This is a genomic window from Cystobacter fuscus (assembly GCF_002305875.1).
GTDB lineage: Bacteria > Myxococcota > Myxococcia > Myxococcales > Myxococcaceae > Cystobacter > Cystobacter fuscus_A.
This window is the reverse complement of record NZ_CP022098.1, coordinates 2353160-2410830: the sequence shown is the minus strand read 5'-3', so window position 1 is coordinate 2410830 and position 57671 is coordinate 2353160. Positions and strand designations below refer to the sequence as shown.

At 68.5% G+C, this 57671-nt stretch carries 46 protein-coding genes and 1 pseudogene (2 of these 47 running past the window's edge); 20 read left to right on the top strand and 27 right to left on the bottom strand.

Features of this window, described 5'->3' with window-relative positions:
• From CYFUS_RS09995 to CYFUS_RS09980, 4 genes are all read right to left on the bottom strand, one after another.
• A protein-coding gene (locus tag CYFUS_RS09995) for a hypothetical protein (RefSeq protein ID WP_232537479.1) crosses the window boundary here: on the bottom strand, nt 1-374 show its 5' end (the start). It extends 1165 nt beyond the left edge of the window; the window shows 374 of its 1539 coding nt (coding positions 1-374); its start codon is at nt 372-374; its stop codon lies off the left edge, out of view.
• 84 nt (nt 375-458) lie between these two features.
• Nucleotides 459-1226: a sigma factor-like helix-turn-helix DNA-binding protein gene (locus CYFUS_RS09990; RefSeq protein ID WP_157758368.1), complete on the bottom strand. Its 768-nt coding sequence runs from the start codon at nt 1224-1226 to the stop codon at nt 459-461.
• 174 nt (nt 1227-1400) lie between these two features.
• Nucleotides 1401-4547, bottom strand: a complete 3147-nt coding sequence (locus CYFUS_RS09985; protein WP_095985012.1) for a serine/threonine-protein kinase — start codon at nt 4545-4547, stop codon at nt 1401-1403.
• 377 nt (nt 4548-4924) lie between these two features.
• Entirely contained in the window at nt 4925-6535 is a 1611-nt protein-coding gene (locus tag CYFUS_RS09980; RefSeq protein WP_095985011.1) for an IS1182 family transposase, read from the bottom strand.
• A 396-nt stretch (nt 6536-6931) separates the two neighbouring features.
• Between CYFUS_RS09980 and CYFUS_RS09975 the strand changes: the two genes are divergently transcribed.
• From CYFUS_RS09975 to CYFUS_RS52530, 3 genes are read left to right on the top strand one after another with little or no spacing between them, the layout of a single operon-like run.
• Nucleotides 6932-7717, top strand: coding sequence for a hypothetical protein (locus CYFUS_RS09975; RefSeq protein WP_157758367.1), 786 nt, complete (start codon nt 6932-6934; stop codon nt 7715-7717).
• 3 nt (nt 7718-7720) lie between these two features.
• A complete protein-coding gene (locus CYFUS_RS09970) occupies nt 7721-8353 on the top strand; it encodes an ankyrin repeat domain-containing protein (RefSeq protein ID WP_095985009.1) in 633 nt (210 codons plus the stop codon).
• A complete protein-coding gene (locus CYFUS_RS52530; RefSeq protein ID WP_095985008.1) occupies nt 8280-8477 on the top strand; it encodes a DUF5953 family protein in 198 nt (65 codons plus the stop codon). The genes CYFUS_RS09970 and CYFUS_RS52530 overlap by 74 nt, the downstream gene beginning before the upstream one ends.
• A gap of 28 nt (nt 8478-8505) precedes the next feature.
• Here CYFUS_RS52530 and CYFUS_RS09960 read toward each other — a convergent pair whose 3' ends face one another.
• Nucleotides 8506-9219 carry a DUF2381 family protein gene (locus tag CYFUS_RS09960; RefSeq protein WP_095985007.1) on the bottom strand — a complete coding sequence of 238 codons (714 nt, stop codon included), beginning with the start codon at nt 9217-9219 and terminating at the stop codon, nt 8506-8508.
• Nucleotides 9220-9391: 172 nt separating this feature from the next.
• Here CYFUS_RS09960 and CYFUS_RS52525 point away from each other — a divergent pair.
• Nucleotides 9392-9673, top strand: a pseudogene (locus tag CYFUS_RS52525) (IS4 family transposase); the annotation flags it as partial.
• On the opposite strand, the gene CYFUS_RS09950 reads toward CYFUS_RS52525, so the two are convergent.
• On the bottom strand, nt 9606-10526 hold the full coding sequence (locus tag CYFUS_RS09950; RefSeq protein ID WP_095985006.1) for a hypothetical protein: 921 nt from the start codon (nt 10524-10526) through the stop codon (nt 9606-9608). The pseudogene CYFUS_RS52525 and the gene CYFUS_RS09950 sit on opposite strands and share 68 nt — an antisense overlap.
• A 255-nt stretch (nt 10527-10781) precedes the next feature.
• Between CYFUS_RS09950 and CYFUS_RS09945 the strand changes: the two genes are divergently transcribed.
• On the top strand, nt 10782-11483 hold the full coding sequence (locus CYFUS_RS09945) for an MBL fold metallo-hydrolase (RefSeq protein WP_095991910.1): 702 nt from the start codon (nt 10782-10784) through the stop codon (nt 11481-11483).
• A gap of 766 nt (nt 11484-12249) precedes the next feature.
• On the opposite strand, the gene CYFUS_RS09935 is transcribed toward CYFUS_RS09945, so the two are convergent.
• Nucleotides 12250-13272, bottom strand: coding sequence for a hypothetical protein (locus CYFUS_RS09935; protein WP_232537478.1), 1023 nt, complete (start codon nt 13270-13272; stop codon nt 12250-12252).
• 64 nt (nt 13273-13336) lie between these two features.
• On the opposite strand from CYFUS_RS09935, the gene CYFUS_RS52520 reads away from it, so the two are divergent.
• A complete protein-coding gene (locus tag CYFUS_RS52520; protein WP_232537477.1) occupies nt 13337-13753 on the top strand; it encodes a hypothetical protein in 417 nt (138 codons plus the stop codon).
• A gap of 728 nt (nt 13754-14481) precedes the next feature.
• Here CYFUS_RS52520 and CYFUS_RS09915 read toward each other — a convergent pair.
• Nucleotides 14482-14937 carry an immunity 26/phosphotriesterase HocA family protein gene (locus CYFUS_RS09915; RefSeq protein WP_095985001.1) on the bottom strand — a complete coding sequence of 152 codons (456 nt, stop codon included), beginning with the start codon at nt 14935-14937 and terminating at the stop codon, nt 14482-14484.
• Between the two features lie 3 nt (nt 14938-14940).
• A complete protein-coding gene (locus CYFUS_RS09910; RefSeq protein WP_157758364.1) occupies nt 14941-15804 on the bottom strand; it encodes a hypothetical protein in 864 nt (287 codons plus the stop codon).
• Nucleotides 15805-16247: 443 nt separating this feature from the next.
• Here CYFUS_RS09910 and CYFUS_RS09905 point away from each other — a divergent pair, with 443 nt between their 5' ends.
• Nucleotides 16248-17297 (top strand): Rpn family recombination-promoting nuclease/putative transposase, encoded by a 1050-nt coding sequence (locus CYFUS_RS09905; protein ID WP_232537476.1) that lies wholly within the window; start codon nt 16248-16250, stop codon nt 17295-17297.
• 66 nt (nt 17298-17363) lie between these two features.
• Here the strand turns inward: CYFUS_RS09905 and CYFUS_RS09900 are convergent, their stop codons facing one another.
• Together CYFUS_RS09900 and CYFUS_RS09895 are read right to left on the bottom strand one after the other, a co-directional pair.
• On the bottom strand, nt 17364-18398 hold the full coding sequence (locus CYFUS_RS09900) for an aldo/keto reductase (protein WP_095984999.1): 1035 nt from the start codon (nt 18396-18398) through the stop codon (nt 17364-17366).
• 129 nt (nt 18399-18527) lie between these two features.
• The gene (locus tag CYFUS_RS09895) at nt 18528-21773 is read right to left on the bottom strand and encodes an RCC1 domain-containing protein (protein WP_095984998.1); all 3246 of its coding nucleotides are present in this window, start codon (nt 21771-21773) and stop codon (nt 18528-18530) included.
• A 319-nt stretch (nt 21774-22092) separates the two neighbouring features.
• Between CYFUS_RS09895 and CYFUS_RS09890 the strand changes: the two genes are divergently transcribed.
• Together CYFUS_RS09890 and CYFUS_RS09885 are read left to right on the top strand one after the other, a co-directional pair.
• Nucleotides 22093-22470 (top strand): peptide chain release factor family protein, encoded by a 378-nt coding sequence (locus CYFUS_RS09890; RefSeq protein ID WP_095984997.1) that lies wholly within the window; start codon nt 22093-22095, stop codon nt 22468-22470.
• 10 nt (nt 22471-22480) lie between these two features.
• Entirely contained in the window at nt 22481-22903 is a 423-nt protein-coding gene (locus CYFUS_RS09885; RefSeq protein WP_095984996.1) for an HD domain-containing protein, read from the top strand.
• Between the two features lie 212 nt (nt 22904-23115).
• Here CYFUS_RS09885 and CYFUS_RS09880 read toward each other — a convergent pair whose 3' ends face one another.
• The 11 genes from CYFUS_RS09880 to CYFUS_RS09830 form a co-directional block, all read right to left on the bottom strand.
• Complete coding sequence (locus tag CYFUS_RS09880; protein ID WP_095984995.1) at nt 23116-24000, bottom strand: alpha/beta fold hydrolase; 885 nt, start codon at nt 23998-24000, stop codon at nt 23116-23118.
• A gap of 149 nt (nt 24001-24149) precedes the next feature.
• Entirely contained in the window at nt 24150-26882 is a 2733-nt protein-coding gene (gene acnA, locus CYFUS_RS09875; RefSeq protein WP_095984994.1) for an aconitate hydratase AcnA, read from the bottom strand.
• 132 nt (nt 26883-27014) lie between these two features.
• Nucleotides 27015-28124: a cyclic nucleotide-binding domain-containing protein gene (locus CYFUS_RS09870; RefSeq protein WP_198316524.1), complete on the bottom strand. Its 1110-nt coding sequence runs from the start codon at nt 28122-28124 to the stop codon at nt 27015-27017.
• 98 nt (nt 28125-28222) lie between these two features.
• Complete coding sequence (ligD, locus tag CYFUS_RS09865) at nt 28223-30820, bottom strand: DNA ligase D (RefSeq protein ID WP_198316523.1); 2598 nt, start codon at nt 30818-30820, stop codon at nt 28223-28225.
• A 169-nt stretch (nt 30821-30989) separates the two neighbouring features.
• Nucleotides 30990-32174, bottom strand: coding sequence for a hypothetical protein (locus CYFUS_RS09860; RefSeq protein ID WP_157758363.1), 1185 nt, complete (start codon nt 32172-32174; stop codon nt 30990-30992).
• Nucleotides 32175-32276: 102 nt separating this feature from the next.
• Nucleotides 32277-34148: a serine/threonine protein kinase gene (locus CYFUS_RS09855; protein WP_095984990.1), complete on the bottom strand. Its 1872-nt coding sequence runs from the start codon at nt 34146-34148 to the stop codon at nt 32277-32279.
• On the bottom strand, nt 34145-34951 hold the full coding sequence (locus tag CYFUS_RS09850) for a DUF2381 family protein (RefSeq protein ID WP_269770267.1): 807 nt from the start codon (nt 34949-34951) through the stop codon (nt 34145-34147). The genes CYFUS_RS09855 and CYFUS_RS09850 overlap by 4 nt, the downstream gene beginning before the upstream one ends.
• A gap of 284 nt (nt 34952-35235) precedes the next feature.
• Nucleotides 35236-36513 carry a phospholipase D-like domain-containing protein gene (locus CYFUS_RS09845; protein WP_232537474.1) on the bottom strand — a complete coding sequence of 426 codons (1278 nt, stop codon included), beginning with the start codon at nt 36511-36513 and terminating at the stop codon, nt 35236-35238.
• Nucleotides 36514-36561: 48 nt separating this feature from the next.
• Nucleotides 36562-38190, bottom strand: coding sequence for an FHA domain-containing protein (locus CYFUS_RS09840; protein WP_095984987.1), 1629 nt, complete (start codon nt 38188-38190; stop codon nt 36562-36564).
• A 7-nt stretch (nt 38191-38197) separates the two neighbouring features.
• Nucleotides 38198-39121 carry a helix-turn-helix transcriptional regulator gene (locus tag CYFUS_RS09835; protein WP_095984986.1) on the bottom strand — a complete coding sequence of 308 codons (924 nt, stop codon included), beginning with the start codon at nt 39119-39121 and terminating at the stop codon, nt 38198-38200.
• Complete coding sequence (locus tag CYFUS_RS09830) at nt 39118-40146, bottom strand: helix-turn-helix transcriptional regulator (protein WP_095984985.1); 1029 nt, start codon at nt 40144-40146, stop codon at nt 39118-39120. The genes CYFUS_RS09835 and CYFUS_RS09830 overlap by 4 nt, the downstream gene beginning before the upstream one ends.
• 337 nt (nt 40147-40483) lie before the next feature.
• Between CYFUS_RS09830 and CYFUS_RS09825 the strand changes: the two genes are divergently transcribed.
• Nucleotides 40484-40960, top strand: a complete 477-nt coding sequence (locus tag CYFUS_RS09825; protein ID WP_095984984.1) for a hypothetical protein — start codon at nt 40484-40486, stop codon at nt 40958-40960.
• Nucleotides 40961-40996: 36 nt separating this feature from the next.
• Here the strand turns inward: CYFUS_RS09825 and proB are convergent, their stop codons facing one another.
• Entirely contained in the window at nt 40997-42124 is a 1128-nt protein-coding gene (proB, locus tag CYFUS_RS09820; protein WP_095984983.1) for a glutamate 5-kinase, read from the bottom strand.
• Between the two features lie 168 nt (nt 42125-42292).
• Here proB and hflX point away from each other — a divergent pair, with 168 nt between their 5' ends.
• The gene (gene hflX, locus CYFUS_RS09815) at nt 42293-43945 is read left to right on the top strand and encodes a GTPase HflX (RefSeq protein WP_095984982.1); all 1653 of its coding nucleotides are present in this window, start codon (nt 42293-42295) and stop codon (nt 43943-43945) included.
• 7 nt (nt 43946-43952) lie between these two features.
• On the top strand, nt 43953-44438 hold the full coding sequence (locus tag CYFUS_RS09810; protein WP_232537473.1) for a hypothetical protein: 486 nt from the start codon (nt 43953-43955) through the stop codon (nt 44436-44438).
• Between the two features lie 22 nt (nt 44439-44460).
• Here CYFUS_RS09810 and CYFUS_RS09805 read toward each other — a convergent pair whose 3' ends face one another.
• From CYFUS_RS09805 to CYFUS_RS09795, 3 genes are all read right to left on the bottom strand, one after another.
• On the bottom strand, nt 44461-45054 hold the full coding sequence (locus CYFUS_RS09805) for a hypothetical protein (RefSeq protein WP_095984981.1): 594 nt from the start codon (nt 45052-45054) through the stop codon (nt 44461-44463).
• Nucleotides 45055-45143: 89 nt separating this feature from the next.
• A complete protein-coding gene (locus CYFUS_RS09800; protein ID WP_198316522.1) occupies nt 45144-47183 on the bottom strand; it encodes an alkaline phosphatase family protein in 2040 nt (679 codons plus the stop codon).
• Between the two features lie 10 nt (nt 47184-47193).
• Nucleotides 47194-48195, bottom strand: coding sequence for an NAD(P)H-dependent glycerol-3-phosphate dehydrogenase (locus CYFUS_RS09795; protein WP_095984979.1), 1002 nt, complete (start codon nt 48193-48195; stop codon nt 47194-47196).
• Nucleotides 48196-48397: 202 nt separating this feature from the next.
• On the opposite strand from CYFUS_RS09795, the gene CYFUS_RS09790 reads away from it, so the two are divergent.
• From CYFUS_RS09790 to CYFUS_RS09755, 8 genes are all read left to right on the top strand, one after another.
• Nucleotides 48398-48979 (top strand): hypothetical protein, encoded by a 582-nt coding sequence (locus tag CYFUS_RS09790; protein ID WP_095984978.1) that lies wholly within the window; start codon nt 48398-48400, stop codon nt 48977-48979.
• 96 nt (nt 48980-49075) lie between these two features.
• The gene (locus CYFUS_RS09785) at nt 49076-50026 is read left to right on the top strand and encodes an efflux RND transporter periplasmic adaptor subunit (RefSeq protein WP_095984977.1); all 951 of its coding nucleotides are present in this window, start codon (nt 49076-49078) and stop codon (nt 50024-50026) included.
• A 48-nt stretch (nt 50027-50074) separates the two neighbouring features.
• The gene (locus tag CYFUS_RS09780) at nt 50075-51067 is read left to right on the top strand and encodes an efflux RND transporter periplasmic adaptor subunit (RefSeq protein ID WP_198316521.1); all 993 of its coding nucleotides are present in this window, start codon (nt 50075-50077) and stop codon (nt 51065-51067) included.
• Nucleotides 51054-53279, top strand: a complete 2226-nt coding sequence (locus CYFUS_RS09775; RefSeq protein WP_095984976.1) for a peptidase domain-containing ABC transporter — start codon at nt 51054-51056, stop codon at nt 53277-53279. Before CYFUS_RS09780 ends, CYFUS_RS09775 begins: the two co-directional genes overlap by 14 nt.
• 81 nt (nt 53280-53360) lie before the next feature.
• Nucleotides 53361-54884: a sensor histidine kinase gene (locus tag CYFUS_RS09770; RefSeq protein ID WP_095984975.1), complete on the top strand. Its 1524-nt coding sequence runs from the start codon at nt 53361-53363 to the stop codon at nt 54882-54884.
• A gap of 159 nt (nt 54885-55043) precedes the next feature.
• A complete protein-coding gene (locus tag CYFUS_RS09765) occupies nt 55044-55715 on the top strand; it encodes a hypothetical protein (RefSeq protein ID WP_095984974.1) in 672 nt (223 codons plus the stop codon).
• A complete protein-coding gene (locus CYFUS_RS09760) occupies nt 55712-56626 on the top strand; it encodes a type VI immunity family protein (protein ID WP_095984973.1) in 915 nt (304 codons plus the stop codon). The genes CYFUS_RS09765 and CYFUS_RS09760 overlap by 4 nt, the downstream gene beginning before the upstream one ends.
• A 231-nt stretch (nt 56627-56857) precedes the next feature.
• Nucleotides 56858-57547, top strand: a complete 690-nt coding sequence (locus CYFUS_RS09755; protein WP_095984972.1) for a response regulator — start codon at nt 56858-56860, stop codon at nt 57545-57547.
• Between the two features lie 13 nt (nt 57548-57560).
• On the opposite strand, the gene CYFUS_RS09750 is transcribed toward CYFUS_RS09755, so the two are convergent.
• Nucleotides 57561-57671: the final stretch of a class I SAM-dependent methyltransferase gene (locus CYFUS_RS09750; RefSeq protein WP_095984971.1), read on the bottom strand. 585 nt of this gene lie beyond the right edge of the window; 111 of the gene's 696 nt are visible here — the last part of the coding sequence; the start codon falls outside the window, past its right edge — the gene reads right to left on this strand; its stop codon occupies nt 57561-57563.

Sequence of the window (57671 nt, the reverse complement as noted above, 5' to 3'; positions counted from 1 at the left end):
AAGTCGGGTGCATAGAACGAGGCACACGCGGGGCTGAGCGCCGGCTCGCTCACCGGAGCCGGCTGCGTGCTGCGCTGGCACGTCTTGAATTGGCCGGGCGCGGGGTCCGGATTGAAAAAGCAGTACACGCTGCCCGCGGCCAACTCTCGAGTGACCCAGGTATCACCTAGCCCGAATCTCACGGTCGACGGCTTGTCCAACGTGAAGGTCTGATACTGGTTCGCGACCGTCTCCCACCCCCCCGCGGCGAGTCCAGAAGCGCCCGGCGTCAAAGGGGGACCGCCGTCGACCGTGTCCACGCCACAGCCCACCAAGGAGAGACACACCAGCGCCACCCTCCACCCACCTACGTCGCACATCAAGCCACGATTCATGCCAAACGCTCCTCATTGCTCGCCGACAGCAGGACACCGTCGTGTTATTCCTGACGCACGAGGGGTGAGGGGTTTGCATTTTTTTCATTTCTTGAGATTGGGCGAGGTTTCACCGGCCCGGCTTCGCAGCAGGCTCTCCAGGCTCATGTCGAGCGACAGGGCCAGGCCGAGCATGCTCTCGACCTGCGAGGAGGTCATCTTCAGGTGGGCGCTGAGCGCACCGCGGGTGCGCTCGAGCACCTCCTCGCGGGCTCGCGCGATCCAGCGGGAGATCGTCGAGGCGTTCACCCGGTGCATGACGCCCAGCTTCTCGAGCTTGATTCCCTCCGCGTAGTACATGCGCAGGAGGTTGCGCTCGCGGCTCGACAGCGCCGCCATGGCCTCGCGCAGCGCCGAGCGGAGCAGTTCCGCGTGGCGCTCGCGCAGCAGCCGCGACTCCGGATCCAGCGCCGGGTCCATGGCCTGCAACAGGACCCGATCCTCCGTCAGCACCTCGCGCCGGGTGCCCCGGCGCAGGCTGAGTCCTGTCCTCAGCGCGGCCACCCGGAGCCAGGCGGAGAGCGGCCCGAGCCCGGTATAGGCCGCGAGCTTCGGCGCCTCCCCCTCGCCCACGAGCAGTCTGTGGCCGAGCACCGACTTCACCTCATCGACGAGATCGAGCTCGGCGCCCATCCCCCGCAGCGCGGCGCGCACCTCGACGTCCAATCGATGGCTCAGCTCCCGCTGTGCGGCGTCGTCGCCCGAGAGGCACGCGAAGGCGAGCAGCAGATCGTGCACCTGGACACAGGAGAGCACCTCCTCGAGGTCCCCTCCCTCGGTGAGCCGCTCCGCCATATAGCTGACGAACGCCACCTCATCCCCTCCGATGCCCGGGAGTCGGAGACGGGCTTCATCGATCAGTGAGCGCAGGCGACGCTCGAGTGCGCCGATATCACCAAGCTTCGCCGCCGCCGCGGGTGCGAGGCGTCCGCGAAAGGCACGGGAAAGAGGGGGCAGGGAGTCCACGCGGGCATGATACACACCGCCTCACGGGGACGGTGAAGCGTGGCCCATGCTCCGGCCGCCTCCGGCACGCGCGCGGGCGAGATAGCTCCGGGCCCTGACGAGCGCTTCTTTGTTGCCACCAGTTTCCCGCAGCTTCACGGCGCGCTCCAGTGAAGGGAGGGCCCGCTCGAAGCGCCCGAGGTGGAAGGCCGCCACGCCGATGACGTCGAGGGACGAAGCGAGGCTGGAGTGCTCGGGCCCCCACTCCTTTTCCTGGGCGGCGAGGGCGCGCTCGGCGACCGTGAGCGCCTCGGCATACCGGCGCAGCCCGATCAAGGCCTCGGCGATGTTCAACAGGATGCCGGCCTTGTAGGCGCTGTCCGGCTTGAAGCTCTGCTCGTACACCGCGAGCGCCTTCTGGTACGCCACGAGCGCATCGGCATGGCGGCCATCCATGAAGAGGATCCACCCGAGGATGTTGAGATCGTCGGAGACCGCGACATGCTCGGGGCCAAGCGCTCGGGTGTGGATGGCGATGGCCCGCTCCACCAGCTCCTTCGCGGCGGCATACCGCTTCTGGAGGGCCAGGAGATTGCCGAGCTCGGCGAGGACGATGCCGTGATCCGGATGCTCCGGGCCGAGCGCCTTCTCGGTGATGGCCCGCGCACGCTGGAGCGCGGCGAGCGCCTCGTCGCGCCTGCCCATCCTGGAGAGCACCTGGCCGATTGGCACCAGTGCCTTCGCGACGTCCGGATGCTCGGGGCCATGAAGCTTCTCGGCGAGGGCTCGCGCGCGGTCGTACACCCGGAACGCGCGGGCATCGTCACCACGGCGGATCTCCTCCGTGCCGAGCGCCATCAGGATCCTGGCGACCACGGGGTGCCCACCGAGCCCGGCCTGCTCCATGATCTCGAGGGCACGCCGATAGCGCACCGCCGCCTCCTCGTACTTTTCCTCGAGCTGGAGCACCACCCCCAGGTTGAACAGCGAGATGGCGACTTTCGGATGCCGGGGCCCGAAGACCGTCTCGAGGATCGCGAGCGCTCGCTCGTGGTGCGCGCGGGCCTCCTCGTAGAGGGAGAGACTCAAGGACGTGATGGCGACCTCGCTGAGGGACTGGGCAAGGTCCGGGTGGTCCTCGGGCAGCAGCCGGCGGTGGATCGCCAGCGCCTCCCGCGCGTCCTTCAAGGCCTCCTGATAGTCACCCTTCGCCCACAGCACGCCGCCGCGTGTCGAGAGCAGCCGGGCCATTTCCAGCTCGGCGTTACCGAGGCGGACGATGGCGGCGTGCGCGTGCTTGCCGAGCGCCAGCGCCTCGTCGAAACGCGACAGCCTCCGGCCGACGATGTGGACGAGCTTCGTCCAGGCCCGCGCCGCGGTGACGTCATCGCGGCCCGCCTCCGCCGCGAGCACGGCCTCACGCAGGGTCTTCTCGGCGGCCTTCTCCTCTCCCAGAAATGCCTCGGCATCCCCCTGGAGCACACCGAGCCGAGCCTCGAGTGGCTGGTAACCCGTGGCCCTGGCCTCCTCACGTACCCCGCGCACCACCTCGAGCGCCTCCTTGGGCTTGCCCGCCTGGACGAGCGCATGGACCTCGGCCGCCTTCACGCCGAGCGCCTCCACCTTCGCGCGTACCGCTGGATCCGTCGGCGGCGGCACCTTCGCGCTCAGCGCCCGGAGGTCCGAGCACAGGGAGAGCGGAGGGAGGGAGCGCGCCGCTTCCACCGCGTGCTCCACGACCCCCGGGTCCGCCCGGGTGAAGAACGTCCCGAGAGCCCTCACCTCCTCGAGCCGCTCGTCGAGGCACATCATCCGGAGAGCCTGATGCGCCTCGAGCTGCTCCCTGCGTACCTGGGTCGCCTCGCAGGCGTCCCGGCGGGCCTCGACCCAGGCACGTGTGTAGCCGTCGAGGAGGGCCGCGCTCATCCGCGCGGCGTCCCGTGCGAAGGGGGCGCCGGTGGCGAGGAACGCGTCGAGCATCGCGCGCTCGCGCTCGTCATCCCAGACGCCGGCGAGCCTGCGCTCCCCACCGGCACACACCTGGCTCGGCGACGTTCCGAGCGTGAGGGCCCCGAGCGCGCCCAGGGAGAGCAGCGCGAGGACGCCCACACCGAGGCGTACCCGGCGCCAGGGCACGGCCTGAGTCGGCGAGAGCTCCGCGAGCAACGCCTCCATCGAGGCGAAGCGCTCTTCCCGCCGTGGACGCAACGCGCGGAGCAGGGCGCGCCGGACGCGCTCCGGAACCCCTCCGCCGACGGGCGGCTCCGCGGGGCCCCGCGCCTTGCTCGCCGCGAGTTCCTCGAGGCGATTGCCCTCGAAGGCCCCGCGCCGGTAGAGCGCCTCGTGCAGCGCGACCCCGAAGCTGAACTGGTCCGCGAGCGGATCGGCCCGCTCTCCGCGGTGCTGCTCCGGTGCCATGTAGAGCGGTGTACCCATCAGCCCTGCCGGCCGGGACACCCGCGAGGACGACGAGCACCCGCCAGCCGGGCCCTCTCCAGAAGCGTCCTCGCTCGTCCACCCGGCGAGGCCGAAGTCGGTGACGCGGACGCGGCCATCCAGGCCGACCAGCACGTTGGCGGGCTTGAAGTCCCGGTGCACGAGGCCCACCGCGTGGGCCGCCGCGAGCCCCCGCCCCGCCTGCACGAAGCGCTCGAGGATCGCGTCGGCGGGATGGGGGCCTTCGTCCAGCCAGGTGGAGAGCGGCCGCCCGTCGACATACTCCATGGCGATGAAGATCTGCCCGTCGTGGCTGTTGACGTCGTAGATCGTCACCACGTTCGGATGGGAGAGCCGCGCGGCGATGCGCGCCTCGCGCATGAGCCGGGCCGAGGCGAGGTCCACCCCGATGCGCGCGGCCAGCTCGCCTCGCAGGACCTTGAGCGCCACCTTGCGCTCGAGCACGGAGTCATGCGCGGCATACACGACTCCCATCCCTCCCCGGCCGAGCACGTCGAGCAGGGTGTAGCGGCCGAACCGCACGCCGCGCTCGAGCGGCTCGAGGCCGGAGGCGGGCGCCACGACGGCCTCGTCTTCCGCTCCTCCCGTGGTGAGCGATGCCCTGACGGCCGCGACCACCAGGGACCGGCACGACTCGCAGATGTCGACGTGCGCGTCGAACGCGGTTGCCTCGGCGGCCGACAATCGCCCCTCGACGAAGGCAACAATCGTGTTCTCTCCAGGGTGCTCCATCGCCGTCCCAGGGCCATCCCGACTTATCCAGAATACCTGGATTAATTAGAGTATGTCGAGCGTCCGTACCAGTCCCAGTATGGACGGTCTCGAGGCCTCCATGCGAGTCAAGGCGGCGATGTTTCGTAGCCTCCTGGCGGCATGTTGGTGGCGGAGCGGGCCGGCCGCTGCCAGCGGGCACAACTCCCATACGAGCGACCCGTCCCCAAGGGGCCCGCGGCAAGGCGGCACCCCTCTTCACAAGGGAAACGAGGATCCCGAGAGGCCGGCGAGGTTTCACGGCTTCGCGCCTCCTCGTTAGGAGTGGGTTTGACTCAAGGCGGCGCCGTTGGCCGGGCCGGTGTCCCGGCCCTACAGGCACTAGAGCACCGAACAGGTTAGGTGGAGGATACGACTTGTAAAGTGGGTCCGCTTGAGCGGCGCGAGAGGGTCTCCAGGTTCTGCACCGCCGCGAGCCGACGCAGGTCGAAAGTGTTCTTCCGCGCGCCGATGTAGCGCGCGCGGGGACCCTGTCGGTTGCTCAGGTGGGCGAGGCGATGTTCCACGCCCACGCGCTCGCGCAGCTTCGCGCGACCGGCACGGCTTTCCTGAAGCTCGCGCAACTTTTTCTGCAAAGCCTCGTTGTCGCCCATGGAAACAGTTCGCCCTCGGCCAGATGCCGCCTGGGTGCATTGTGCGCGCAGTGGGCAGGGACCGCAGGCTTCGGGGTCGAACTCCACGACCTGCCCAGGCTCGAAGGGCTCTACCTGCCCAGCCGGGCAGGTAATGGTCCCCTCGCGGATGTTGATGTGGAAGTCCTTCTTGCCGAAGAGCCCGGGCCTGACGTTGTTGCCCTTCCAGGGCTTGCACACCACCTCTCCTCCTCGTTCCACCACCTGCTCCACGAGACTGCTGTGCAGGTAGGTCCGGTCTATTTGCAGCACGTCGGGCTCCACTCCCATTCGGGCCATGTCTTTCTGCAGTTGGGGGGCCGCCTCCTCCTCGGGCCGGTTCGCGGGCGTCACGGCGCAAGCCAGTACCAGTTCCGCATCCAGATGGGTGCTGATGTGCTGCTTATATCCATTGAATCGCTTGCTCTTGCTCTTGCGGCCATGCCGCATCTCGGCGTCTTCAATCGACACCCGTCTGTCCTCGGCCACACCCTGCCGGATTCGCACCTCTCCCTCGTCCGTTGATTCCAAGTCCTGCTGCTTCACTTGGACAAGCGCTTCGATGTAGTGGCTCAGCGGTGTCAGTTCCGTCTCGGGCCGCCTCCTCTGCACCCACGCGCTCAAGCCGTCGAGTTGCTCGCACAGACGGTTGAGCGCCTCATTCTTCTGCTCCGCATCAGTCCAGTCGATGTCCAACGCCGCCTTGGTGCTGCTGGCCGCCAACAGCGGCGCGCCCGCTTCCTGGCAGACTTCCTCGAAGCTCATGTTCAGCTCAGCGGCGATGCACTCCGCTATTTTCCGTCCGGCATGGCCGAGGAGGTTGACAGTGTCCTCAACTCGCCCGGCCCCTTCTAAAGGGCGACTATCCACCGCCACCCGCACGCTCTTGGGCAGTTTCTTCCAGTCAAAGGCTTGTGTTTGTCTGGCTAATTCCACCGTGCGTTCCAGGACACGTCGGTCCATGTCGTGGCGGATGAGCCGCTCGCGAAATTGCTGGAGCCCACCCTGTGAGAAGGCAGGGGCGTCGCCTGGCTGTGCCAGTGTGGCGAGCACCATCCGCCAGCAGCTGTCTGTTGCCGAGAGGCGTACCGCCTCCGCATCCGACACCTGGAGGTAGCCTTGCAGCAGCACGGCCATACACAGCAGGGCGGGCGGTTGAGGCTCATCTCCCTGTCCACTGCTGCGATACATCGCCTCGAGTTCCTCCTGGAATTTCTCGTCGAAAATCTCGTGGCGATGCTCTCGCAAAAACACGAACAGCTTGCGGCTCTTGCCCACCAGCCGCAGCAGTCGCGTCTCCCGCTCATTGCACTTCACTTCGGGGGTCCAGCGCTCCATGGCGTTCCTCCATCGACCTTCGCGGAACGCAGAGCACGCCACCCACTCTCTTGTCGATCCGTCCATACAACTGGACCATCCACTCGGCTGGACTCCATCGGGCTTTTCAGCCTGATCGGCGCTCTAGCTCGAAGGGAGGACCTTCCCATGCGTTTCCGAGCCTGCCTTGTACTTCTGCTCTTGGCCTCAGCCTGCGCTAGCGCGCCCGCCCCGCAGTCGATGCCACGGCCCCATGCCTTCGCGTCGACTCCCACCCCGGGCCCGCGCATCCGGCTCGTTTCCTCGCCGATGGAGCCGACACCGGAACGGTCGTGGATTGGAAAGGCGGACCTGGACAAGGCCAGGGCACTGCTATCTCGGGCACGCCAAGACATCGAGCCGCGTCAGTGGGAACAGTTGAACCGCAAGCTCACCGCGGCGGAACGGGCCTTCGAACGCTTCTCGCGCGCCGCGAAAGCGAGCGGGCAGGCCGCCGAGGTGGTGAGGGGAGCAGAGGGCGTCGCGCAGGCGGGACGCGCCAGGACGATGGCTGAATTCCTCCCCCGCGTGGGCCCGTTGCTCGTGGGCCTCGTCCTGCTCTACCCCTCCAGCACCGCCGGGCCGGACATCGACCGTCGCCCGGAGTGGGTCGACGCTCAAGGGGAGTATGAGGCCCGTCTGCGGGAGGTGGCGGAGGAGTCGCGGCGGCTCATGGAGGAATTTGAGCGTCAGGAAGCAGAGGAGGTCGTGCCGGACGTTGATTCGGACCCGGTTGCGGCGGTCACGGCTCCCACCCCTTGGTGGAAAAAGACCAATCCGGCGACGGGTAGGAACTACACCAGCATGGAGGAGTACGACCGGGTTCCCCGCCACCCGGATCAGACCTGCAAGAACAGCCGGCTCGACGAGCTTGAGGCGGAAAAAAAGCTGCTTGTGAAGTTAGTTCCTCCCTACGATCCGAAGGCGCCTAGATCGAAGAACGTAGAGAAGCTGGACAAGGTGCCGTGTTCCAGGATCCGGCTGCGTCTTGAATCGATGAAAAGAGTTCTGGAGAAACGGTGGGAGATTGAGAAAGAATGCTTTGGAGGCAAGCCCGACCCGGGCCACGATACAACAATGACCGAACTCGAACAGGGCATTGCGAATATCAAGAAACTCGAAGCAAAGAATTGTGCCCCTGGTCATCCGATGACGGAAAAGTGAATCATGTCGAAAGAACTCTTCGCAGCGATCGAGCAGCATGATACGGCCCGGGTCAAGGCGCTGCTGGCGGGAGGGGCCGATCCGAACGAGCCACAGCAGGAATGGCCGGGACTGCTTCCGTTGCAAGTGGCCATCCACGCACTCGCCGATGGAGGCGAACTCAGTGTGCTCCTGGCGCTTCTTGAGCACGGCGCGGATGTCAACGCATGGGATGCCGAGCGGGACAGGACCCCTTTGTTGGAGGCGGTCTGCGAAAACCAGCTAGCGGCAGTCGACGTGCTCGTGAAAGCGGGGGCCGAACCCAATGTGCGCAGCAGTGAAGGCGATACGCCGCTGCGGGCGTGCGCGGAGCTGGGCGATGTGGAAATGGCTTCTCTCCTACTGGGCGCGGGTGCCACACAGACTATCAATGACTGGGGCGGATTGACTGGATGCACCGCACTCGGGATTGCGATATCGCGGCTGGACATTCCGATGATGAGACTACTTCTCGACGCGGGCGCGGACCCAGAGGCCCCAGACGACAACCGACAGCCCACTCGTGACCGCCTGCCGCCACGCGATGACTCCGACCCTCAGAAATGGGACGCCGCGTTCGAGCTGCTCGGAGGAGCGAAGGACCGCATGCCGTTGTAGAACGGAGGTCGCGCGCCTCGGGCTCACGGGCGCGCAGCTCGACCTGGACGACCCCTCTTACCTGGACGCGCTCAAACGGGCCTACGAGCGCTTCCCGGAGATCGGCGGGCGATCCACCCCTTGAGGCTCGGCACGGCTCGCGGTGGCCGTGCTCAGGGCCCCGCCTGATGGCTCACCGGGAAGGTGACGTTCCCAATGGTGACGGTGCGCGGCCCGCCTGCCTCCCACAGCTTGAGGGTGCAGGGGCAGCCGAGCTGCACGCGTTCCCCCTCGATGCCCACCACGACGGCACCGGCCCCCTTCGCGGGAATGGGTGCCTCTTGCCACCAAGCAAGTTCCACCTCGTCCCCCGCCGAGTCCACCAGCGCCGCCCCCGCCAGCGTCCAGGGCTTCGCGCCGGGGTTGGACAGGCTCAGCCGCACTGCCACGCTTTCCGGTTGGGCCTCACCCGTGCGGGTGTAGCTGTAGCTCCGGACTTCATCCCACCCGAGCGCGTTTGCTGGATGGTGCTTCAACTGCCAGCGAAGGGGCATCGACGCGAGGCTCCCAGCCCGCTCCATCCACGCGGTCCCCATGAGCCCGACCGGCCCCTCTCGCTCGGCCAGCAGCCGCGCCTTGTCCTCCTGGCACTGGCGCGCGTCGGCCTGTGCTTCGTCACGCTCCTTCTTGAGCACGTCGGGCGGGCGCGGCTTGCGGAACACCTCAACGCGCCGCGTCCCCCTTGCCGCATGGCCTACAAGCCAGAAGCTCGCACTCGCCGGTGCCGCGCCATCCGCGAAGCGCACCGTCACCTTTACCCGCTCCCCTGGCAGATAGTCCGCCCTGGGAGCGGCGTAGAGACTAAGCCCCACCACTTTCAAGGTCATGTAGAGGGTGCTACCATAGCGGTCAGGTGGGAAGGTGAATGCCCACCTGGGCGGAGGTGGGTCCGGGACGATGGACGGCCAAGACGAATTCCTCGCGCCCACACGCGGAGGAATGAACGTGGCCTTGAATGCAATCGTGGAGCGTTTCACGCAGCGCAGCCCCGTGACGGTGATGGTGCGCCGCACGCTCGAGCATGCCCTGAGTTCGCAGTGGATTGACGAGGTATTTGAAGCACAGCGGGACAAGCAATACACGCGTGAGCTGCTGTTCTCCTCGGTAGTGGATTTGATGGGGCTGGTGGCGCTGGGATTGCGACCGTCGCTGCACGCCGCGGCACAGTCGGACCCAGACTTGACCGTCTCGCTGGCGGCGCTCTATGACAAAGTCAATCGCACCGAGCCCCAAGTAGTGCGAGCGCTAGTGCAAGGGAGCGCGGAGAGACTGTTCCCCGTGCTTCTGGATTGTCATTCACCGCGTACTTGGCGTTGCTGATGAGGTTCAGGACGATCTGCAGCAGCTTGTGCTTGTCGACCATCACGTGCGGCAGTGGGGCGAAGTGCCGCTCGACCTCGACGCCGTGCCGCCCGAGCGCCGCCGCGTTGATGCGGAGCGCGTCCTCGACCAAGTCCTGCAGCGAGGTCACCTCCAAGATGTTCGAGGACATGGCGTAGTTCTGCTGGAGCTCGACGATCATCCGGATGTGCTCGACATGGCGGTGGAGAGCCGCCGTCATCTCCAGCAGTTCGTCGCGCGTGGAGGACAAGTGCTGCCCGAGCTTGCCGAGGTACTCGGGCAGGCGCCGCCCGCGCTCGTCCTCCGTCATGAAGACCGCGAGGTCCGCGCGGTGCGACTCGAGCAGCTCGGCGAGCTTGATGAGCGGTTGCACGCGGAGCGTCCGCAGCCGCTCGTCCAGGATGCTGGCCGAGGTGTTGATGCTGTTGAGGACGTTGCCCACGTTGTGCAGCACGTTGGTGGCGAGCTCGGCCATGCCCGCCTGGCGCGCCAGCTCCACGGCGCGGCGCTGGGCGTCCTTCAGCTCCTGCGTGCGCTCCTTGACACGGACCTCCAGCCCATCATGCGCGTGGCGCAGGGCCTCGTTGGTCTGTGCGAGCTCCCGCGTGCGCTCGGCCACCCGCTGCTCGAGCTCGTCGCGGGCCAATCGTAGCGCCGCCTCGCTGCGTGCGAGCTCCTCCGTCGAGGCCGCGAATGGCAGGAGGATGCGCCAGATGACGAACATGGCGCTCCCGAGCATCAGCAGGAAGAGGCCAATGGACGACCTCTCCGACCGCTCGCGAGAGCAGCGCATCGCCTCCGCCTATGCGCCGAGGCTCCAGGCAATCCCCGATGAAATGGCTCCTGACGTGCGTCGCGCCGGTCCTGCTCGCAGTATGGATTTTGTTCTTGAGCGCTCACGGGCCGACCTCATGTCGAGATCGGCGCGCTCCCGCCGGCTTCCGCGCCTTCCGAGATGTCGATTGCCCAGCTTCCGACCGGCGCCACCTACCGCAGCGCGTCCTTTGGGTATCGCGGTGGCTCTCTCTTCGAGCCGCGAGAGTTCTCCATGACCGCGACCCTGATCAAGCACCCCAAAGGTGATCTCTTGATCGACACCGGGTTCGGTCGGGATATCGCACAGCACCTCGCGACGCTGCCTCTCTTCTTTCGGCTCCTGACACGGTACTCGCTGAACAAGACCGCGCGCGAGCAACTCCAATCGAGCGGGTATGACCTGACCCGGCTGCGCGCGATCCTTTTGACCCACTCCCACTGGGACCACATCAGCGGCGCCGCGGATTTTCCCGAAGTGCCTGTCTGGATACCTCCCGCGGAACGAAGCTTCGTACAAGGTGAAGACTTCACCACGGCCCCGGCAAGAAGCATCAAGTCGCTGCATCTCGAAGAGTATCGATTCGATGCGCACCCCTATCTCGGCTTCGCGGAGAGCCATGATGTCTACGGAGATGGCACGGTGGTGAGCGTCCCGGCGCCCGGCCATTCGCCGGGCTCTGTGATTGTCTTCGTGACGCTTCCGGACAACAAGCGCTACGCCTTTATCGGAGACCTCGCCTGGCAATTGGAGGGCGTCACCGAGCAGGAGGAGCGCCCGCTCACGCAGCGCCTCGCAGATGTCGAGCCTCGGCTCGTTCGTGAGAACCTCGCGCATATGGCCGCGATATCAGCGCGATACCCGGAGATGACCATCGTCGTCGCGCATGATCCGCGGAGCTTCGCGTCGATTCCGACGTTGGTGCCAAAGCCATAAGATGGGCCGGTGTGTGCCCCCGAGAGAGGGGGTCAAGGAATATCAGTTCCACTGGCTCGGCGATTTCCTCGGCGAAGCGCCCCTCCCTCGCCTCCAAGTCCTCGCTCCCTCTCTTGCTCCAGCGCTTCGTCCAGCTCAACCACTGGAACAGTCGCCGAGCCGGGCCCAGCAGCTGCGGCAGGCACGTGAGGCCCGGCCACTCGGTACTCCTCTCCACCAGGCCCTCCTTCACCCCATGGGCCAGCACGTAGCGCAACCGGCCTACCAGCGCCTCGTCGTCCAGTACCGGCTCGGCTGAATAGCGCCTCTCCCAGAAGCCGCCACTCCAGTCCACCAGTCGCCCCACCTTCCTGGAGAGGTTGGCGCGCAGGTACTGCATGAAACCGGCGAGCGCTGGCCCCCCGGGCCCACACCAGCAGGTGGAAATGGTTGGAGGCAAAGGTGAAGGCGTGCAGCCGTATGCCTTCTACCACCTCGTTCATCTCCGCGCTGGGGCGCAGCAACAGCCGTCCCTGGAAGCACCTGGACGTCACGAAATAGAAGCACTCCTCCTGGAACATCCTCAGCGGCCAGCCCATCCCCATCCCCTACGCACGAGTCACAGAGCCGGATGCGCCCGGTGGGCCAGCGCCAAGTCCTCGGAAAGACTTGAAGCGCGGTCGGTTACCCGTCCACGCCCGAGCCTCGTTCTCGCTCAAGCCCCTCGTTTCGAATCCTTTGACACCGTCCCTGGACACCGTCCCTGGTGGATGCGATGCGTCAGGACTCAATCGAACTCGTTTTCCGATTCCGAGTCCGAGTTGAAGCCGGAGGTCATATAGGTCTTGGTGGTTCTCTTGGTGCGCTTTGTGTACTTCGTGATGTGAATCTTCTTGTCCTCCAGGTTCTGGAGCGTGTTCGCCGCCGCTTGATCACTTTGATTGATGTTTTGCGCGGTCCACAGATTCCCAGGGTGCTCATGATCGGCGAACAGCTTGCCGGTGAGGTGCGGCTTGTTCTTGTATTCTTCCAGTACGCCCGCACAGGTCGAGCACGCCCGCTTGGTCCCCGCGACATAGTATTTCGGGGCGTCGGTGCTCATCAAACCCGCGGCTTTTGCGATTTGGTCGAACACCTCGAGATGGTAGAGTTCGGCGTGTTTCGTCGGTCCTTTGAAGCCAAAACCAGCCTCGTAGTGAACGATTTTGTTGGCGATGTCATTGTATGTGTTCACTCTGTTGTGCTTGAGGATGTAGACACCCTCACAGGAGTTGGTCAGGAAGTTGATGAGAGGCTGGACGTTCTTGTCGAGCTTGACCCAGTCGTTGTACCGGACACCGGTCTCCGACAAGAGTTCCTTCAGCTTGTCGTCATGCCGTTTCATCCGGTGGTCGAAGTAGTCTGCGATGCCTTGGGTTTTCAGCTTCGACGTACCTTTTTTCTTCATGATGCCCAACAGGTCATCGCCGTCCATTCCCGAGATCTTGGTGTTGAACTCGGTCACATTGTTCTCGGTGATGAGCAGGGTGTTGAGGACGGAGATCCAGCCAATCTGCACCTCGGCGAGCCCCACGAAATTCTGCTCATTCAAATACGACAACATGTTCTCCGCCAGGTAGGTCAAGATCCGATTGAGCGCCAGATCCGCCGTCCGGAAACTGTGAGCCTTCCGCTGGATGATGGTCGAGGTATTCATGGTCAAACCCGCGCCAGTCGCGCCGATCTGGAAGTCGGGATCGTCCTCGAAAACCTTGAAGGTCGAGTACTCGACGTAGTTCTTGTTGGTTCCCTTGGTCTTCTCCGGGTACATCTTGTGGTTGTACAGGTTCTGCTTCCTGTTGCTTCGGAACGTGCTGTAGCGGATCTCGAACCCCTTGAACGAAGCCTTGGGTTCTTTTTTGATTGTCTTTTTGAGGATCGAGCTGTTCTTGGAGTCTGGCTGGCTATGGCTCGGCATGGTCTTCCCCCTGTTCGAGGTTGTCGCCTACGCGGACTTCTCCAGTGTAGCCGTAGGAGGAGGAACCGGACAAGCTGGCCCGCTGCGGAGGGTGTTGTTTCGACGAAGCGCCGATCCCTCCCTCGCCAACACCCCTTCCCCCGCGAAGGATCCGGATGAGTGCGAAGCGCCCCGCCGGGCGGTGCTGGAGCAGCAGGCCATCACCGCCACGCCGCGCACGGATGCGCCCTCGATGGGCCGCGCCGACGCGAAGTCGAGCAACGAGAGCGTCGCCTCGAACCTGCGAATGGCGATCCGCGTGCAGCCGGCCGTGTCGCCGAAGGGATCGAGCTGACAGATGTTCGGCTCCAGCGACACCCTCGCCGCACCCGCGTTGGCGGAGATGGCAATTCGGTGGCTCGCCTGCCCGTTCGAGAGCAGGAGCGGCGTCACCTGGTACGGCGTCGCCAACTCCAGACGGAGAGGCTTCATGGTGGTTTCCCTTTCGCTGAGAGCTAGAGGGGCGCCGGTGGAAATGTGATGCGCGGACCCGCCGTCGTCGGCGTCAGCGCGGGGACCGCGCCAGGCCCCGGGCGAGTTCCACAGCCCAGGGCCAGCGCGCACAGCAACACCTCGGTGAGGAACACCGAGGGGACTCCGCGCGCGAGCGCGGTGAACAGGTGCGATTTGTAGAGATGATTCGTACGACTCGGGCGGGCCAGTGGGAGACCGCTCCCGGGAGAAGGGCGTCTCGCCGAAGAGACGAGGAGGGGCGGACACGGACGTCCACGGCCTGTTGGCTCCCCTCTCCGGGTGCGCCTGGCCCGCTCCGTGCCGAGGCGCCACGCGCCACACCCGGTCCTCATGCACGCTCGACCGCTGGTTCGACCGGGCCCTCCAGGCCACGACCCTCTCCGAGGTGCTGGACGGCGGGGCACACGCCTCTCGGCGTGTTGGGGCTCACAGCGAGCGTCTGGGCTGAACACGTCAACGCGCCCCGTCGTGGCGAGCGTCCAGGTAGGAGAGAACTCCACGCCTGCGGGGCACGTTGCGCAAGCGCGGCCCCACCGTGCCGACACTCGCCTAGTTCAGGCGCACCTTCAGGTGCTCCACCGAAGCGCTGGGCCGCCCCATGAAGGTGTCGAGCAGGCGCTCTTCGACGTTCTCCTCTTCCCAAACGGCTGCGCACTCAAGCCCGATGCATTCTTGGGGCTCTGCACGCCTCGAATTACCAGCGGTGTCAAAGATCGTGCAGTCGCGGAAGTTTCCAATGTCCTGCATGAACTGAACGATCGGTTGGGAGAATTGCTCTTCCAGCCGCCTCCATCCGATGAGCTCCCACCCTCTCTCCTTCATGTGGCGGACAGAAATCTTGAAGAGAATGGGCTGGGAGGCGATACGCTCCAGGTCGGAATCCGGAGTCTCGGTCCTGTAATTGTAATAGGCGTCATGCGGCAGCTTCAGCACCCGGCCATAGCCCAAAGAGCCGTCAGCGAGGGGAATTCTCAAAAACGATCCGGGCTTGTAAAGGCGAGACATCTGCTAGTATCCCGTGTACGGATGAAGTAGGCCCCACGTCTCCGTGGCGGCAGTGTGAAACCGTCGGCCTCGCGGATTGTCCTTCGCCACGCCGCATACGACGTTTTCGGTGCGATAAGGTTCTCCGGTGTCGGAGCGAGCGCCTCCCAGAGAGTCAATCAACTGCTGTTCTCGTCCGCGAATCCGCCAGTACGCGACGTCGTCGTATCGCTGGTCATAGTCAACAGCAATCCCGACATCGAATCGATCAACCCTCGCGGGCTCAAATACAACATCCCGAGGTTCAGTGTTCTCGTCCATGTGATGGTTTTTGTCCCGAAGGAGAACGGCCGCTATCGCTTGAAGTTCGAGGGACTGGGTGAGCTCAACAACCATGCTGGTCCGCCCCGAGTAGTAGCGATGGGTTGTCCTGTTGCGCTTCCTGTAGGTGACATAGATGCGCCCCAGTCGTTTCTTGTCACCCTTGTCTGGCTCAGGCTTGGGCGCTGCGCCTGGAGAAGCCAGGGACGAGTATCGACCTTGGACCCAGCCCTTCACATCGCCAAAGTGCGTGCCGTAATACCTGTCCGCGATGTCGATGGGAGTTTTCTCTCCAGCTGCGGCTGCACTGGCCGTCAGGCACACCAGCAGGCCGCTACCGATCGCCGCCACCACCGCGCCTCCCACCACCACCACCACCTCACCCACCGCGCCGCCAGCCCCCACCTCCACCCCCAGGCCGCCCTCGGGCACGAGCCGGAGCACACCGCGGGGGACACCATCTCCCAGGCCCTCGCCGGACAGCCCCTCCGGGGAAGGTGCCGAACGTGGGGCAAGCGGCTCAACGGGACCAGCACCCACCGGCGCCGCCACCAACACCACCCGCATCCCCGCTCTCGGCGCCTCCACTGCCTCCTTGTGCGCCCCGGCTGCACCGTCACGGTGCGGGACATAGACACAGCGCCGAGGCTGCTCCGGGGCCTCTCGGACGCTCGGAGCCGTGCCGCTACACCCCACCAGCACCATGCACAGCAGCACCACCCACCCACGCGACACGCAGCGCCTCCGGGTGTTGGCTCCTGCCGGGAAGTGCTGGAGTTTACAGGCAGCCCGTGAGCTCCTGTCAATGCAGCGTCTTGAGGTGAAGGACAGACCGGAGAAGGTGTCACCGGAGAAGGTGTCAGACGATTTGTAGAGATGATTCGTACGACTCGGACGAGCCAGTGGGAGACCGCTCCCGGGAGAAAGGCGTCTCGCCGAAGAGATGAAGGGGGACGAATACGGACGTCCACGGCCTGTTGGCTCCCTCCAGGGAGTTCCTGGCCCGCTCCATGCTGAAGGCGCCGTGCGCCATGCCCGGTCCTCATGACCTCTTCGCCCGCTATACCTTTGGCCGCCCCGAGCGAGCGGAGGCCGAGCTGCGTGCCGTCCTCCCCGCCCACGTCGTCTCCGCCGTGGACTGGTCGACTCTGCGCCTGGAGCCCGGCAGCGTGGTGGACCCGGAACTGCGCGAGACCGAGAGCGACCTGCTCTTCACCGCCCGCCTGCGCTCGGGCCGCCCGCTGCTGCTGTACGTGCTGCTCGAACATCAATCCACCGTGGACAAGTGGATGGCGCTGAGAATGCTGCGCTACGTGGTGCGTCAGGTGGAGCGCTGGCGCCAGGAGCACCCGGAGCGCTCGGGGTTGCCCGTCATCCTCCCGCTGGTGATGTACCACGGGCCCGAGGGGGCCTGGAGCGCGCCGCGGCGGGTGGAGGACCTGTTCGAGCTGCCGGGGGAGAGCGAGGAGGAGCGGGCGCACTGGCGAGCGTGGGTGCCGCGCTTCGAGTACCTGCTCGATGACCTGACAGCCGAACGGGAAGAGGCGTTGAAAGCACGACCCGGGCCTGCGCTGGCCCGGCTGGCGTGGTTGGTGCTGCGCTACGGGCGTACCGGAGAACTGGCGCGCAAGCTACCCGAGTGGGTGGGCCTCTTCGCCCAGGTCCAGGCAGCACCAGAGGGGGCCGAACATCTGCGAGTGGTCATCCGTTACCTGCTGTGGACCGGGGACAAGGCCGTCCACAACGTTACAGGTCAGGTGCTACATTCAGTCCTGGACGAGCAACGCGCGGAGGAGTTGATGCGGAGCTATGGCGAGGAACTCATCGAGCAGGGACGTCAACAGGGCCTGGCGCAGGGCCTGAGCCGAGGACGTGCCGAGGGCATCCTGCGGCTTCTCGCCTTCCGGCGGATTCACGTGGAGGAAGCAGCCCGGCAGCGCATCCTCGACTGCACGGACGTGGACACGCTCGACCACTGGTTCGACCGGGCCCTCCAGGCCACCACTCTCTCCGAGGTGCTGGACAGCGGGGCACACGCCTCTCGGCGAACGGACTCGTGACACGCTCTCCGCTCGAGTGCCTCTGACGTGGAGGCGACGGGAAGCGAAGCCGCCGCCCCGTCCCGCTCAGCGCACCGGGGGCGGATTGCGCTCGGTGAAGCCGCGCTGGTGGAAGTAGGGGTAGGCCAGCGTCGTGGCGCTCGCGGCGTCCAGACGCGCCACCTGCTCGGGCGTCAGGTTCCAGCCCACCGCCGCCAGGTTCTGCCGCAACTGCTCCTCGTTGCGCGCCCCGATGATGACGTTGGACACCGTCGGCCGCTGCAACAGCCAGTTGATGGCAATCTGTGGCACCGTCTTGCCCGTTTCCTTCGCCACCTCGTCCAGCGCATCCACGACCCGGTAGAGGTACTCGTCCTCCACCGGCGGGCCTCCCTGCACCGTCGCCTCCGAGCGCATGCGGCTGGTCTCCGGCAACGGCTGGCCCCGGCGGATCTTCCCCGTCAGCCGGCCCCACCCCAGCGGACTCCAGACGATGGCGCCCACCCCCTGGTCGAGCCCCAGCGGCATCAGCTCCCACTCGTAGCTGCGCCCGATGAGCGAGTAGTACGCCTGGTGCGCCACGTAGCGCGCCCAGCCGTACTTCTCGGACACGGCCAGTGACTTCATCAGGTGCCAGCCCGAGAAGTTCGAGCAGCCGATGTAGCGGATCTTCCCCGCGCGCACGAGGTCATCCAGGCAGCTCAGCGTCTCCTCCACGGGCGTGGAGGCATCGAAGCCGTGCAACTGGTAGATGTCGATGTAGTCGGTACCCAGCCGCTTGAGGCTGCCCTCGACGGTGCGGATGAGGTGGAAGCGCGAGGAGCCCACGTCGTTGGCGCCCGGGCCCACGCGGAACGTGCCCTTCGTCGAGACGATGACCCGGTCGCGGCGGCCCTTGATGGCCTGCCCCAGAATCTCCTCCGCGAGGCCATTGGAGTAGGCGTCGGCCGAGTCGAACATGGTGAGTCCCGCCTCGAGCGAGATGTCCACCAGCCGCGTGGCCTCCGCGACCCCGGAATTGCCAAAGCCCTTGAAGAACTCGTTGGCCCCACCAAACGTCCCCGTCCCCAGGCTCAACACGGGGACCTTGAAGCCTGAACCACCCAACCGTCTGTATTCCATCTGGCCTGATGCTCCTGAGAAAGAGGCGCGGACGGCGCCGCTGGCCCCCGGTGCTTCCCGCATCCCGCACCGGGCGCCAAGTGGCGCCCCCGGCTCCTTCCTAGTGGAGAACAGTCCGCGCTTCCCGCCTCACGGCGAGTAGACCGTGCCCCAGCTCAGGAACGAGTCGTCCGAGCGCAGCACCACGGTGTGATTGGCTCCCGCGGAGAGCGCCACGAAGCTCGAGAGCGTGGGACCCGCCCCCGGCAGGGAGCGGGAGACCAGGGTGCCATCGCCGAGCTGTCCGGCGGAGTTGTTGCCCCAGGACCACACCTTGCCGGGAGTGAGCGCGAGGGAGAACGAGGCACCCGCCACGATGCCCTGGACGCCCGAGAGGCCCGACACCTGGACGGGCCGCGTGCGCGAGGTGGTGGAGCCATCGCCGAGCTGCCCCGAGCCATTGGCACCCCAGGCCCACACCGCGCCCCCTTCCGTCAACGCGAGCGAGTGCAGGGCTCCGGAGGCGATGGCCTGGACCCCCGAGAGCGTCGACACGAAGACCGGGAGGGTGCGCGAGGTGGTGGTGCCATCGCCGAGCTGCCCGGAGCCATTGGCCCCCCAGGCCCACACCGTCCCATCCGCGCGCACCGCCACGGAGTGTCCGGAGCCACCCGCGACGGTCACGACATCGACGAGTTCCTTCACCTGCATGGGGACGGCACGCGAGGTGGTGGTGCCATCGCCGAGCTGCCCGGAGCCGTTGGCCCCCCAGGCCCACACCGTCCCATCCGCGCGCACCGCCAGGGCATGGTCACTGCCCGCGGCGATCGCCACGACATTGGTGAGTCCAGACACCCGCGCCGGCGCGGTCCGTGCCGTGACGGTGCTGTCGCCGAGCTGCCCGGAGCCGTTGTCCCCCCAGGCCCACACGCCGCCATCACAGCTCAGCGCCAGGGAGAAGAGCGCCCCGGCGGCCACGGCCTCGATGCACTCGGGCCCGGTGAGCCAGCGCGGGGACGTCTGGGTGGCCGAGCCCTCGTAGCCGAGCTGTCCCCGGGTGTTGCTCCCGAAGCTGAACACGGAGCCGTCGGAGGACACGGCCAGCACATGCTGGGCGCCCGAGGCGAGCGGCACGGTGCGCGGATAGCCCACGGCCCGCACCGGCACGGGCGAGGCATTGGTGGCGCCGTTGCCGAGCTGTCCGAGGGAGTTGTCGCCCCAGGCCCAGACGGAGCCATCCGCGCGCAGCGCGAAGGTCGTGCGCAGGCCGGACGCGAAGCCCTGGACGCGCGCGAAGCTCGGCACCCGCCGGGGCGTGCTCTCCGAGGCAAGGGTGCCATTGCCGAGCTGGCCGGAGACATTGCGGCCCCAGGCCCAGAGCATGCCCGTGGTGTCGAGCGCCACCGTGTGGCTGCCCCGGGTGGAGAGCGCGACGATGGTGGCCGGCAGGGAGATGCGCACGGGCACCGGGCGCGCGGTGGTGGTGCCATCGCCGAGCTGACCGTTGCTGTTCTCGCCCCAGGTCCACACCGAGCCGTCCGCCCCCAGCGCCACCGAGTAGGAGGGACCCGCCACGATGGCCTGGATGCCCGCCGGCAGGCCGCTCACCCGCCCCGGCACGTTGCGAGAGGTGGTGGAGCCATCCCCCAGCTGTCCGTAGACGTTGTCGCCCCAGGCCCACACCTGGCCCGAGCCGTCCAGCGCCAGCGAATGGAAGAGGCCGGCCGCCACGTGGGTGAGGACCGCGAGGCCGGGCACCACGGCGGGGGCCCGCGGACCGCGCGGAGTCGCTCCCGCGCCAAGCTGGCCATAGCTGTTGTCGCCCCAGGCCCACACCGTGCCATCGGAGCGCAGCGCCAGCGAGTGGTAGGTCCCCGCGGCGATCTCCGTGGCCCCCGCCACCCCGGGCACCTGGGCGGGGCTGGGACGCCGTCCACCGGAGGTGTCCCCGAGCTGGCCATAGGCGTTGTCACCCCAGGCCCACACCGTGCCATCGGAGCGCAGCGCCAGCGAGTGGTAGCTGGAGGCGGAGAGGGCCCGCGCGGACGTCAGGGTGGAAGACAGCCGCACCGGCGCCGGCCGGGAAACGAGGGTCCCGTCGCCGAGCTGGCCATAGGTGTTGTCGCCCCAGGCCCAGACCGAGCCATCCGCCTGCCGCAGGAAGACATGATTGTCACCGGCCGTCAGGGATGCGCCCGCCGTGAGCGACGGCACGCGGCCCGGAAGCGCTCGCACACTCGAGCTGCCATTGCCCAGCTGGCCGGAGCCATTGGCGCCCCAGCCCAGGGTGACATTGTCTCCGCGCCCCACCAGCGAGAAGGCATTGCCGCAGGCGAGGGCCTGGGCATCCGAGACCCCCGACACCTGCACCGGGACGCGCTGGACGCTGCTCCCCGTCTGGGCCGTCTGGGCCTGGGCGTTGTCCCCCCAGGCCCACACCGAGTCATCGCCGCGCAGGGCGAGCGAGTGGGAAGTCCCACTGGCCAGGGCGACGACCTGGGTGAGGCCGGGCACCTCCAGGGGCAGCAGGGAGGAGACATCGCCGCCATTGCCCAGCTGGCCATAGGTGTTGTCCCCCCAGGCCCAGACCTTGCCTCCCAGGGTGGTGGAGGACGCCGCCACGCTGTGCGAGCCCCCTCCCGCCAGGGCCACGATGCCCGTGAGACCCGACACCCGCACCGGCGTGGAGCGCGAGTCGAGGGTGCCGTCCCCGAGCTGGCCGGAGTAATTCCCACCCCAGGCCCACACCGTGCCATCCCTCTTGAGCGCCAACGAGTGGAAGTCCCCGGCGGCGATGGCCACCACCTCCGTCAGCCCGGACACCTTCGCCGGCGCGGCGCGGCTGGTGAACGAGCCATCTCCGAGCTGTCCGGAGGTGTTGTTGCCCCAGGCCCAGACCGCCCCGTTGCTCAGCGCCAGGGAGTGCAGGTTGCCGGCGGCGATGGCCGTCACGCCCGTGAGCCCCACCACCTGGGCCGGTACCGAGCGCTGCGAGACGCCGTCACCCAACTGCCCATCCGTGTTGGTGCCCCAGGTCCAGACCGTGCCCTCCTCGCGCAACGCCATCGAGTGGCTGTTGCCGGCGGCGACGGCCGTCACGCCCGTGAGCCCCACCACCTGCGTGGGCGTCAGGTGCTGGAGCGTGGAGCCATCGCCCAACTGCCCCTGGGCGTTGGCGCCCCAGGCCCAGACCGTGCCCGCCGGTGTCACGTACAGCGAGTGGTTCAACCCCGCCGCGAGGCGGTAGGGCCGACCCTGCACGGAAATGGCGGGAGCCCGTTGTTGGCCTGGCGCCCAGGCCCAACCACCCTCCTCGCCCACGCCACAGCCGACGCCAGGCAAGAGCACGCACAGAAGGAGCGCGACCAGGGAGCTCCTCGAAGAGACACGTTGCATCCAGAAATCCTTTTCTGCGTGCCCCCAATGGGGGGAAGGGCACGCGGAGTGGGTCCTCCAGCGGCCCTACGGGGGGTTGGGGAATCCGCTGGCTTTCGGGGCGGGAACGCCGCACCTGAACCGGGAATATCCGTATATGTGGATAAATACGATAGAGTTTCAACTGGGTGGGAGGAGACTCGCCCGATGGGTAGGGGTCCACCCCGGCCCGGGAGCCGAGCGCCAGGGGCGCCAGTGGAGGAAGGAAGGCGCATCCGGCCGGGGAGGGCCCACGAGGCGGCTGCACAACCCGGAAGGAGATGGTTAGGGTGAGCGCCCCATGACGGTCTCCCCTTCCCGCCGACAGGCCGCGCTGGCAGCGCTCGCCCTGGATGACGACGCCCTGCTCCGAGCCTGCGAGGTGGAGTACTTCATCGCCTCCGGCCCGGGCGGCCAGCACCGCAACACCACCGCCAGCGGCGTGCGGCTCACCCACCCGCCCACCGAGCTGTCCGTCACCGCCACCGAGCGCCGCAGCCAGGTGCAGAACAAGGGCGCCGCGCTCGAGCGGCTGCGCACGGGACTCCAGGCGCTCACGTACGTGCCCAAGAAGCGCCATAAGACCCAGCCCACCAAGGGCTCCCAACGGCGCCGCCTGGACGCCAAGAAGCGCGTGGGAGAGAAGAAGGCGCAGCGCAGCAACAAGGATGGATGGTAGGGGAGCGCGCATGCCCACCCTGGAAGATGCCCTGGAGCTCGCGGTGCGGGCCCACCGTGGCCAGCGAGACAAGGCCGGACAGCCCTACATCCTCCACCCGCTCCGGGTGATGGCGCGGCTGGACACCGAGACGGAGCGCATGGTCGCGCTGCTGCACGACGTGGTGGAGGACACGCCCTATACGTTGGAGCGGCTGCGCGAGCTGGGCTACAGCGAGGAAGTACTGGGCGCGCTGGAGCGGCTCACCAAGGCCGAGGGCGAGGACTACGCGGCCTTCATCGAGCGCGTGCGGCCCCACCCCCTGGCGCGACGGGTGAAGCTGGCGGATCTCGAGGACAACATGGACGTGCGGCGGCTGCCCGCCGTCACCGCGAAGGACGCGGAGCGGCTGGCGCGCTACCGGGCCGCCTGGACGCGGTTGAAGGACACCTGACGCGCCGCTCATGCCAGGGCCCATGGCCAGCGCAACGGCAGACAACACCCCTCCCACCTCATGGCGAATCCTCGCCTGATCCAGGAAGCCGCATGGAATGTCCCCCCCTCCCGGGAAGAATCCCTCCCAGGACGTGAGGCCAGAATAACCTGGATTCACCGATTTGAAAACACCCCCCACGCGACAAGTGGGTGCGCGCGGGGCGGACCGCGTCAGTTCAGGGAGTCCTTGAACACGCCGCGCCGGGCGCCGGGCGCGCCGAGAACCAGGCGTTGCTCCTCCTGACTCCGGGGGGGACGGTCCGCGAGGAAATCCGCGAGGGCATCCGTCACCGCCGTGGGCGTGCTCAGGTGGGGCAGGTGGCCGCGCGCGTCGATCCGCGCCAGTTGCGCGAGCGGGATGTGCTCGGCCAGGTAGAGGCCGACCGCGTCGGGCACGGCGAAGTCCGCGCCGGACTGGAGGATGAGCGTGGGTGTCTTCAGCCGCGGCAGCTCCGCGCGGAGGTCGGACTCGAAGATGACGCGCGCGCTCGCCAGGGCGATGTCCGGGCGCATGGCGGAGAGCGTCCGGGCGAACTCCCGCGCCAGCTCCGGCATCTCCGGCATGTTCACCACCTGCTCGGCGAAGCCTCCCGCCCAGGCGAGGAAGTTGGCCGACATGGTGGCGTAGAGCGTGTCGAGCTGGGAGCGCGCGAAGCCCCCCACGTAGCCCACGTCATCGAGGTAGCGCGGCGAGGCCTTGACGAAGACGAGCCGCTGGAAGCGCCGCGGCTCGGCGAGCGCCGCCAACATGCCCGCCATGCCGCTCACCGAATGCCCCACCAGCGTGGCATCGCGCAGGTCCAACTCCTCACACAGCTCCAGCACGTCCTCCGCGTAGCCGTGAATCCTGCCGTAGCGCTGCGCGCTATAGGCATTGAAGTCCGACCGGCCACACCCCACGTGATCGAAGAGGATGATCTGGTATTGGCTCTTGAAGGCCGCCACCTGATGCCGCCAGGCGCGCTGATCCGAACCAAAGCCATGGGCGAAGACGAGCGGCGGGCCCATGGCGCCCATGACCCGCACGTTGAGCCGATCGTAGATGGATTGACGCATTGCATTCCCCCCGTTCCAAAACTTGACGCGCAGCGTACTACGCGCTCCGAGCCCCCCGGAAGGGCCCCACCGCCGGAAGACGAACGGCCCGGTGCACTCCCCCCGAGGGAGCGCACCGGGCCGTCATGGACCCACACGTCCGCGAAAACTCAGCTCTTGGCGAGCTGACGCATGACGTAGAGCAGGATGCCGCCGTGGCGGTAGTAGTCCAGCTCGTTGGGCGTGTCGATGCGGCAGAGCACCGTGAACTCCTTGGTGCCGCCCTCGCCCGTGGCCTTCACGGTGAGCTTCTTCTGCGGCGCGAGCCCGTCGGCCACGCCGGTGATCTCGAACGTCTCGTGGCCGGTGAGGCCCAGGCCCTGCGCGTCCTGGCCCGCCTCGAACTGGAGGGGCAGCACGCCCATGCCGATGAGGTTGGAGCGGTGGATGCGCTCGAAGCTCTTGGCGATGACCGCCTTGATGCCGAGCATCGCCGTGCCCTTGGCGGCCCAGTCACGGCTGGAGCCCGTGCCGTACTCGGCGCCCGCGAGCACCACCAGCGGCGTGCCCTCCTGCTGGTACTTCACCGAGGCGTCGTAGATGCTCGTGCGCTCGCGCGTGGGGATGTGCACGGTGACGCCACCCTCCACGCCCGGCACGAGCAGGTTCTTCAGGCGGATGTTGGCGAAGGTGCCGCGCACCATCACCTCGTGGTTGCCGCGGCGCGCCCCGTAGGAGTTGAAGTCCTTGGGCTCCACGCCCTGCTCCATGAGGTAGCGCGCGGCGGGGCTCGTCTTGGCGATGTTGCCCGCGGGGGAGATGTGGTCCGTGGTCACCGAGTCACCCAGCAGCGCGAGCACCCGCGCGCCCTTGATGTCGGTGAGCGGCTTGGGCTCGGCGGGGATGTTCTCCAGGAAGGACGGCTTGCGCACGTAGGTGGACTTGGGATCCCACTTGAACGTGCTGCCCGCCTCCACCTTGAGCTGCTGCCAAAGCGCGTCGCCTTCCATGGCACGCGAGTACTGGTGGCGGAACTGCTCGGGCTTGACCGCGGTGGCGATGGCCTCGCGGATCTCCTCGTTGGTGGGCCAGATGTCCTTGAGGAACACCGGCTTGCCGTTGCGGTCCGTGCCCAGCGGCTCCTTGTCCAGGTCCTTGCCCACCACGCCGGCCAGCGCGTACGCCACCACCAGCGGCGGCGAGGCCAGGTAGTTCATGCGCACGTGCGGGTTGATGCGGCCCTCGAAGTTGCGGTTGCCGCTGAGCACCGCGGCCACCACCAGGTCACCCACCGTGACGGCCTCGGCCACGGGATCCGGCAGGGGGCCGGAGTTGCCGATGCAGGTGGCGCAGCCGTAGCCCACCACGTGGAAGCCGAGCGCCTCCAGGTAGGGCATGAGGCCGGCCTCCTTGAGGTAGTCCGTCACCACGCGGCTGCCGGGGGCGAGGCTCGTCTTCACCCAGGGCTGCACGTTGATGCCGCGCTCCACCGCCTTCTTGGCGAGGATGCCCGCGCCCAGCAGCACCGCCGGGTTGGAGGTGTTGGTGCACGAGGTGATGGAGGCGATGACGACCGCGCCGTGGCCGATCTCGTAGGACTGGGGACCGTTCTTCACGGTGACGGTCTGCTTGAGGCGCTCGGGGGGCACCGGGGCCGCGGGGGCCTTGGCCTTGCCGCCGCCCTCGTCGTCCTCGCCCTTGCTCTTGCCCGCGGCGAGCATCTCCACGAGCGACTTCTCGTAGGAGGCCTTCATGTCCGTGAGCGGCACCCGGTCCTGCGGGCGCTTGGGGCCGGCGAGGCTGGGGACGACCGTGGACAGGTCCAGGGTCAGCGTGTCGGTGAAGACGGGCTCGGGGCTGTTCGTCGTGTGGAACAGGCCCTGCTCCTTGAAGTAGGCCTCGGCGAGCGCCACCGTCTCGGCCGGACGGCCGGTGAAGCGCAGGTAGTTGAGGCTCTCCTCATCCACCGGGAAGAAGCCGATGGTGGCACCGTACTCGGGCGCCATGTTGGCGATGGTGGCGCGGTCCGGCAGGGACAGGCCGGTGATGCCCTCGCCGAAGAACTCGACGAACTTGCCCACCACGCCGCGCTTGCGCAGCATCTGCGTGACGGTGAGCACCAGGTCGGTCGCCGTGGCGCCCGCGGGCAGCTTGCCCGTGAGCTTGAAGCCCACCACCTGGGGAATGAGCATGGTGATGGGCTGGCCGAGCAGCACCGCCTCGGCCTCGATGCCGCCCACGCCCCAGCCCACCACGCCCAGGCCGTTGATCATCGTGGTGTGGCTGTCGGTGCCCACCAGCGTGTCCGGGTACACCGTGTTGCCCTGACGGAAGGCCACCTGGGCCAGGTACTCCAGGTTCACCTGGTGGCAGATGCCGATGTCCGGCGGCACCGCGCGGAAGTTCTTGAAGGCGTTCTGGCCCCAGCGCAGGAAGGCGTAGCGCTCCTGGTTGCGCTCGAACTCCAGCTCGGCGTTGGCGCGGAAGGCCGCCGTGGTGCCGAACACGTCCACCTGGAAGGAGTGGTCGATGACGAGGTCGGCCGGGTTGCGCGGGTTGATCTTCGTCGGATCTCCCCCCAGGGCCGCGAGCGCCTCGCGCATGGCGGCCATGTCCACCACCGCGGGCACGCCGGTGAAGTCCTGCAGGAGCACGCGCGCCGGGTGGAAGGAGATCTCCGTGTCCGGCTCGGCCTTGGGATCCCAGGCCAGCATCTTCTCCACGTGCTCGCGCTTGACCACGCGGCCATCTTCGTTGCGCAGCAGGTTCTCGAGCAGGATCTTCAACGAGAAGGGCAGCCGCGCCACGGACGCGTGGTCCTTGGCCACCTTGGCGAGACTGTAGAAGTCATAGGAAGCCGAGCCCACCTTGAGCTGGCTCTTGCTCTTGAAGCTGTCCGTCATTGTCGGTGCCGTCCTTCTTTCCCACCAGGAGGAATCGGGTTCTGAACCTGGGAAGCTGAATCTGAATCCGAAGCTGGCCGTCTTCTAGGCCCGCCGCCAGCGGCATGCAAAGGGATCCTTCGCCCGGCGGACTCAACCTTCCGCGAGCAGACGGGCCGTGCGCGCCAGGCGCTCCTTGGCCATCCGCATCAACACTTCCCGCATGGAGGGCTGGCTGGAGCTGAGGCGCTCGAACGCCGGACGGCCCAGCTTGAGCAGCACGCTGGGGACGTCCGCGCGCACCGTGGCCGTCACCGGCTGGTCCAGCAGCAGGGAGATCTCCCCGAAGACATCCCCCTCGCGCAAGAGGGCCAGGGGCGTCTCGCTCCCGTCCGGGTGGACGTGGAAGGGCGTGCACCGGCCCCGCATCAACAGGTAGAGCCCGTCCCCCTTCTCCCCAGCGTGCAGCAACGTGGCCTCCGCCGCCACCCGCTGGAGCTGGAACTCGCGGGAGAAGAGCCGCCGCTGCTCGTGGCGCAGGGACGAGAAGAGCGGGTGGGTGCGCAGCAGGTGGTCCGCCGCGCGCTTGCGGCAGAAGGCCCGGACGATCCGGTCCACCAGGGGGAAGCGCTGGGCGAGCTCCGTGAAGCGCGCCCGCGTCAGCTCCAGGAGGATCGACGGCACCGACGGCATCACCGTGGACAGCCGGGGACCCTCGGCGATGAGGGCCATCTCCCCGAACACCCCGCCCTCCACCACCGGCCCCTCCTGCGGTCCCCGCCCCTCCAACAGCCGCATCACGTCCCCGCGGCCCTCCACCATGAAGAACATGGACGCGCCCGGGTCCCCCTCGCGAATCACCGGGTGGCCCGTCAGGTACGTGCGCACCTCCACCGCCTCGAGCAGCGCCACGAACGCTTCCTGGCCCAGCATCGAGAAGAGCGGCACCGCCACGGGATCCTCCCGGTCCGGCAGCAGCTCGAGCTCCTGGGAGAGCAACTCGCCCGAGGCCTCCATGGGCACGGGCGAGTAGCGCGCGTAGAGCTGGGCGATGAAGAGCGGGGTCCGGGTATGCCCCGGGTCGAGCCGCATCAACTCCTTGCATGCCACGATGGCACGCAATAGCTGACTGCCCTGTGCCCAGTGTCTGGCGAGCGCCTCACACACGGTGGCGGCCTCTCGAACGGAGCTCTGCTGCTCGATCCGCCGGATCTCGGCGAGCGCCGCTCCCACCCGACCGCGTTCAGCGAGTCTCGTGGCCAACTCCCGCTCCATGACCACTGGAACTCCCACACCGGCATCAATGCGAATACTCACGGGCGTCGGACGCTAGCACCGAACCGCCCGGCGCTCGATGGGCATCAGCGATTGGGCAGAGATTGACGCCCCTTCAAGGCCGGGGAGAACAGATCTCCCACCTTATCCAGGCGCTTGCGCAGGGTGCCCAGCGTGAAGCGCGAGGGCTCCAACCGGCGCGTCACCTCCGACCACGCGAGGGGTGTGGACACGGGTGCGTGCGGCAACGCACGCGGAGAGTAGGGCGCCACCACCGTCTTGCCCCAGGCGTTCTGGTCCGCGTCCAGGTACAGCCGCCCCTGGCGCCGCGACTTGGAGCGCTCGATGGTCGCCAGCTCCGGGTACTCCTCCGAGAGCGCCGCGAAGGTCTCGTGGGCGAACGCGCGCGCCTGCTCGTAGGTGTGGCCCGGAGACAGGGGCACCAGCACGTGCAGGCCCCGCTTGCCGGAAGTCTTCGGCACGCTGACCAGCTCCAGCCGCTCCAGGTAGCGCCGCAACCCGGTGGCCAGTTCGATCAAATCCCCGAAGGTCCCCCCGGGGCCCGGATCCAGGTCGAACACCACCCAGTCGGGCTGCTCCAGGTGCGGCACCCGGCTGGACCACATGTGCAGGGTGAGCGCGGACTGGTTGGCGAGCCACAGGAGGGACTCGGGCCGATCCACCACCACGTGGGACAGCTCGCGCGTCTCGTGGGTGATGCGCACCGTGGAGAGCCCCTCCGGCACGTGCTCCACGCCCTGGCGGAAGAAGCCCGGCGCCTTCACCCCCTGGGGCCACTGCTGCAGCGTGAGGGGCCGGCCCGCCAGCGCCGGGACCATGAAGGGCGCGACGTCCTGGAAGTAGCGGTACACGTCCGCCTTGGTGTAGCCCGGCTCGGGGAAGAGCACCCGATCCCCGTGGGTGAGCCCCACCAGGGCCGCGCTCGCCCCCTTCTTCGCCGCAGCCGCCTCCTTCTTCGCCGCGGCGGCCTCCTTCTTCGCCGCGGCGGCCTCCTTCCGGGAGATGGCGGATCTGCCCGCGGAGCGCGCCCCCGGGCGGGACTTGCGCCCCGTCTGACGGTGGGGACCCCGGCGGGCGGGCCGCTCGATGGGCCGCTCCCGGACACACTCCTCGGGGCGCTTGTCGCTCCGCAGTCCCTGGAAGGAGGGATGGCGCAGCCGCCCATCCTCGGTCCATTCGGTGAACGCCACCTGCGCCACATGGCGGGGCTTCACCCAGATGGCCTCCTCGTGGTGCAGCGCGTCACGAACACGCGGAGCCTCCTGGACGGGGGGCTTCTTCACCTCGTCGCGTGACAGCAGCTCGCGCAACTCCCGCCGCACCTTCGTCGTGTACCCGGTCCCCACCTTGCCCGCGTAGCGCCAGGCCTTCCCCTCTCGCACTCCCACCAGGAGCGAGCCCAGCTCGGGCCGCTCGTTGGCCATGGGCGTGAAGCCCACGATGGCCACCTCCTGGTTGGCCTGGACCTTGAGCTTGAGCCAGGTCTCGCCGCGGCCCGGTGAATAGGGGGTGCCCACGCGCTTGGCCATGACGCCTTCCCAGCCGCGCCGCCGCGCCAGGGCCAGCGCCTGCCGCGCGCTGCCCTCCACCCGCTCGGCGAGTTGCAGGGGCGCCTTCACGCGCGCCAGCAGCCGCTCGAGCCGCTCGCGACGCTCCTCCAGGGGCAGCGGCCGCAAGTCCTCCCCATCGAGCCACGGCACATCGAAGATGACGTAGCGTTCCTCGACCCCCTTGCCGAGGAGCTGGAAGCGGGAGCGCCCCCTGTCGTCCAGGGCGACGATCTCCCCGTCCACCACCGCCTCGTGCCCACCGAGCGCCCCGAGCGCCCGGGCGATGTCGGGGAAGCGCGCCGACAGATCCTTGCCGCCGCGCGAGTGCAGCGCGACCTCGCCCTCGCGAAACGCGGCGAGCGCGCGGAACCCGTCGTACTTCACCTCGTAGAGCCACTCGCCCTGATCGGTGGACTCCACCTGGGCGAGCGTGGCGAGCATGGGCGCGCCCACCTTCTCCAGCAGCGCCTCGGGAGAGAGGGCCGGAGCCTTCTTCGCGCGGGTGGGGCGGGAGACGCGCACGGGTCTGGCCTCGGAGATGCGCTGGGTGCGCCGCACGGGGCCGCGGGTGACGCGCTGGCCGGACTTCACGGATTCGGGGTGGGCCTCGGTGACGTCATAACCGGGGCGCTCGGTGCCATCCTTGGCCTTGAAGCACAACCACTGCGCCTTCTTGCCCATGGGACGCGTGCGGATGAGGTGCCACTCGCCCATCAGCTTCGCGCCGTGCAGCACCACGTGCAGCCGCCCCTTCGCGAGCTGCTCGGAGGCCTGCCCGGGAGGCACCGTGTCGAAGGTGCCCGACTCCCACAGCAGCGAGTCTCCCGCCCCATAGGCCCCATCGGGGATGCGGCCCTCGAAGGTGGCATAGGCCAGGGGGTGGTCCTCGGTCTGCACCGCGAGCCGCTTCTCGGCCGGATCGTAGCTGGGGCCCTTGGGAATGGCCCAGCTCACCAGCACCCCGTCGATCTCCAGCCGCAGGTCATAGTGCAGCCGCGTGGCGTCGTGCTTGTGCACCACGAAGAGAGGGGCTGCCCCCGAGGGCGAGGCCTCGACATCGGGGCCGGGCTCCGAGGTGAGGGAGAAGTCACGCTTCTCGCCATAGGTTCCCAAACGCTTCCGGGCCGAGGGTGTCGAACGTCGCGGAGTCGCCATACCAGGTAAGGGTTGGCACTCCCTACCCGACCGGCAAAGCGGTCCCCCCACCCTCCCGAGCCGCCCGCTTCCCCTATCTCGACCGTCAAGCGGCGTGTCGCACCCATGAAGTCGGATGCGACACGCCCTATCCCAGGCCCTTGTCCAGGAGCAGCTCCCCGAGCTGCTGGAAGCCGGCCCGATGGGACGCGAGGAAGTCCTCGGCGAGCTCGGGCGGTGGCTTCTCCCAGCGCATCTGCCCGGCGTCCTCCCACCGGCAGAGCACGAGCTGGGAGCGCACCTGCTCCGGCGACTCGAAGGAGAGCGCGTCCAGGAGGATGGGGTTGGGGCTGGTGAGGAAGACCTGACGGGGGCTCAATGCCTCGATGCAGTAGGGCAGCCACGGGTGGGGCAGACCGTTGACGAGCTCGTCGGCGATGGCGACGTGCTCGACACAGTCCAGGTAGTACAGGAAGGACAGGGTGCGCTTCTGCCCGTAGCTCAGGTGCCTGTCGGGGAGGGTCCACCCCGCGCGATGGGTGAAGTGGAACGCCTGACGTCCGGACTTGCGTGCCTCCACTCCCTCCTCTCCGGGCAGCCGGGTGAACTCGAGGACCGCGGCGGCCGTCTCGAAGTCCAGCAGACTGGCCAGCTGGCCCAGGAAGGGAAGCTGACGCTCGTCCAGGACATACCGGTCCTCGTCCCAGCGCTCCCCCGCCAGCTCCGACACCCGCTCGGCGAGGACCTGGCCCAGGGGCGAGCCCTCGATGCGGACCCGGCCATCCGCGCCACGCACCAGGCCGATGTCGAGCTGCCGCAGCAGGGAATAGAACTCCAGGGACTCATCGAAGCGGCGGGCCTCGGCATCGGGACAGAGCACCAACACCACCTGCGCGAGCAGCTCCCGCCGGGGATGGGCCACGTCGATCCACCCCGACAGTCCGCTGAACAGGTGACTCCACAGGCACGTGCCCACCGGGGGCCCCTCGGACAGGGGCACGTCCACGCCCACCTCCGCCTCCACGCGGATGACGCGCGCGGCCTCGTCGACCACGAAGATGAGCGGCGGTGCGGCGGAGCCGAAGGAGATCTCCACCCGGGCGAAGAGCACGGACCTCGCCTCCCGCTCGGCCTCGGAGGGGGGACGGTGCTCATTCCGGATGGCGAAGTGCGCCCTCACTTCCCCCTCGGAGAAGCCGTACTCCAGATCGAACTCGTCCTCCAGCAGATCGGAGAAGTCCGCGCTGAACATGGCCGCGACGAGATCGAGCAACGAACTCTTCCCCGTTCCACTCTGCCCCAACAGGACATTGCAGACGGGATCGAACGCCAACCTCGTTCCGGGTTTCACCTTTCGGAATTTATTGAGCTGGAGCCACTGGAGTTTGATCATGGACTGAGAGCCGTTTGGTCCCAAGGGGACTTCAATGGTTGTTTATTGATTGACACGAATGTCGGGTTTTGCTTCGGGGTCGACCTGCTCGATGTCGAAGCGTCGCCGCTCACCTTTGGGCGGCTCGACGGCAGTCATGAACTGCGGATCATTGAGGACAACACTGCCCGGGCCGTGGTCCACCAGCGCCGGGTCCACCAGGACATTTGGAAACGAAAAAGCCTCTCGCGTCAGAAGGCCATACACCATCTCCGCGGTACTCACGGCGGCGCCACAAAAGGGCAGCCATGTGCCATCCGGAAGTTGGACTCGGTCGAACTCGATATAGACCCGCATCCGAGTGGTCACCGCCTGTCCCGCGATGACCAGGTATCGAGAGTCCTCACCCTCAAAGGGATACATGTGGGCCGTGATGGGGCCCGGCTTGACGTTGAGCCCCCCTCCTTCGGTCAGGGGCTTTCTGCGCGAGACGGAAGAGACCGAGGGGCCCGGCTGGATGTAGCTGTCGTACATGTAGTCAGGCAGGAATCCCAGCTTCTGGGGAGTCTCAATCGCCTCGGGGGGACACCGCTTGAGGTAGCCACTGGGATCCGGACGCACGGTGGGGGCCGTGGCACAACCCACGAACTGGACCAGGGTCGTGCCCAGCAGGACGCGCAACAGGGCACAGGCACGCGAGGGAACCTCCGCCGAGGTGTCGGCGGCGAAATGAGTCGGAAGGGACAGAGGGGATGGCACGGGTTGCACTCCTTGTTCGGCGGGCCTCGGCGAGACCGGCACGGTGGACTCCACACGAGGGAGGATCCCGCCTCCCGCGTGGAGAAGGAGCCACCCTCCCCACCCAAGCAACCCCATCCCGAGCATCAACACCAGGAACACCTTCATCCAGCGGCGCGGTCCCCGCTCTCGTGCCGAGGACCCAGCCCTTCCAGCAGACCCCCGGACCGCTCTCCCTCGCACCAATGCCGACTCCTGCCCGGAGAACGCCCTTCCCGGGGTCCGCCACGGGGGCGACTGCCCCTCTTCCGCCCGGAGCCGTTGCAGTTCCTCGCGCACGGCGCTGGCGCTCGGCGGACGTCGTGACGGCTCCTTCGCCAGCAACCGCATGGCGAGCGAGCACAAAGACGCGGGCGCCTCGGGGTTGAGCAGCCGGGGCTCCACGGGCGGCTGGGTGAGGATGGCCACCAGCAGTTGGTCCACCGGCAGCTTCGGGTCGAAGGGATGATGGCCCGTGAGCGCTTCGTACAGGAGGACCCCCACGGCGTAGAGGTCCGCGGAGGGATGGGCCTCGAAACGGGCGCCCTTCTCCCGGGCCTCCTGACTCATCACGAAGCGGATGGCCTCTGGCGGCTGGCAGTACATCGTGCCGGGAGCAATCCCCTCGGTCAGCGGAGGCGCGCAGGGAAGGTGGACGGCCCCGAAATCGATGAGGAAGGGCCGCGAGTCCCCGTCACGCACCAGCACGTTGTCGGCCTTGATGTCCCGGTGGCACATGCCGCGCGCGTGCATGGCCTCGAGCGGACGCAGCACCTCGCACAGCACGTCCACCCACTCGAAGGGAGCGACGCGCCCGCGACGGCACCACTCGATGAAGGTCACTCCCGGGACGTAGTCCGTCACATAGAAGGAGTAGCCCGTGCGCGGCTCCGGCCATCTTCCCCACTCGTGCACGGGCAGCAGGTTGGGATGGACCAGGTGTTCCAGGGACACCGCCTCACGTCGCAACCAACCATCCACCCGGTCCTCGTCCGCGTCCGAGGCGGGTTGCAGCGCCACCTTCAAGGCGTAGTAGTGGCGCCCACGCTCCGCCAGGAAGACCATGGAGAAGCCGCCCACGCCCAGACGACGCAGGAGGCGGTACTCCCGCACGTGGTCCCCGGGCCGGAGCTGGTTGGGGTGAAGGGCCTTGCTCATGGTGCCGACCTCAGCCGGATCAGGGGTAGCGAGAGCGAGCCCTCCGCGTCCCCCTCGCCTCTCAGCACCACCTCCAGATGGGTGGCCCCCTCCGGGAGGACCGACACGAAGGTGTACTGCCGAGGGGAAGAGGCGGACAGCACCGAGGAGACGCGCAGGACGGGCAAGGGCACGACAGAGCCCTCCTGAATGACGGAGCGCAGCAGGAGGCGCTTGCTCACATCGGCGGAGCGCCGTCTCTCCCAGAGGAGAAACGAGACGAAGACGTAGTGGTCGAGCCGCAGAACGGAGCGGAGCCGCACCAAGGAGTCTCCACTGTTGAGGAGGCACATCCCTGGCGGGGCCATCTCGACGGGCTCCGCACGTGCCTCATTGAGGAGCCGGGCCATGTCACCAGCGCCCTCTTCGACTTCGACAGGAGCGGGCGCGTGGAGCAGGAACCCGACCTGGGTATCCACCTCGTCGCGGACGGAACTCAACGCGAGGGAGAGCAACCCTCCCTGCTCGAGGGGAACGGAAACAAGGAGCCGCTCACCCTTGGGGAGATCCACGGAGGGAATGATGAGGAAGGACGAGCCCTCCACGGGAACGAGCCGGACATGGCCCTCCCCCTTCTGGAGCCGCGGCCCCTCGGGACCCAGGCGCACATCGAGGGAGACGAGCGTGGGGGTGCCACCCGCGACATGTACTTCGGAGGGTGCCCCGCTCGCGTCGGTGGAAACCCGCACGGTGCGCTGCCGGGACATGCGTCCGGCGCTCCGGTCCCCAGCGAAGACCGGTACGGAAGCGAGCAGGAAAAGCACGAGGAGAGCCGAGAAAACGGAGCGCACGCGAAGCCTTCGTCGTGAAAGCGGGCGGGCAAGGTATTCGGGATGGTGCACAACCGGCAAGCACTTGTTGACTTTCGAGGTCAGGTACTAAAAGGTGACTTCTGGAATCAACTCCGGTAGATGAGGGACACCGTCCGGGATGAACGCGGGTCGTCCCACGCCGCGCGGGCGGTGCCATTGCCTGTCCATCACCTGCTGGGAGAGTCCACGTCTGGGATTGACGGGGTGAAGTCAGAATCCATCACAGACGAGTGGATTCAGATGAGCCGGCGGAAGGCGTACAGCACGCGCTCGAGCACCTTGCGCCAGAGGGGCCGCTGGCGGAACACGGTCAGGTCCACCTCGCGGCAATCCTGGCAGTCGCCGCGAATGGCGTTCTCCAACTGGAAGCCCAGCCGAGGATCGGTGAAGACGGCGTTCGCCTCGTGGTTGAAGGCGAGCGACAACCGCTCGAGGTTGAACGAGCCGATGGTGCCCCACACGCCGTCCACCACCGCCGTCTTGGTGTGCAGCACGCACCGCTCCCACTCGAAGATGCGCACCCCCGCGGTGAGCAGCTTCTCGTAGAAGGAGCGCGTGGCGTTCATGATCCACGGGTGGTCGCCCCGGGCGTTGAGCAGCAGGCACACCTCCACGCCCCGCTGGGCGGCGTCGCGCAACGCGGCCACGAGCTTGCGGTCCGGCACGAAGTAGGCGGCCGCCACCAGCACGCTGCGGCGGGCGCGGGAGATGGCATGCAGGTAGGCGCGGTGGATGCTCCGGCGGTTGGAGAGCACCGCCAGGCCCACGCCGCCCCTTCCCTGGGACTGGAGCCGCGCGCGCACCTGCTTGCGCCGGCGGCGGCCCTCGCGCCAGGAGCGGAACTTGTCCTGGAAGGCCATGCGCCAGGTGGCCACGAAGCGGCGCTCCAGCTCGTACACCGCCGGCCCCTCCACCCGGAGCACGTCGTCGCGCCAGCAGTCGCCCCCCTGCCCCTTGGGGGCCCAGTGCACGGCGATGTTCACCCCGCCGATGAAGGCCACCTCGCCATCCACCGAGAGGATCTTCCGATGATCCCTCCGCAGCAGGTGGCGCAGGCCCCGGCCCAGGCTGCTGAAGGGCTTGAAGGGACGGATATCCACGCCCCGGGCACGCAGGGACTCGAAGAAGTCGCCGCGGCTCGACCAGGAGCCCAGCGCGTCGTACAGCACCTTCACGTGCACGCCGCGCTCGGCCGCTTCCGCCAGGGCCTCGCCGAACAGCTCGCCCACCGCGTCGGACAAGAACATGTATGTCTCGAGGTGGACATACCGGCGCGCGTTGCGGATGGCCTCCAGCATGGAGGGGTAGACCTCCACGCCGTCGCGCAGCAACTGGCAGTCATTCCCCCTCAACGGAGAGTGCGAGGGGGGCAGGTAGTAGCGGGCGAGCAAGGCCGTGGAAACCTCCGCGTTCCAGCGCGGGGTGTTGGCGGGTGGACGAGCGATGATCCGCCCGGGCCCCTCCAGCGCCCCTCCCCTGACCTCCGCCCCACTGCCCCCTTCCTGCTCACGCATGGTGGGACAAGGGTGGGAACGCCAGGGCGATCTGGCAACCTTACCGGGTCATTGACTGATTTCCCCGCGCTTCATCTCCGCCTTTTGAGCGCAGAGCTGATCCGTCTCGTCCGGGAAGTACTCGCGCGTGTGGTCCAGGGTGGCGTTGGCCTCCTGCCACTTGTTCTGGTTGACGTAGCGTTCCACCTCCAGCATGAGCTTGGCGCACACCTTGTCCAGCTCCTTCTGGGCATCCTTCATGCGCTCGCGCGCCTCGTAGTAGAGGTCCGGACGGGGCTCGGGGTGGGCTTCCAGCAGCAGCCACGCCTCGCGGAACGACTTCCAGCCCTCGTAGCCGTTGCGCGCGCCCACCATGACGTTGTCCATGTTCTTGCGCCCGCGCGTGTACGCCTTGCGCGCCTCCTCGAGGAGCTGCTCGGGGGAGATCTCCGGCAGCGGCACCCGCTCCAGCCAGATGTTCCAGACGCGCCAGGGGTCCTCCCCGGGCGGATTCTTGGTGTTGTCGAAGGTGATGCGGTTGAGCTCCCCCTTCTTGAGCAACTGCCAGGGGATCATGATCTCCAGCACCCGGTCCTGGCTGGCCAGGGTGTCCGGAGGCACCTTGCCCAGGTCCACGCCGTTGACCGTCACGATGAGCTCTCCCTCGGAGATGCCCTGCGCCTGATAGTGCAGGATGGCGAGCGTGCGGGTGGCCGAGGTGTACTCCCACTCGAAGACCTTCTGGTCCGGGTGCTCCCAGTCCACGCCATCGCCCAGGCCGAAGGAGTCGGTGATGATCTGCTTGTTGGCCAGCCCCACCGGCTCCTCGCCACGCTGCACGGCGGGGCCGGTGTCGAGCACCAGCCAGAAGATGAGCGCCACGAGGCCCAGCGCCAGTACGCCGCCCAGGGCCATGAGGCCGCGGCGCACGTTGAGGCTCGCATCGAGCCAGAAGAGCTTGAGGTTGGCCACCAGGCCCGGGGACTCGCGCTTGATGCGGGCGCGATCCGCGGCGGACAGGGAGGAGCCGGCGGGCGCACCGGCGGCACCGTTGGAGCGCGCCACCGCGCTGGAGCTGGAGGCAGGACGCCGGGAGGGGGGCGCCGCGGGAGCCGAGTCCGGAGCACGCGCCAGGGCCGCGGCGGAGGCGGCACCGCCCCGGGCGGGACGGGCAGGAGCGCCCGCGGGCAGCGAGGGCTGCACCCCGGTGCGCGCGCGCGGCAGGGTGCGGGTGGAGCTGCGCCGCGCGGCGTCGAGGGTCTCCGCGTCCGCGCCCTCGGGTGCCAGGGCCTCGCCCCGGTTGCGCTGGCGCGACACGGCCTCCACGGACACGATGCGCGTGCTGTTCTCATCCACCGTGGCATCCGTGGCAGCGGATCCGGGCGAGGTGGACTCCTCGGCCACCGGCTTGAAGACGAACACCACCGGCCCGAGCGACAGCTGGGCCCCTTCGTCCAGGACCTGCTTCTCCTTCACGGGGACCAGTGTGCCGTTGACCCGGGTGCCGTTGGAGCTGCCCATGTCCTCGACGTAGTACTGGCCCTCCTCGGCGAAGATGCGGCAGTGGCGGCGGGAGATGCCCGCGTCGTACAGGACGACATCACACTCGGCGACACGACCGATGAGAACGGAGTCCTGCTCGAAGACGAACTCCTTGCCCGCCTCCTTGCCCTCGGCGATCGTCAGCTGGAAGCTCATGAAACCCTCAGACTCCTAGCGCGGCCTTCGCCGCTCGCGCCACGGCCGCACGGGCCGAGGCAGGCTCAAGCACCTCGGCCTCACCGCCGAACGATAGCACCCACTGCGTCAACCAGCGCTCGTTGTCTCCAGCGACCCGCACCTCGACGCTCCCGTCCGCCAGCAGGCGGGCGTCCTCGCCGAAGCGCTCCCGGACATAGGGGGCCACCAGGGGAGTGAAGAGCACCCGGACGTCCGCGTCGCGGCGGGCGGGGTTGGGCACCTCCGCTCGGGCGCCCTCGCGCGGCTGGAACAGGGTGGTGGTGAGCGAGAGCGCCCCCATGCGGTCCACCCGGAAGAGCCGCTCGTCCTCGCGGGTGAGGCAGAAGGCCTGCAGGTACCACTGGCCGCGGTGGCTGAGCAGCTCGAGCGGCCGGACGCGCCGGGGCTCGGGAGCGCCCCGTCCGGGGGCCGCGTAGTCGAACGTCACCTCGCAGCGGCCGTGGATGGCCTGGGTGAGTGGGCCCAGGGCCTCGGGGGCCTCCAGCGCGGCGTCGATCTTCCGGTACATCTCGCGAAAACGCGCCCCCGCGCCCGGAGGCAGCACGCGCTCGAGCTTCTCCACCGCGCCGCGCAGCGTGTCGCCGGCCGCCGGACGCAGCAGCTCCGCCGCGGCGGCCAGGGCCGAGGCCTCGCCCACCGTCAGGCGCGGAGGCGCGGACAGGCGCTGATCCAGGTCCACGTAGACGCGGTCGTTCTCGACGTAGATGTCGATGTAGTCGTCCGGGTTGAAGGGGGGCCGGCCCACGCAGGTGAGCAGATCCAGATCCTCGAGCAGGTGCTCCCGGCTGACGTTGAGGGCGCGCGCCAGTTCCTCCACGGTGATGCCCTGGCGCGAGGACACATAGGGCACGAGGAACAGCAGGCGGCGCAGACGCTCGTGGACGCTCATGTCGGCACCTCGGACGAGGCGGGCTTCTCGCCGTGCTTTTCCAGGATGCGCCGGGCCATGGCCGCCACGTCCTCGCGCGCCTTGTCCGGGGCCTCCACGTGGCAGTCCGGGCCGAGCTGGAGACAGAAGCGCAAGAGGCCATCCAGGAACGTCACCGGCAGCGTCACGAGCATGCCCTGGCCCTCCGGGGCCGGGGTGACGTGCGCGCCGGGAAAGAGCGAGGCGGCGCGTGGGGCCAGCTCGCCGGTGAGGCGCAGGCGAGCCTCCACGCGCTCATGGAAGCGGTGCTGCCAGGGGTAGCTGGCCACGTAGTCATCCGCGGAGAAGTTCGCGGGCACCTCGAAGTCCGGGGTGCGCGGCCGGGAGGAGTTCACCTTGAGGGTGCGGATGCGGTGCACGTGGAAGGTGCGGATGCCCTGGCGCAGGTGGCAGTAGCCCACCAGCGTCCAGATGCCCCGGCGCAGCGCGAGCCCGTACGGCTCCACCCGGCGCTCGGACAGGTCGAGCCGCTTGGGTGAGCCATAGGTCATCTGCACCCATTTGCGCGCGGCGCACGCGCTCCAGAGCTGCTCCAGGTACGCGGCCAGCCGGGGCCCGTCCTGCTCCACGCCCAGTTCCATGCGCACCCGGGGCGTGGGCAGCGCGTCGCCGGCGAAGAAGCCAATCTTGCGCAGGGCATGCGACAGGTCGTCCCGGCCGGGAAAGGCCCCGGAGGTGAGCGCGGCGCTGCCCGCGGCGTAGAGCACCGCCAGCTCCTCCTTGGTGAGGTCCACCTCGGGCAGGTAGTAGGCGTCGCGGTCGACGATGTAGCCATCCTTCCGCTCGTCGTCGCCCTGGATGTAGGTGAGCGGGAAGCCAAGCTCCAGCAACTCCGCCTTGTCGCGCTCGAACTTGCGCTCGGCGGCGTCGTCGGAGGTGCCTCGGTAGTCCTGGGGGAAGTGGTCGCGCAGCTCCGCCCAGGAGATCGGTTCCCGAGCGTCCAGGAACAGGGCCACGAGATCAAGGAGACGTTCGGTCCGGTCCATTCGGAAGGTTTTCGACAATGCGCAAAAGGCTCGCGCCGGGTCAAGGCGAGGACACCCGGAGACGGACGGATGCCCGCCGCCGCTGCCCCGCCTTCCATCGATCTACTCGGCGCCAGGGCCCCTGGACAGCTTTTTACTGAACGGAAAAACAGGTGCGTCCATGAATGGGCGACACCGACCCGGGCAGCAGGGGAGCGAGCCAGGGGGAAGACGTCGCGAATGGCGAGCCGCCAGGATATTCCTTAGAATCGACCGCGCACGCAGCCGGCCGGGGCGTGCTCGTCTGGCGGAGGTCCAAGCGTCCAGACAAGGCGTGCGGCTCCATAAAGGATTCAACATGACGCGCTCCACCCTCATCAAGAAGGCCTGGCTCGCACTGGTGCTGGTGGGGTGGGCGAGTGTCGCGCTCACGGCCCTGCCCCGCGAAGCAGAAGCCGAGCCGCTGTACTTCGCGCTGGAGGTCCGGCGCGAGGGGCGGCTCGTGGCCCAGCCCAAGCTGCTGGGGGAGACGGGCCGCACGGTGCGCGCCGAGCGGCGCAAGCCCGGTGCGCAGCAGCCCGACTACCGCCTGGTGCTCACCCCCACCGCCGAGGGCAAGGCGTTCCACCTGGAGCTGGACCTGGCTCTGCCGGAACTCAAGGGCCACTCGGAGCTGTCGCTGCTGCACGGCCAGGAGCGCCGGGTGCAGCTCGGCCGCTGGCCGGGCGACCTGGAAGTGTCGCTGCTCCTCATGAAGGTGGACTCGCCCGAGTTCCGGGCGCTGATGGACCTGACGCGGGACGCCGAGGCATCCGACTCCGGCCGCACCATCTGATCGCCCGCCGGGCGTGCGCCGGCGGCGGGCGGCGCCTCAGAGGACGGCCAGGTCGTCGCGGTGCACGGCCTCGTCGAGGTAGCGGTAGCCAAGCACGGACTCGATGTCGGAGCTCTTGAGCCCCGCGATGCGCCGCAGCTCCCCATCGTCGTAGGCGCTCAGGCCCCGGGCGAACACCTGCCCCTGGGCGTCCACGAGATCCACCGGATCTCCCCGGCCGAAGTCCCCCTCCACCGAGCGGATGCCCGAGGGCAGCAGGCTGCGCTTGCCCACGGTGACGGCCTCGCGCGCCCCGGCGTCCACGAGCAGCCGGCCCTTGGGCTTGAGGGCATGGGCGATCCACGCGGTGCGCGCGCTGCGCCGACTGCCGGAGCTCTCGAAGAGGGTGCCCACGGGCTCGCCCGACAACACCGCGCGCAGGCGGCCCGGCACGGCCCCCGAGGTGATGACGCAGCGCACGCCCGACTCGGCGGCGCGCGCGGCGGCGCGAACCTTGGTGGTCATGCCGCCGGTGCCCACCTGGCTGCCCGAGCCCCCCGCGAGCGCGAGCAGCTCGGGCGTGACGGCGTCCACCTGGGGAAGCATCCGGGCGTCGGGGTTCTTGCGCGGGTCCGCGGTGAAGAGCCCCTCCACGTCGGACAGGATGATGAGGGCGTCGGCCTCCACACCACCCGCGACGAGCCCCGCCAGCGTGTCGTTGTCGCCGAACTTGAGCTCGTCCACGGACACGGTGTCGTTCTCGTTGATGATGGGCACCACCTGGGCCTCCAGGAGGCGCTCCAGCGCGTGCTTCACGTTGAGGTAGCGCCGCCGGTCCTGCACGTCCCCATGGGTGAGGAGGATCTGCGCCACGCGGCGCTGGGCCCGATCGAACGCCTCCTCGTAGGCCCGCATGAGGCGGCTCTGCCCCACCGCCGCGCAGGCCTGCTTGCCGGGAATATCCTTGGGGCGCGCGGGCAGCCCCAGCCGCTCCACGCCCAGGGCGATGGCGCCGCTGGACACCACCACCAGCTCCCGACCCTGGGCCGCCCAGAGCAGATCCTCGCTCAGCGCGTCGAAGTGGGCCCGATTGAAGCGCCCCGTCGCATGGGTGAGGGCATTGGTGCCGATCTTCACCACCACGCGCCGCGCGGCGCGCACCGCGTCTCGTCCGGAAAGGTTCACTCACGCAGGGTACGACGGAAGTTCGTGTCAGGGAGGCGTGTTGTCACAGGTCGGCGATTTGGGCACCCCGGGGGATGAAACCCGCCGGTCAGACCCTTATGCTTGGTTCACCTCAGTTCCGACGGCGAGGCGCGGGCGCCCTTCCCACCGCGCGGGAGAAGGACACTTTTGAAGGAAATCTACGGCAACACCCTGGGCCTCAAGGCGAGCGAGCAGAGCCGGCTGCGCAACACCTATCGGCGCCGTGTGTCGCCCCATGAGATCGTCTCCCCCGAGCTGGCCCGTCACCTCACCGAGCTGTCGAGGGAGACCAACCGTCAGGTGGGCGTGCTCCTCAACCGCAAGGGGGAAATCGAACACGTGGTGGTGGGCAATGCCCACAAGCTGGAACTGCCGGACATCGGCCGTGCCCGCGCCGGTCAGGTGCGTCTGCGTGGCCTGCGCCTGGTGCACACCCACCTCAAGAGCGAGCCGCTCACGAAGGACGACCTGACGGACCTCGCGCTGCTGCGCCTGGACATGGTGGCGGCCATCGGCGTGGGCCATGACGGCCTGCCCGGCGTGCTGCACTACGCCCACCTGGTGCCCGAGAACGGCACGGGGGACTTCTGGAGCGTCTCCACCCTCCCGGATGTCCACGACGGCCAGCCCGACGTGCTCGACACCCTGGAGGCGCTGGAGGAGGAGCTCAGCCGCAAGGCCGCCGCGCGCGCCGTGTCCGGCCGTGACAAGGCCCTGCTCGTGGCCGTGTGCCTGGATGGCAACCGCGCCGCCGCCGAGGCCAGCCTCTCCGAGCTCAAGGAGCTGGCGCGCACCGCCGGCGTCGAGGTGCTCGACAGCGTGCTGCAGATGCGCCGCGAGGCCGACCCGCGCTACCTCATCGGCCGCGGCAAGCTCGAGGAGCTCAACCTGCGCTCCATGCAGGCCATGGCCGACGTGCTCATCTTCGACAAGGACCTCACCCCCTCGCAGGGGCGCCACATCAGCGAGGCCACCAGCCTCAAGGTCATCGACCGCAGCCAGCTCATCCTCGACATCTTCGCCCAGCGGGCGCAGAGCGCCGAGGGCAAGCTCCAGGTGGAGCTCGCCCAGCTCAAGTACCGCCTGCCCCGGCTCGTGCAGAGCGACACCTCGCTCAGCCGGCTCGCCGGTGGCATCGGGGGACGCGGCCCGGGTGAAACGAAGCTCGAGATCGATCGCCGCCGCGCGCGCGATCGCATCAACCACCTGGAGAAGCGCATCGACACGCTCTCGCGCGAGCGCGAGGTGCGGCGGGCCCAGCGCAACCGGCGCGACCTGCCCATCATCTCCATCGTGGGCTACACCAACGCGGGCAAGTCCACGCTGCTCAACGCCATCACCGGCTCGGAAGTGCTCGCGGAGAACAAGCTGTTCGCCACGTTGGACCCCACCAGCCGCCGGCTGCGCTTCCCCCAGGAGCGCGAGGTCATCATCACCGACACGGTGGGTTTCATCCGCGACCTGCCCAAGGATCTCGTCGCCGCCTTCCGCGCCACGCTGGAGGAGTTGTACGACGCGGATCTGCTGCTGCACGTGGTGGACGCCAACGATCCCTCGCGTGACGAGCAGGTGGAGGCGGTGGAGAACATCCTCGAGTCGCTCGACCTGATGCAGAAGCCCCGCCTCATGGTGTGGAACAAGGCGGAGCTGCTGGCGCCCGACGACGTGGAGGCCCTGCTGCGCTCGCGCGGAGGCGTGGCCATCAGCGCCGCGCGCCGCGAGGGCCTGGCCTCGCTCCTGGCCAAGGCGGACACCACCCTCTTCGCCGAGGGCGCCTCGCAGAGCCTGGGCGTGATGTAGCCCGGTGGTGGGCAGTGAGGTTGCGGGCGGCCCCGGGTGCCTCTACAGTCCCGGGGCCGTGTCCCTTCCCCCCGCCCTCATCCTCCTGGCGCAGATCCAGATTCCAGGCCTCGAGCCACGCCCGGACGGGCCCGCCTCGTCGGTGGACCCGAACTATTTCGAGCTGCTCGAGCGCAACAGCCACATCATCTACCCCGCCCTGGCCATCCTCGTGCTGGGACTGGTGTCGCTGGCCATCCTCCAGGCCGCCCGGGCCCAGGAGATGGATGGCGCCGTGAAGGCCGAGTTCAAGAAGCTCATCATCGAGGAGCTGCGCCGCTTCCCCGCCGGCCTGGAGACCCCCATGCTGGCCCAGTCCACGGGGCTGGAGCGCGGCAAGCTCGTGCGGCTGCTCAACCAGATGGAGCAGGAAGGCCTGCTCCTGTCGCACCACACCACCAAGCACCAGACGGTGTGGAGCGTGAAGGGCATCGGCGGCAAGAAGCGCTACTGAGGGCGCGAAACGAGACGCCTCGCTAGTCCTCGTCCGGTTCGGGAAGCGCCAGCTCCCGCAGCCCCGCCGTGTCGAGCTTCCAGTCCCGCTTCTCCGGGGGAATGGGGCCAATGGACTCCACGGAGAGCCGCGTCCACCAGTCCGCGCCCCGCTGCTCGTCGATCCGCAGCGGGACGGCGAACTCCCGCGACCAGCAGACCCGCGTGCCGGGCTGCCCATCCGGTGTGAACAGATACCACTCGCACCGGGCTCCGCCCCACCGCGCCCCCGGGCCGGGCACCCGTTGGAGCGTGTAGCGGGGACCCGGCAGGCTCAACAGGTGCGCCTGCGTCCACCAGGTGAACGCCGGACCCAGACGCCCGGCCCGCTCCGCCGGCAATCGGCGCAGCGTCCCGGCACGACGATCCACCACCGTGAAGACATACGCGGGCGCGCCCGGACGGCCCTCGTCCTCGACCCGGAGTTCCAGGCCATCCTCCTCCACGCGCTTGAGCCGCCGCTCGCCCTCACGCCACAACTCGAACGACCGCGCGGGCCCCGAGCCCTCGTGGACCTTCGCCCGCAGGTACACGTCTGGCTTCGTGGCGGGTGCTCCGAACACGCGCTCCCAGGTCAAGGCCGCGGCCCTCGCGGGGGGAGCCGCGAGCGCCCCGGTCCCGCCCGGGCCAGACAGCAGGACAACCGCGAGCCCGAGCGCGCCCGCCCTCACCGCCGCGTCACCCGGGCGAAGTCGAAGTAGGTGTACGTCTTGCCGTCCGCGTCCGAGAGGCGCTTGAGGTGCAGCGTGGCCGAGTACTCACCCGTGAGCGCGGTGTCGAGCGCCGCTCCCGAGGGATCCGTCGGCAGTTGGAACGACAGCCCGCTCACGGTGGACGTGTTCACCTCCACCGGGGTGCTCGTGTAGCGCGTCTCCGGCACCCCGCCCGTGGTGAGCGCCTCGTACAGCACGCGGCCCTGGGCCGTGGGCAACGGAAGCCCGAGCAGATGGGCCACCGTGGGCGCCACGTCCACGTTGCCGCTCGGCAGACTGTCCGTGTAGCCCTGCTTGAAGTCCGGCCCCGCCGCGACGAGCGTGTTGTGCACGTCCGTCGGACTGAAGCTGCCGTGCATGCCCCGGTACAGCGCATACGAACTGAACTCGATGCCCGACTTGCTGCCCACCACCGCGGTGTCATCCCAGCTGAAGCTCACCGTCACGTCCGGACTGCGCCCGGAAGCGTTCTGGATGTTCACGTCCGAGGCGGGGAACGTGCCCGGAATGCTCCCGTAACGCGAGTCCACGAAGATGGCGTCGTACTCCTCGCGACTCTGCAGGAAGGTCACCAGCCGGCGCACCAGCGCGGGATCCCGGCTCGGGATGTAGAACTGATCCGAGCCTCCCGGCGCGGCGATGATGATGGCATCCTCCGGCAGGGTCTGGGGCACCGCGTAGGCCGGCGTCGTGTACTGCGTGCCCGGCGTGCCGCACAACGCGCCCGTCGTGTCCGTCTGGACCGGATACACGAGGCTGCCATCCGCGCGGATGCCGCCGAGCACCGCCGACAGGTTGCACCCCGCTCCGTCATACGCATGGAAGCCCGCGCGCGTCAGCAGATCCGCGCTGCGCACGAAGCCGGACACCGAATAGCCACTGTCGCTCACCCCACCCACCTTGTTCTTGCCCGTCCCCGGATCCTCCACGACGGCCCGCTTGGGAAACAGCGACAGGGGCCCCGACACCGTCGAGTGCGAGTGATCCGAGGCGATGAGGATGTTCGTCGAGTCGAGCTGCTGCTGCGCCTCGAGCTGGGCGAGGATCCGGCCGAGGAACTGGTCCTGCGCGCGCAGGGCCAGCAGGGCGTTGGGCGAGCCCGGTCCGTAGTCGTGTTCCGTGGCATCCACCGTGCGCAGCCAGATGAGCGCCAGGTCCGGCGAGTGCACGGGAAGCACGTAGTCCGTGAAGTACTTCGTCAGGTTCGCGTTCTGCGTGATGTTGCGGCCGCCCCCCCGATCGGACGGATCGGGCGTCTTGCCGTCGGAGAAGTACACGAACGCGCTCGTGCCGGTCGGCGCGCCGTTGTCCGCCGCCAGGGTGAGACTGCCCGCCGGGTACATGACCGGCGTGGTCGCCGGCAGGGGGAAGCCGCGCTGCTGCATGTCCTGCGCGGACGCGAGCGGCCAGACCGTGTTCTCGTCGATGATGAGCCCCTCGCGCGACGAGTCCTGGAGATACGCCGGTCCGCTCTTGCCCACGGTCGCCGTCACCAGCCCCGCGGCCCGCGCCGACGAGAAGAGCGTCTTCGCGTTGAGCAGGGGCTCGTGGAAGCTCTGCTCGTAGTAGGCGGCCAGGTTGTCCAGGAGCCGCCAGTCATCCACCGCGACGGGCCGGCGGAAGTTCGTCTCCACCCCACTCGCGTTCTGCCCCGAGGCGCTCGGCGCATAGGCGAAGTTGCCATTGAAGCCCGTCGCCCCCGGAAAGGCGCCCGTCGCGAACGTCGCGCCGTTGATCAACGTGAAGGTCGGATAGGTCGAGTGGTTGTCGTTGAACCACACGCCCCGCGTCCTCAACGCATGCACGTTCGGCGTGTCCTCCGGATTGATGAAGTCCGGCCGCAGCCCGTCCCAGACGAAGACGATCATCCGGTGACGCGCGGCGGGCGTCGGCGCGGGCGGCTCGTGCCCCTTGCATCCCCCCGTGACAGCCCCCGCCACCGCCGAGAGCACGAGGACTCCCTTCCACCCCTTCTTCCCATCGCGTCGACTCATGTCCACCCCCTCAGACCAGCTCGTTCTTCGGCTGGCGCGTCATCAGTTCCACCACCGCCGCCCGGGCGCTCTTGCCCTCGTAGGCGATGGCATACACCTGCTCGCAGATGGGCAGCTCCACCCCCACCTTGCGCGCCAGGTCCCTCGCGCTCCGGGCCGTCTTCACGCCCTCGGCCACCTGCTTCATGTCCCCCAGAATCTCCTGGAGCGAGCGGCCCCGGCCCAGCTCCATGCCCACGTGCCGGTTGCGGCTCAGCTCGCCCGTGCACGTGAGCACCAGGTCGCCCATGCCCGACAGGCCCGAGAGCGTCAGGGGATTGCCCCCCTTGCGCACCGCCAGCCGGGTGATCTCCGCGAGGCCCCGGGTGATGATGGCCGCGCGCGCGTTGTGCCCCATGCTCAGCCCATCCGCGATCCCCGCGGCGATGGCGATGACGTTCTTGAGCGCCCCGCCATACTGCACGCCCACCACGTCGCTGGAGGTGTAGGAGCGGAACGTCTCCGTCTGCAGCGCCTTCTGGCAGCGCAGGGCCACCTTGTCCCAGGGCGCCGCGATGGTGACCACCGTGGGCATGCGCTGGGCCAGTTCCTTGGCGAAGCTCGGGCCCGAGAGCACCGCGATGTAGGGGTGGTACTCCTCCGGCAGGCAGTCCTCCAGGAGCTCCGTCATCGTGAGGAGCGTCTCGTTCTCGATTCCCTTCGCCACCGTCACCAGGGGCACGTGCCGGGGCAGCGACGGCAGCGCCTGGGCCATCACCTGGCGCGTGGCGTGACTCGGGGTGGCGAGCACCACCAGCTCCGCGCCCTCCAGCGCCTCGGGCAGGTGCGTCGTGGCCCGCACCCGCGGGGAGATGGGGATGCCGGGCAGGTAGGTGGCGTTCTCGTGGCGGGTGTTGATGGACTCGGCCAGCGTGGCGTCCCGCCCCCACAGGCCCACCTGCTCACAGTTCACCGCGAGCACGTTGGCGAGAGCCGTACCAAAAGAGCCGGAACCAATGACACTGGCGCGCATGGGGTCGCTTCTCCCAGGGAATGAAGGGGAGGCGCAGCTTAGAGGACCCGCCCCCCTTCCGGGAAACGGGCTTTCCCGGATCCGGGGCCACCAGCGTCCTGCATCGGGCAGGTCCTCACTTCCCCATGGCCAGCAGGGGGTCGGGTCGATCTATACCCTCGCCACGTCCCCGGGTATGCACCCGGTCAGGAGGAACTTCGGGATGAGGGCAGGCCGGGGCGTGGGAGTGGTGGTGCTGGCACTGGCGCTGGGCGCCTGCCGCTCGCGCAACGCGGGCCCGGCGGACGCGCCGCCGCCCGCCAATGATCTCTCGTGCGAGCGGCTCGTCGCCCCCGAGGTGCGCGACACCCTGCCCGGCTTCACCCTCCAGCAGTCACGCCCCTGCCCCACCTGCGGACCGCTGTGCACCTTCCGCTCGGCGGAACAGAAGGACGTCACCCTCTCCATCGCCTACGACTGCCGCAAGCACTTCGAGGGCGAGGACGTCCAGGCCCTCTTGACGCCCACCCTGCGCGCGGGCGGCACCGAGATCCCCGCCATGGGCCGGGCCGCGGCTCGTCGGGAACCCGTGCCGGGCATGCTCCAGGTGTCCACCTGGGACGACGATACGCCCTGCGGCATCATCGTCACCTGGCTGGGAGCCGACAAGGAGCGCGCGATCGACATCGCCCGCGCCACCCTCTTCGCCACCACCCCCGAGCGCCTCGCGGCCGCCCACCCCGATGCCTCCACTCCGGACACGCTCCCCCTCGAGGCGTCCCCTCCGGACGCGGGCACGCCCTGAGCCACGTCGCGGTCGGGTGAGGCTCGCTCGGTTGCCCGGTCGGCTGGGGCCGCACCTGAAATCCAGAAGAGCACGTCCGGACGCTATGATGCGCCCATGCCTCGCCCCCTCCTCGCCTGCCTGGTGCTGCTTACCCTGCTGCTGGGCGGAGCCGCGACCTTGCGCCACGCGATGACCGGCCCGGGCCAGGAGGCGGTGGCACCCGCGTCCACGTCCGGGTCCGCTCGGGCCCTCCCGCGAGCGGCCGAGGTGGGACCCGGAGGAGACTTCCTGGGCGTCATCATCCCGAGTGCCTCCGTGGAGATCGTCTCCAGGACCGAGGGGCAGGTGGAGGCCATCGAGGTGCAGGTGGGCGCGCGCGTCCAGGTCGGAGCGCCCCTCGTCCGGCTGGATCTCCACCCCCTGCGCAAGGAACTCGCCATCGCGCAGGCGGCCCTCCAGACGGCCCGGGCCCAGGAGCAACTGGCCCAGGTGGCCTTGAGCGAGGCGCGCGACCGCACCCAGCGCTATGCCCACCCGAAGCTGGTCAGCCTCCAGGCCATGCCCGAAGAGGAGATCGCCGCCGCGGGCTTCCAGGAGAAGAGCGCCGCCGCCAGGCTCCAGTCCGCCCAGGCCCAGGTGCAGGAGCAGGTCGCCCGCGTGGAGCAGATCCAACAGCGCATCTCGGACGCCGTCATCAAGGCCCCCTTCGATGGCGTCATCGCCGACCGCTATCTCGACCCCGGTGCCCAGGCGTCGCCCTCGCGCCCCATCCTGCGCCTGCTCGGCGCGGGCGGCCTGCGGGTGCGCTTCGCCATCCCCGAGGACGAACTGCGCGGCATCGTTCCGGGCGCTCCCATCCAGGTCCGCCTCCCCCGGGAAGGTCCCCCGCTCACGGGCCAGGTGGAGAACGTCTCCCCCGAGGTGGATTCGGCATCGCGGATGATCATCGCCCTGGCCCGCCTGGACGTCCCCCCGGGAGCCGATGTGCCCGCCGGCATCGTGGTGCGCGTGCGGCTCCGCCCCCAGGGTGAACGCGCGGCGCTCGCCGTGCCGGAGACGCCATGAGGTCCGGCATGAGGCCAGGGCGCGACCGCGCGAAGAGAGGACACGCTCGTGGCTGAGAGCAGCTCCGGACAAGACACTCCGGCGACGCCCGCGCCGCCTCCGGCGCCCGAGAGCATCTACCGGCAACAAGCCATCCAGGAGCACGCCAACACCCGCGTGGACAGCGAGCTGTTGCGCCTGTCGCCGGAGTGGTCCCGGTGGACCTACTGGATGCTACTGATGGTGGTGACGGTGGGGTTGCTCTTCTGCGCCCTGGGCACCGTCAACGAGTACGCCTCCGGGCCCGCCGTGGTGCGCGTGGAGGGCAAGACGGAAGTCACCGTGGACGTGGCCGGCCTGGTCACCTCCGTGGAGGTCGAGCCCGGACAACGCGTCACCGCCGGCCAGGTGCTGGTGCGGCTCCAGGCCCAGGAGGAGCGCACGGCCCTGGAGCGCATCGAGCGCGAATTCGAGCTCCAGCTCGCCCGCGTCCTGCGTGACCCGAGCGATCAGGCCGCGCGCCAGGTGCTCACCACCCTGCGCGCCGAGCGCGAGCAGGCCCAGGCCCGCCGGGAGGCGCGCACCATCCGCGCCGCGCGCGCGGGCGTGGTCAACGACTTGCGGGTGCGGCCCGCCCAGTACGTCCAGCCCGGCGAGAGTGTCGCCTCGCTCCTGGACGAGGACGCCCGCGCCTCGCTCGTCGTGCTGTTGCCGGGCAGCAGCCGCCCCTTCCTGCGGCCCGGCAAGTCGCTCCGGATGGAGCTGGAGGGCTTCCAGTACCAGTACCGCGAGCTGGTCATCGACTACGTGAGCGACCAGATCATCGGCCCCGCCGAGACGCGCCGCTACCTGGGCCGGGAGATCGCCGACGCGCTGCCCCTCAACGGGCCCCAGGTGCTGGTGCGCGCGAGACTGCCCGCGTCGACCTTCCGCCGGGACGGGCAGATCTTCAACTACGTGGATGGAATGACGGCCCGGGCCGAGGCCCGGCTGCGCGCGGAGAGCATCCTGGTGATGCTCGTCCCCGGGCTCAAGGTGCTGTGGAGCGATGACACCGACTGAACCCAAGCCCAATGGCCTGCTCGACCGCTTCCCGGCGCTGCGCGAGTTGCAGGCGCGGCTGCGCGAGCGCCGCGTGCCCGTGGTGCGGCAGCTCTCGGCCACCGAGTGCGGCGCGGCGTGCCTCACCATGGTGCTCAACTACCATGGCCGCGCCATGCGTCTGGAGGAGGTGCGCGACCTGCTGGGCCCGCAGCGCGATGGCCTCTCCGCCCTGCAACTGCTCCAGGCCGCGCGCCGCTTCGGCCTGCGCGGCCGCGGCGTCTCGCTGGACGGCGACTCGCTGGAGTATCTGCCCACCGGCGCCATCCTCCACTGGCGCTTCTCCCACTTCGTCGTCTTCGAGCGGTTGAGCAAGCACGGCGTGGACATCGTGGATCCGGCGATCGGCCGGCAGCGGCTCCCCTTGGAGGAGTTCCTCCGGGCCTTCACCGGCGTCGCGCTGCTGCTCGAGCCCGGGGACCACTTCGAGACGAGCAAGGAGGGCCCCCGGCGCACGTCGCGCTACGTGAAGGAGATCCTCCGGCAGTCGGACTCGCTCTCCCGCGTCCTCGTCGTCTCGTTCATGTTGCAGCTCTTCGCGCTGGCCATTCCGGCCCTCACCGGGCTGGTGGTGGACCGGGTGGTACCGCGGGGAGATCAGCACCTGTTGCTCGTGTTGAGCCTGGGACTGGCCGCCATCACCGTCTTCAACCTGATGGCCTCGCTCATCCGCGGCCACATGCTGGTGGAGCTGCGCACGCGCATCGACTCCAGCCTGTCGCTGGGCTTCCTCGAGCACCTGGTCAGCCTCTCCTACGCCTTCTTCCAGGTGCGCTCCTCGGGAGACCTGCTCGCGCGCATGAACACCAACGCCGCCGTGCGCGAGATCCTCTCCTCCTCCGCCGTCTCCGGCATCCTGGATGGCTCGCTGGTGCTCATCTACCTGGTGGTCATCTTCATCGCGAGTCCCACGCTCGGGCTGCTGGTGCTGGGGCTGGCGACCGCGCAGGTGCTCATCTTCGTGCTCTCGCGCAAGCTGCAGGGCGAGCTGATGGCGCGCGGCCTGGAGATGGAAGCGCAGAGCCAGAGCTACCAGGTGGAGCTGCTCACCGGCATCCAGTCGCTCAAGGCCTATGGCGCCGAGCACCGGGCGGTGCAGCACTACTCGAGCCTGCTGGTGCGCGTGCTCAACGTGAGCCTGCAGCGCGGCCACCTGTCGGCCTGGGTGGACGCGCTCAACGGCACGCTGCGGCTGGCCTCGCCCCTGGTGTTGTTGTGCGTGGGCACCTGGCGGGTGCTCGAGGGGGACGCCACCCTGGGCACCATGCTGAGCCTCAACGCGCTCGCCGCCGGATTGCTCTCACCCCTGGCCAACCTGGTGGCGACGGCCAACCAGTTGCAACTGCTGGGCAGCTACATCACCCGGCTGGACGACGTGCTCGACGCCCCCCCGGAGCAGAGCGCCTCCCAGTCGCGCGCCTCGCACGTGCTGCGCGGCGGCATCACGCTGGAGGGCGTGTCCTTCCGCTACGGCCCCATGGCCCCCCTGGTGGTCAAGGACCTGTCGGTGCGCATCACCCCCGGGCAGTTCGTGGCCATCGTGGGCCGCTCCGGCGCGGGCAAGTCCACCCTGGCCAACCTGCTCATCGGCCTCTACCCCCCCACCACCGGACGCCTGCTCTACGACGGCGTGGACCTGGCCTCCATGGACCTGCAGTCGGTGCGCTCGCAGATGGGCGTGGTGCTGCAGGACGTGGCGTTCTTCAGCGCCAGCGTGCGCGCCAACATCGCCATGCTCGACCCCGAGGTGCCACTGGCGGCGGTGGAGGAAGCCGCACGGGCCGCGCAGGTGCACGAGGACATCATGGCCATGCCCATGCGCTACGAGACGCCCATGGTGGACCGGGGCGCGGCGCTCTCCGGCGGCCAGCGCCAGCGCCTCTCGCTCGCGCGCGCCCTGGTGCGCAAGCCCGCCGTGCTGCTGCTCGACGAAGCCACCAGCGCGCTGGACGCCATCACCGAGCGCAAGGTGCAGGAAGCACTCGCGGGGCTGCGCTGCACGCGCATCGTCATCGCCCACCGGCTGAGCACCGTGGTGAACGCGGACCTCATCCTGGTGATGGACGGCGGCCAGCTCGTGGAGGCGGGCACCCACGCCGAGCTGCTCGCCCGCGGCGGCCTCTACACCGCCCTCGTCCAGGCCCAGCTCGACTCCTCGGACCGCGCCGCATGAACCCCACGGCGGGGTGAGACACCGCCGCACACCCTGGCTCCCACGAGCGTCCCGTCCCGGGGGGAGGTAGAGAGGAGAGCCGTGGCCACCCACCCGCCTCCCATCATCCTCAGTTTCCGGCGCACCTTCGCGCTGCTCATCGTCCTGGTGGTGCTGCCCTCGGCCGGGCTGTCCGGCTTCGGGGTGGTGGCCATCATCAACGAGCGCGCCGCCGTGGAGAAACGGCTCCAGGCCACGTGGCAGGGCACCCTGAGCGCGCTGGCGGAGGAGCTGCCCGCGGTGCTGCGTGCCGCGAGCTTCAAGCAGGTCAACGGCCAGATGTGGCTGGTGGACGCCGATGGCCGCCGCCTGTCCACCCGCGACTCGTTCCAACTGGAGGGCAAGCAGGTGCACACGAGCGATCAGGAACTCGCCGCGGCCCTGACGGCGGTGGAGTCCTCGTCCAAGGACTTCCCCCCGGGCACCTCGCTCTTCTCGCTCATGGTGGGAGGCCACGCCACGCTCATCGCCGCCGAGCGCGACGGCCCGGTGGTGTACGGCGCGCGCGTCTCGCAGGAAGCGGTGGAGACACTGCTCGCCGAGCACGCCGAGGCACAGGTGACCTCGGGAGAGCCCGTGCGCTTCGTGCTGCTCGCCCGTCAGGAGCCCGTGGGCGAGGGACTCATGGGCAAGCTCGCCTCGGAGGTGGCCCAGGCGCGCGCCAACGCGCTCGGGCCCCAGGTGCTCGCCGAGCGCACCCTGCCCCTGCCCCTGCAAGACTTCCGTCTGGGGGTGGTGCCCACGGGGGAGGATCCCGTGGCGCGGGCCTCCACGCGCAACCGGCTGGTGTACGGGATATTGCTGGCGCTCTTCTATCTCACGCTCACCTTCGGCGTCGTCTACACGGGCCGGGTGCTCTACCGCGAGGCCCGGCTGTCGCGCATGAAGACGGACTTCGTGTCGCTGGTGAGCCACGAGCTGCGCACCCCCGTCACCTCCATCCGCATGTTCATCGAGACGCTCGCGCTCGGCCGCGTCCGGGACGAGGCGCAGACGCAGGAGGTGCTGCGGCTGCTCACCCAGGAGACGGAGCGCTTGAGCACGCTCATCGAGCGCGTGCTGGACTGGTCGCGCATCGAGAGCGGCCGCAAGGAGTACCACCCGGAGACGATTCCCGTGTCCGAGGTGGTGGACACCGCCGTGTCCGCCTTCCGCGCCCAGCACCTGGATGGAGACGTGCATCTGTCCGTGGAGATGCCCGACACGGCGACGCCGGTGCACGTGGACCGGAGCGCCATTTCCGGCGCCCTGCTCAACCTCTTGCAGAACGCCTACAAGTACAGCCGGGAGGACAAGCGCATCCACCTCACCGTGCGGGCGGCGCGCAAGTGGGTGGACCTGACGGTGGAGGACCATGGCGTGGGCATCGCCCGGAGGGACCACCGGCGCATCTTCGAGCGCTTCTACCGGGTGGACAACCTGCTCACCCGCCGCACCGAGGGCAGTGGGTTGGGGCTCGCCATCGCCCGGCGCATCGTGGAGGCACACGGCGGCTACATCACCCTCAAGAGCGAGCTGGGCAAGGGCAGCCGCTTCACCATCCAGCTCCCCGTGGAGAAGGTCTGAATGAGCCCGTTGGAAGAGAACAGAGAGTGCCCAAGGCCCCGGACCCACTGGCTCCTGGCCGGAGTTCTGGGGCTAAGCGCCTGCGCGGGAGTGCCTGGCCGGGGAGTTCCAAGCCACTATGCCCTGGACTCGGCGAGCGCTCGGTGCCTGCGAGACCCCGTGCTTTGCGCCCTGCTGAACGGAAAGACGATCGCCATCGGTTCCGTATTGGCGGTGGGGGCGGGTGCCTCGGTGGGAGTGGCGCTGAAGGTGCTGGACGACAGGGCGCGGCTCTCCCTCAAGAAGGAGATGGAAGAGTGCGCGGATCAGGCACGCACGGACGTGTTGCTGCAACATGGAGGTGTATTCGCGCGCCCGGTGCCCAGCCCCGCGGAGTGCAAGCGCCTGACTGTGGATGCGCAGGGCCGGAGCGTCACGTGGGCCATCCGGCTGGGATTGGAGATGCACGAGGCCGCCTTGCGGTGCGCCCAGATGAAGCTGGAGAGGATTCGTCCAGGAGGGTTCAGCCTCATGCCGCGCTACCGATTCAATCAGAAAACGAAGGAGAAGGAATTGATAACTCCCGAGGAAAAGGCTGCCCTGCTACGCCAGGGAGGAGAGGGATTGAAGGGCACACTAGAGCCCGATGTGGTCATCCACTCAGGGGATCCACTCCAGATCCAGGTAGTCTTCGACTTCAAATTCCGGTGTGTGAATTTCGATGAAGAGCCCAGGTGGAGGGACTACCCCCCAGGACATCGTTACGCAGGTTTGTCTCAAGGAGAAATTTATCGAGAAGCTTTTGGAGACCACGTTGAACTGATTGGGCCCCGGGCAGGAGTATTCCGATGAACGAGCGCTACCCCCGAATCCGTTTTCAGGACAAGTTCAGTGGTGCGTGGCTCCGCGAGGGATTGCGGTTCGACTTCTACATGCGCCGGCTCCACACGGAGATGGCTCCAGCGGTGCTGCAATCGATGGAGGCATATATACGCGCAGTAGGTCCGGAAGCACTCAGCCTTTATGTCGATGAAGAAGGAGACTGGCAGGAACTCGACGAGTCAGGATGGTCGCTCATCCGGCGTAAACTGTTGGAGTACACGTGGCCTCGCGTGATCCTGGGAGGGTCGTCGCCTGGCAATCCAAACAGAAACCGGTTCGAATACTATGGGAGCAGGCGGGTCAATGTCCCCGAGTGGAGAGGCGCGGACAAAGAGGCGTGTGTGGCCTCGTTCTGGCTGTCCACTGAATACCTGGAGACCCATGGGCCAGAGCATGTACGGGCGTTGGCACTGGAGCTGGCGGCCCCGCTGCCCTGGTGTTCGGGCAACGGAGGTCTGGCCATCCTGGCCCCCATCCATCTCATGGGGATGACCAGGGAGGTCTACGAGCGCTGCATGCGCTACCCAGGCATGGACATCCCCGATGTGGAAATCTTCTCGAGCACGATCGGCACGCGCATCCGTGGCCCCTCGTGGCTCACCTTCCTGGGCCAGCCGGTGCTCAGTGCCTTGGGGGGTGTAGAGGCCCTTCGCGCCCGGCTGCATACCCCGGGAACCACCGTCCAGGCCCTCGAGGGAGAACGAGCGGTGGTGACACTCGGAGAGTGGCCCGAGGCGGGCGACCGCGAGCGTGGCATCACCTTGCCCGCCTATCGGGAGCTCGCGCGTGTCCTGGAGCCCTGGCTCTATCTCGAGCACCGGCTCCACCCTGACTTCCCGCCCGAGGCGCTGCGTCAATGGGAGCGCCGTTTCCTCGAATGAGCCGACGGCCATTGCCTCGTGGTCGCGATGACACGCCGCGACAGAGGATGGGGACGCACTCGGCGTGACGAAGCACTGACACAACCCCGCTACGCTCGAGCGCTTCTAATCGGGAGGACAATTCGCCGTGCCATCACCTCCAGGGGTCGTGGGTTGGGACTGGCCATCGCCTGGCGCATCGTGGAGGCTCCAGGGCCGCCGCTTCACCCCTCAACTCCCCGTGGACAAGGCATGAGCGACAAGCCACGACGCATCCTGGTGGTGGAGGACGACCTGGCCATCCTCACCGGTCTCTCCATGAACCTGCGCTTCGAGGGCTACGACATCCTCCAGGCCCAGGATGGCCGGCAGGGGCTCGCGCGCGCGCTCGACGAAGCGCCGGACCTCGTGGTGCTGGACGTGATGCTGCCCGAGCTCAACGGCTTCGAGGTCCTCAAGGAGCTGCGCCAGCGCGGCCGGGACACCCCCGTCGTCGTGCTCAGCGCCAAGGGCGCCGAGGTGGACAAGATCGTCGGGCTCAACCTCGGCGCGGACGACTACGTGGTCAAACCCTTCGGGCTCCAGGAGCTGCTCGCGCGCATCAAGGCCGTGCTGCGCCGGCGCTACCCGTCCGCCGCCCAGGCCCCCGTGGGCTTCGGCGACGTGCGGGTGGACCTGACGGCCAAGACCGTGACCCGCACCGGCCAGCCCGTGGAGCTCACCGCGCAGGAGTTCAAGCTGCTCGCCCACTTCCTCGCGCACCCGGGGCGCACCTTCAGCCGCGAGGAGCTGCTCAGCGCCGCCTGGGGCTACGCCTACGAGGGCAGCGCCCGCACCGTGGACAACTTCATGCGCCAGCTCCGGCTCAAGCTGGAGCCGGACCCCGAGGCCCCCCTGCACTTCCTCACCGTGCGCGGCCTCGGCTACCGCTTCGATCGCTGAGGCCCTCGTCCCCTCACCCGTCCACCACGCCGATGTGGTGCGCATCCGACGGATCGAACGGCTTGCCGTCGAACCCTCCATAGCGCTCGCGGGGCGTGAGCCCACAGGCCTTCATCGCCCCCTC

Coding starts and splice junctions, on each gene's coding strand:
- CYFUS_RS09800 (WP_198316522.1), bottom strand. CDS start 47,183: ATGAGTCGACGCGATGGGAAGAAGGGGTGGAAGGGAGTCCTCGTGCTC.
- CYFUS_RS09825 (WP_095984984.1), top strand. CDS start 40,484: ATGACGCGCTCCACCCTCATCAAGAAGGCCTGGCTCGCACTGGTGCTG.
- CYFUS_RS09885 (WP_095984996.1), top strand. CDS start 22,481: ATGCCCACCCTGGAAGATGCCCTGGAGCTCGCGGTGCGGGCCCACCGT.
- CYFUS_RS09845 (WP_232537474.1), bottom strand. CDS start 36,513: ATGCGTGAGCAGGAAGGGGGCAGTGGGGCGGAGGTCAGGGGAGGGGCG.
- CYFUS_RS09950 (WP_095985006.1), bottom strand. CDS start 10,526: ATGCGCTGCTCTCGCGAGCGGTCGGAGAGGTCGTCCATTGGCCTCTTC.
- CYFUS_RS09960 (WP_095985007.1), bottom strand. CDS start 9,219: ATGACCTTGAAAGTGGTGGGGCTTAGTCTCTACGCCGCTCCCAGGGCG.
- CYFUS_RS09980 (WP_095985011.1), bottom strand. CDS start 6,535: ATGGAGCGCTGGACCCCCGAAGTGAAGTGCAATGAGCGGGAGACGCGA.
- CYFUS_RS09795 (WP_095984979.1), bottom strand. CDS start 48,195: ATGCGCGCCAGTGTCATTGGTTCCGGCTCTTTTGGTACGGCTCTCGCC.
- CYFUS_RS09970 (WP_095985009.1), top strand. CDS start 7,721: ATGTCGAAAGAACTCTTCGCAGCGATCGAGCAGCATGATACGGCCCGG.
- CYFUS_RS09785 (WP_095984977.1), top strand. CDS start 49,076: ATGCCTCGCCCCCTCCTCGCCTGCCTGGTGCTGCTTACCCTGCTGCTG.
- CYFUS_RS09900 (WP_095984999.1), bottom strand. CDS start 18,398: ATGGAATACAGACGGTTGGGTGGTTCAGGCTTCAAGGTCCCCGTGTTG.
- CYFUS_RS09890 (WP_095984997.1), top strand. CDS start 22,093: ATGACGGTCTCCCCTTCCCGCCGACAGGCCGCGCTGGCAGCGCTCGCC.
- CYFUS_RS09905 (WP_232537476.1), top strand. CDS start 16,248: ATGCTGAAGGCGCCGTGCGCCATGCCCGGTCCTCATGACCTCTTCGCC.
- acnA (WP_095984994.1), bottom strand. CDS start 26,882: ATGACGGACAGCTTCAAGAGCAAGAGCCAGCTCAAGGTGGGCTCGGCT.
- CYFUS_RS09840 (WP_095984987.1), bottom strand. CDS start 38,190: ATGAGCTTCCAGCTGACGATCGCCGAGGGCAAGGAGGCGGGCAAGGAG.
- CYFUS_RS09945 (WP_095991910.1), top strand. CDS start 10,782: ATGACCGCGACCCTGATCAAGCACCCCAAAGGTGATCTCTTGATCGAC.
- CYFUS_RS52530 (WP_095985008.1), top strand. CDS start 8,280: ATGACTCCGACCCTCAGAAATGGGACGCCGCGTTCGAGCTGCTCGGAG.
- CYFUS_RS09760 (WP_095984973.1), top strand. CDS start 55,712: ATGAACGAGCGCTACCCCCGAATCCGTTTTCAGGACAAGTTCAGTGGT.
- CYFUS_RS09830 (WP_095984985.1), bottom strand. CDS start 40,146: ATGGACCGGACCGAACGTCTCCTTGATCTCGTGGCCCTGTTCCTGGAC.
- CYFUS_RS09910 (WP_157758364.1), bottom strand. CDS start 15,804: ATGCGGGTGGTGTTGGTGGCGGCGCCGGTGGGTGCTGGTCCCGTTGAG.
- CYFUS_RS09790 (WP_095984978.1), top strand. CDS start 48,398: ATGAGGGCAGGCCGGGGCGTGGGAGTGGTGGTGCTGGCACTGGCGCTG.
- CYFUS_RS09775 (WP_095984976.1), top strand. CDS start 51,054: ATGACACCGACTGAACCCAAGCCCAATGGCCTGCTCGACCGCTTCCCG.
- CYFUS_RS09855 (WP_095984990.1), bottom strand. CDS start 34,148: ATGAGCAAGGCCCTTCACCCCAACCAGCTCCGGCCCGGGGACCACGTG.
- CYFUS_RS09755 (WP_095984972.1), top strand. CDS start 56,858: ATGAGCGACAAGCCACGACGCATCCTGGTGGTGGAGGACGACCTGGCC.
- CYFUS_RS09835 (WP_095984986.1), bottom strand. CDS start 39,121: ATGAGCGTCCACGAGCGTCTGCGCCGCCTGCTGTTCCTCGTGCCCTAT.
- CYFUS_RS09985 (WP_095985012.1), bottom strand. CDS start 4,547: ATGGAGCACCCTGGAGAGAACACGATTGTTGCCTTCGTCGAGGGGCGA.
- CYFUS_RS09935 (WP_232537478.1), bottom strand. CDS start 13,272: ATGTACCCGGAGAAGACCAAGGGAACCAACAAGAACTACGTCGAGTAC.
- CYFUS_RS09880 (WP_095984995.1), bottom strand. CDS start 24,000: ATGCGTCAATCCATCTACGATCGGCTCAACGTGCGGGTCATGGGCGCC.
- CYFUS_RS09895 (WP_095984998.1), bottom strand. CDS start 21,773: ATGCAACGTGTCTCTTCGAGGAGCTCCCTGGTCGCGCTCCTTCTGTGC.
- CYFUS_RS09915 (WP_095985001.1), bottom strand. CDS start 14,937: ATGTCTCGCCTTTACAAGCCCGGATCGTTTTTGAGAATTCCCCTCGCT.